Here is a 57,671-nt window from a genome sequence, read left to right on the forward strand (position 1 = left end):
CGTTTCAAAGAGTGCCCCTTGATGAAACGAAGTGTGTTCCAAAACGCTTTCTGGATGTGATCTGGATGAAAGCTTTACACAGGTCACATATACATATCCAATAAAATCAAAAAAGGATCCGTCTCACCAAGCCTCGAAGGCCGATGAAACCGATCCCTTTTCCCATTAAATATCCCCGCATAGCACAAAGAATAGACGAAATCTTCTACCCCAATTGGACGTCAGACATCAGCTGAGAAGAATGCTTCCCATTCGTCCATTCCCCTATCATTTACCCATCTAAGCGATTAGCTTAAAATATGCCAATTTACCTTATCCGCGCTGACGCGCAGCATGACGTTCAGCAATACGAGCCGTGATTATTCCATGACTCTCATCGATTTCTTCCGGTGTACACGCGGCTTTTAATTCATATACTTTCACTGGCGAACGATCAATGATATCCAAAAACGAATCAAAAAATATCATGTCTTTACTATGGATGTATGGACACCAATGATCTGCCAACCCTACGGTTTCATGAATATGTACGCCAACCACGTGATCATTCAACGCGTTAGCCTCACGTACATTATCGTACAATCCCATTCGATCCATCATCATGCCGTGACCAATATCGTACCATAGACCAAGCGGCGCGCCCTTCATTTGTTCAATAATCGTTCCTGCTTCGTGCAAAGTCGGCATCTGATAACAGCGTGAACGGGTCTCAATACCAAAATTCACCCCGTATCCTCGCTGCTCCGACAAGTCACATACCTCTTCCAGACTCTCCTGAATCCGGCTCAGGTAATGTGCGCTGCCATCTTCCCGTTTCTCCAGCATCTCTTGCCATAAAGATTGATACGCCGGTGAATCCGGCCCCTGATCGTGGTATATCTTTTTCAATGCTTCATCTATGTTGTATTCAAACGGAACCTCACCGGGATGTACAACAACAGCCATGGCCCCATAACGATGTGCGTACTCGGCTGAGCGAAGTAACAGTTCAATCGCCCGTTTGCGGCGCGGCTCATCATCAAATCCGAGCAGCACGGAATCCGTCCCGTAATCTGGATCAGCCACATGCGGGAATGTATTATGCACACTGGATACACCGATCTCGCCACGTTCAATCATCGGTTCTATCGTCTGCAGCATCTCTTCCGTTACGTTGTAATTCAGTTCCACCTGTTTGAATCCAAGAGATTTGATCTCCTCGATCATGCCTTGTCCGGTCGTATGACGTTTGATATTCCAACATGTTGAGAACGAATATTCTTGTTTGTCTGTGTACATACTTGGTCCTCCTGTCTCTCAATCTATCGCCCATTCATATTCCATTTATCTCTATCTATATAAGTTGAACCAATAAACTTTACACTAGATCACTCCAATTGCAGTACCATCTTCCGATCGCTGTTATCCCCAGATTTTTTGATCCCCTTCTCCAAAGGGAGAAATCCGGTGATAAAGGCAAATGCTACGCTTCTTCAGATCGGTTCTGCACTCCTCGTTCTCATGTAAATGTTCAGTTCATCTTATATACCTATTTATTCCTCAAACCGTTGTCTTCACGGAGAGTCAATTCAAATCTCATCTTGTTTGCCGTCTTCCCAGGCACATAACGATAGATGATCTCCGCATGATTCACGTACATTAACACAGATGGTTCAGGCGCCTCAGCCTTTACGGCACACCTAAGTCCAGGGAACTGCCATAACGCTGGTGTAATGTCCTGCTGACGAAGGGATGGCCCCCTGATTTCAAAATAAACATCGATCTCTTCCGCCGTATCCAGCTCCACATCAATGGTTAACGAATCAGGCGTGAGATCCGCATCGAACGTTACTCCGCGCAGATGACTGTTCCACCCCTCGCCTACCTCACGGCGGATCAAGCGAAGATAATAACGCTCCCCTGTCTCTGTCTGCCAGTGGATCGTAGCTGGATGCATCTGTCCATTCGTATTCACACTTCCCGACATGGCCCCGATCATCCGGTCCTCACCAATCCAGGCTTTGGCTGTACACAAATTCCGATTGGACATTGGATCATTGCGCTCACACAGTTCCATAAATTGTTTCTGCACAAGACGATCTTCTTGATGAGCCTTGAAATACGGCACAGATTCCGCGGGCACATCCACCCCAAGGAGCGCAATCAGTGGATCATGGCCTGACTCACAGTTGATTCCTGCCAGATATTCATACCCTTCACCAAGCAAGAGATAGATAAATACACCGATCGAACTATGCTCTCGCATCTCCATGTCGTACGCCCGAGAGAACGGGCCGGAGAGATTTTCGAGGTTGGCATTGTAATATAGCGCAATGTTATTCCACAGCCCATGTTCAATCCGGTGTCCAATTTCGATCAAACGTTCGGTGAGTCCATACTTTCGATACATGCCAAGCACGGACAGATCCACCCCATAATACGTTGTCGTATTGAACTCCGCGAATGTACCGTTGTATTGTTCAAACTCCTTCATTAACCCCTCCGCCTGTTCATCCGAATGCTGAATCCAATCTGTTCGGTTCAAGCGATGGCCGTAGTAGTGAGTGATGAAAATATGCATCAACTCAATATTGGTGTTCATCGGGATTACGTCGGATAACCTGCGTTCTATTGATCCTTGAACAGCCAGTTCCATCGCATAATCCATCCGTTTCACGAGTGTCTCCGGCAGTAGATCGGCGAATTCAGCAGTTACAACCACACAGACACAAGCGATAAACTCACGCCAGTTGGGATCATAGCTGATCCAGACTGGTGGCAGAACCTGATTCACTGCCGAATAAAAAAGGTTTTTCAGTTGTTTGGGGTCTGCTGCCTCTGTTAGCAGAGAACCCTCTTCCTGTAGTTTATGGATAAACTGCGCAGACACCTTCTCAAAGGTGCGTTCCAGGAAATAGGCCGTGCCTGGCGCAAAAGATTTCCAAGCATAGTGACCTGCTGGTGGATGCGCATCAGTTGGTCGGGTCGCGAAGGTTCCGTGATAGATCTCATCCGGAGCGTCATATTGAACATCGAGCACCTTGTGGAACACTTGTATCGCGCGTTCCACATCACCAGGCTCATTTCGAATCAACAACCCAAGCGCATAATGCGCGCTGGCTCGTGTGCTGTGCTGCGATGAATCCTCTTCTTCAAAACTCCGAAGCAGATCCAATTCCTTGTCATAGAAGCTATCCATCATCAACATGGACTGATTCACAAGATATTGCTGCTCTTTTGACATCTTTTCTACCATTCGTTGTGTCATGTCATGCAACCTCCCGAGACTATAGGTGCGTGTTCAAAAAGATCAGTTTTCAGTACCAAGAAGATGGAATTAAGCTAGAAATGGAGTAGCGGAGCGTAGGACAACTACGTGAGCAACTACAATGTTTCTGAAGGAAACATACTTCGTAAGCATCAACCTATTCGGCTAAATTTCATATTCGATGCTGATGATGCCACTAGGCATCATTCGTAATCAAAAGTGAACTTTTTGAACAACCTCTATTAACCTTTTACAGCACCTACCATTACGCCACTGATAAAGTACCGCTGCAACCATGGATACACAAGCAGGATCGGTAACGTGGAGAATATAACGCTGGCTGCTTTCAGACTCTCAGGCAGGACTTGAACAGCACCAATGCCTTCGTTCTGCATCAGTTCTGTAATCTGGTTTTGCTGAATCATCTGATACAATTTCAATTGCAAAGGGTATAGTTCAGGCTTGGTGATATACATCAGTGCATCCTGGAAACCATTCCACCGTCCTACGGCGTAGAACAGGCTCAGTGTTGCCATAACCGGAAGGGACAGCGGCAAAATAATACGCATAAGTGTTCCGAAGTGGCTGCTTCCATCAATGCCCGCCGCTTCTTCGAGACTTTCGGGAATCCCTCGGAAGAAGGTGATGAGGATAATCATATAGAATGGACTAATCAATCCAGGCAGAATAAGTCCCCATGTGCTGTCGAGTAGATGCAGATTTTTGATCAGAATGTACTCGGGAATAATGCCCCCACTGAAGAACATCGTCACCACAATCACAAGCATGAACCACTTACGCCCTTTCAGATTACTCTTCGCCAGTGGATAAGCTGCTGCAATGGTCATCACCATGCTTAGTACCGTACTCAGGACGGTCAGCCAAATGGTATAGATGAGGGAACGAATCATCGATCCATCTGCAAATACTTTGGTATACGCCTCAAAGGATAACTCTTTGGGGAAAAAGGAAACTTCTCCTGAACCGATCGCCCGGTTTGAACTGAGCGAGATCGCAATAATATGAATGAATGGTGCAAGACACAGCACCATCGTAATGACAATAAGAATGACGTTTACCGTGTTGAATATTCGATTCGCCGTGTTTTCAGACATCTCACTCACTCCTTACAGATCATATGTGAATCAATCCACTACATAATGCTCTCATCGGTTAATTTCTTGGACGTATAATTTGCTCCGAGTATGAAGACAAGTCCAACTAATGCCTGGAACAAACCTACAGCTGTTGCGAGCGTGACCTGACCGGATTGTAAACCGACACGATAGACAAATGTGCTGAGCACATCCGAGTATTCACGTACAGCCACGTTACCGATTATAAATGGTCGGTCGAAGCCGATAGAGATCATGTTGCCGACATTGATGATCAATAAGGTAACAATCGTTGTTTTGATGCCTGGCAAGGAGATGTGCCAGATTCTGCGTAGCCGACTTGCTCCATCCACTTCAGCCGCTTCGTAGAGTTCCCGGTTAATGCCCGTGAGAGATGCCAGATACAGAATCGTACCCCAGCCTGCACTCTGCCACACGCCTACCGCAAGATACGTAAAGAGCCAATAGTTTTTGTCTGAAAGGAAAGGTAATGGATCAAATCCCATGCTCATCAAGATATTGTTAATGAAACCGGATTGTGTACCGAATACCTGAAGTACGATCCCTCCAATAATGACCCACGAAATAAAGTGAGGAATGTACAGTAAAGTCTGTGCCAACTTTTTGAACCAGGCCTTCTTCAGCTCGAACAATAAGATGGCCAGTATAAGTGGTGCCGGGAAGGAAACCAGTAAATCCAGCATGTTTAGCACTAACGTGTTGCGTAATGCAGTGTAGAACCCCTGATTTTGAAACACTTCTCTGAATGCATCCAAACCAATCCACTCACTACCGGAGATCCCTTGAAAGAAGTTAAAATCCTTGAACGCAATCTGCACGCCATACATTGGCCCATACTTGAAAATAATGAAGTAGATCATGGGCAGTAGGAGCAACGCATATAGTTGCCAGTTTCTGCGGAAATAGATGCTTGTTTTCATAAACCTTCCCCCCATGTCATTCAGGATTCTTCATCAAGGCGATGTTGCCATCGCCCTAATGAAATCCCTGTTCTTTGTTGTCATACACATTAGATGTGATCTCTACTCTACTTATTTCATCGCTTTGTAAGCTTCTGTACGTTCATCCAGGATTGCTTGACCACCGCTCGCCATGTAATCCTTCATCATGCTGTCATACGTAGCTTCAAAATCAGCGGGTTTGGAAATGGTTGTTTTCACGAAAAACTCCATAAACTTGTCTTTCAAGCCGTTACCGTAACGTGCTTCTGCGTCAATCGGTTTGGAGAAACGTACCGGTTGAATGGTGTCCGTGTTAGAGATCGCTACCGACTTGCGCATATCATCCCGATACTTCGACTCTACCTGAACGACATAGGCCTCTTCATTTTTCTTGTCATCCCCAACGTATTTACCATTGACGATAATGGCAATGTCACCGGAATTATAGATACGACCTGCGATTTCAGGAGAAGCATCATCTTTGATCAGTGGAACTCCATCCACGAGCTCATAGTTCTCGTTTTCAACACCGAATTGCAGATCGAACAGGTTGTTGCCCGAAGCCATCCAATCCAGATACTTCATCGCGGCTTCCGCATTTTTGCTCGATTTCGGGATCATGACATACATCGCATTGGGTGCGTATGCCGGTTTGGCGAATTTGCCCTCGGAGTTTTTGAATGCATCAATCGGTGTCATCACTGCACCCGGTTGATTGGTTTGCAGGTTTTTGTACGTACCGGAGATATAAATCTCCCCTGCATCCTCGGTGTAGAATCCAACTTTGCCGTTAGATACATCTTCCCACAGCTTTTTCTTGTCTTTGTCGAGTCCAAAATCCTTGCTCATTAATCCTTCATTATATAGTGTGTTCATATATTTCAGAGCGTCCTTGAAACCAGGCAACAACGTTGGATAGTCATTGGAACCCAGTTGTTGCGTTAATGTATATTTCTGTTCTTCCGTCAGCGGTTCAATGAATGACCAGATCAGTGGTTCATATTGAGCCGAGGCAATGGACATCCCCATCGGAATAAGTCCTGTGCCAACCTTACCCGGATCTTTTTCCTTAAAGGCCTTCAGTGTTGTATGCAGCTCCTCAGCTGTCTCGGGTGAAGGCAATCCGAGCGCGTCCAGCCAGTCCTGACGAACATAGGATGCGTACTTGCCAAGTACAAGACGTTTACCTGGAACCGCGAATTGTTGTCCATCGTATTGACCGTAGGCCAGCGTTTCATCTCCCAGGAACTTCTTCAGGTTAGGACCACTTTGATTGATCAGATCCGTAAGTTCGGTCAGACCTCCTTGCTCTGCATACCGGTTGAATGTTCCCGAATCGTAGGTAAAGACGATATCAGGTACTTCAGAGCCACTCGCCATCAGAACGTTAAGTTTCTGTACTTCCTCCGAACGTGGTACTGGAACAAATTGAACGTCGATGTTGTTTGGATCACCAAACTTCTCTTGAATGAAGCGAGTCAGATAACTGTCCGAAATGGTGTAGCCCGCCGGAGTATTTCCCCGATCGAAGATTTCTATTTTCAAAGTTGTTTTTTCCCCCGAACCCGAATCTCCAGATGAAGATGTTGATTCGCTTCCTGATGAACATGCAGATAATAATAGAGTGAATGCCGTTACCACTGCGAGGATTGAACTTGCCTTGCCTGCCTTACGTCTTTGAAATAATCTCATTTGACCTTTCCCCTTTCGCACACTCTCTGAATGGATTCACATGATTGCCACTCCACTTTGTTCATCCCATTTTGTTGCACCTGTGAATGTCACTAATCATTACATATGATCTGATATTTAGACAATAAACTATTTTCAAAATGTAAATTCACGTTTTTTTACGTTAGATACCGCGATATATAAACATATTTCCTGACAATATACAATTTTCACACCTTTAATGTTAACTATAATAACATAAAATGTTGTATTATATTTGATTTCTCATACCCAATCTGGCATCCCCCAACCTGCAATAATCTTTTTTCCATTAAATATCTGTTCAAAAAATGAAAAAGAGACCACATCTTATGTGATCTCCTTGTTTAGCAACACGAGTAGAACGATTCGACGTATTAATTCCTCGGCGGAAGATTAAACTTCACTTGACCAAACAACGTATCGATGGCATTTCCCGCAAATTGATCCATCACATGTTCGTTGCTCGTGTCCGTATGTTCCAAAATCAATACATTATACTTCTCATCATAATGCATTCCGCCCAAAATAAATCGTACAGGAATATTCTGAGCCGCTCCTGCCTTCGAAATGGCCTGAATAAGTTCGGATTCATGCCTTTGTTGACTTCTCGTGTAGGTACCAACAGGTATAGTTATCGTATATGACGAGTCATCTACATGAAATGTAAATGTGTTGTTGCTTGCTGTGATGGTAATCTGTTTACTGATATCTACTGATCCCCACACTTGCTGTCCGTGTTTGTACATCATCTTCACTCCTGCCCTATTAATCTATGAATTGTCATAATGCTAGTATAGGACATTCGTAAAATTTCTTAACGCACCAGCTAGACTGGCCTAAGATCGTGGTTGAACAGCCAAAAAATCTCCTGCAAAAGACGATAAGGGACGAAACCTTATTGCCTCATACAGGAGATTTCATTGATATCTCTAAGATTATTGGATTTCACCCGATACCCGGATGTTCTAACACGTGCAATTCCGTTATTGATCCCCTTATTTTCCACTCTGCTTGCGGTAGTCCCCTGGTGTCACGCCCATAATCCGTTTAAATACTCTGCCGAAAGAGATGGCATTGGCATAACCCACTTGCAGAGCAATATCCTGAACAGCCATATCGGATGCAGACAACAAACGGCAGGCCTTTTCGACCCTCAGTTTCACCAGAAAATCAACAAACTTCATCTCAAACTCTTCCTTGAACAGATAACTCGCATATTTGCCCGAGATCTGGAACCGATCACTCAGATGTTTCAGCGACAGATCCGGATCATCAAAATGCTCTTCAATATATATCCGCAGCTCGTTGATCATCGCGCGATGACTTTTCGTTTCATTCACAGATACATAATTGCGATAAACCTCTTTAAGCCACTCCTGCAAAATCTCTTGAATCCCCTCCAGTGTCTCCACCTGCTGGATATCACTGCGAAGACGAGTCAGGATTTCCTCGGCAAATTGGCTTTGCAACCGCTCAGACAGCTCTCCGAATTCACGGGACAACATCTGGATTAACGCCTGCAGCAACATGCGAATATCGTGATCTGTAATCTGATCTTCGTTAAATGCAACAAACATCTGATCCAGCTGCGTTCGCCAACCATCACCGGTTAGTCTGAATTCACGGACAAAGTCCGCGAGCATCTGCAAATACTTGTACGATTGCAGCTCAATACGATCCGGCAGTTGCTCACTGAGAACGATGGCATCTTTACCAAGGGTAAGTCTATGCTGCAAACCCGCATCTGCACTCGCATAGGAACGAGTAATCTCCTCCCAGCCCGATACGGTTCGTCCAATCCCGAACGTAAACCTTAGGCGGAAGTTTTCCGCAATCCACATATGCATCTGCTTAGCCAGATCCATAAGTAATTCACGGTCCAGTCCTTCCTGCTCATCCGATGCAATCACCACAATAAGCCTTCGGTTCCCAAACCATTCAGCCCAACCGCCGAACTGGGTCTCATTCTGCACAAGTTCTTCCACTACGTTCATGAGCGCAATCTTCAGAATATTCTGATTGGTCGAGAGATCGTCACCATTCATCTCCGCAATGAGCACTGCAACACTCTTCGGTTCCATGAATCGTTCCTCTAGCGGTTGCAGATGGCGAAGTCGCTGACTGAACGAATCCATTCGCTCCCCTTCCATCAGATCAACAAGCAACTGTCTGCGATGAATCAGCAAGTTTTCATGATGTTGTTTCTCATAGTCAACCGTCTGAGCAATCAAATGTTCCAGCGCACGGTCGATGAGTGCCAGTTCATCTTTGACGGATGGAGCTGCTTCATCCTCCTCGGCACGTGGCTGTAACGCCTGAATTCGATTCATGATCAACTGGATGGGGCGTGTATTTCTTCGAGTAATGTAGATTAGTCCCACCACCGCACCAACAATCGTTAATAAACCAATACCGATCCACACATAAGAAACAAGGGATACCCATGAATACAGTTGTCCGGATTGAATACCACTCTCGAAGACCAGACCAAGCTTGTCCGCAGTCACACGATTAAGGATTTCACCTGTTGAAGGGTCCATTTGATGCGCGGTATAGATCAGATTGTCGCTCTTATCCCGAACCTGAAGAACAGATAAATTTTCATTGGTCATGTTATCAATCTGCCGTTCCACTGCATACATGCGGATCGTAATGACGAGTAATCCTTCCCCGCCCCACGGTAACGGAAGCCACTTATTCATGCTAATCACCTGTGAAGGTACGTCGAAAGAACGTTCCTTATAATCACGTGGCAGATTCCAACCGAGGTTCTCCCGATCTTTCAAAGCTTGCTCAATATAGGCACGATCTTCGAAATCTTCCAAACGCATCATGCCTCTGGGCGTAAGAATCTGGGAATCGGACATACGATAGAGATAAATGGATTGAATCATATCCTGCTGATCCAGCATACGTCCCAGTCCACTTGCCGCATCATAGATGAACTGACTCGATAATTGTCCCTGTCCAGCTTCCAGAAAGCGACTATATGTCTTGTTTGCACCAATGTCTTCAAGCAACCGAAGTTCAATGTCACTTAGCGAGCGCTCCAGTGTATCCACGATGTAGCGGGTGGAGATCATGTCGGCTTTTTGTGTTTCGTTACGTGAGAGTTCGTTGACAATCAGGAAGGAGAGAAAGATCAGAATGGAAATCGTAAGCAGAAAAATAGGAAAATACGAATACATCAACTTGGTGTGCCAATTCCGCTTCAGATTTACTTTCATAGGCTCCAACTCCTTCCATCTCTATTCTAATGAGTATGCTCTTCTCTGTTCTTTGGCCTGCCTGCTGACGATATACAGAATCACTGATCCTAGTGCCGCACTGATCGTGCAAGCCAGATACATCAGTGATGGACCGCCGGAATCGAGTAAATATCCGTTAAGCATATTACCAACAATTCCGCCTAGACCAGCAAACACCATGTTAAATAAACTTTGTCCTGTGGCTTGCATCTCCCGTCCCGTAACGGAAGCCACATATTCCACTGCTGCGATATAGAAGAATCCGAAGGATAACCCATGCAGCACCTGAACGCCAATCATCACCTCAGGTGTCGGCCATAGCCATTGTATCCCCCAACGTAACATATACGCCCCCGCTGCAAGCAGCATCGTCCGTTCATGTCCCCATTTTCGGAGTATGAATGCCGCTGCCAACATGGATGGAACATTAGTAATTGACGCCAGCAACAGCGCTGTACCTGTCATGGTCACAGAACCGCCAGCCATCTGAAATGAAATAACAAAAAAGGAGTTAAACGCAGTGAGCGTTTGGTTAACCAGGAAACAACCTGTTAGAAATAGAAGGAATGTCCGGTTTCGGAGCAATCTTGCCAAACCTACGGAGAAGGTTACCGAGGACGAGGATATGCTCGTCTGCCGGGGAAGTGTACTTGCCAGTATAGTGCTCAGAATGTTAAACAGGAGAAATGGCAGCCATAACATGTGAATGGAAAACTGGGAGAGATACATCCCTGCGGCAAATCCACCAACTCCTGTTCCTATGCTGCCGAAGAGTCGGATCATGCCATATGAGGTGTTCGCGGCTCTCGCAGCTGTAACCGCATAGGAGTCAGCAACGGGGATTTGAGTCACTTGGAATATAGTGCATAAAGTATAAATCAATATTAATATAAAGTACACTTGAATATTGTAGAAGTACGCTAACGATGCAGGAACAAGCAGGCTGATCACCAGTACGAACCGTGTCTTTTTAAACTTATCTACCAAAATTCCCCATATTGGTTGAAGAATAATGGATACAAGTGTGCCAAACGCCATGATAAATCCGGTTTCTTTACTGGAAAACCCTTGTGCTACCAATATGGGATTAATGTACGGGTTAAACATCCCCCCGGCAAGCCCCATAAACAGATATAGGCCCTGCAATTGGAGTAAAACACGTTTTGCATCCTTGGAATCGGCTTTTATTTTCTCTGTGTAAGCCTTCATATGTCTACTTCTCATCCGGATCTCCATCCTTTATTTCTGTAGTTGCTTCGCCTATTCTCTATTTTTATGTGCGTGTCAGACTCGACTTGATTGCAGCCAATGACCCGATTGCTCCTGCTTTGTTCCCCAGTTCAGCTACAGCTAAAAGTGTAGGCAGAACGGTGTAACGTTGGAGGCGTGTGCGCACTTCATTTAGATAATAGGATGGATTGGATGCAGCCACGCCACCACCGATCACTATAATGGAAGGATTGAGTAAAGCCGTAATATTCTCCAGACCTCTCGCCATATAACGCATGGGTAGTTCCAGAATCTCCAGGGCAGCAAGATCACCCGACTCCGCTGCTTTGAATACATGCCTGGCTTCAATCTGTTCCGCTTCCCCTCCTGCCAGACTCATGATCAGGGATAAGGAACTCCCCTTTCCAGCAGCAAAATAACGCCTCGCCTGTTCGGTAATCCCCGTACCTGAAGTCACTTGCTCAAATACGCCAAAGGAATCCGCATCCGCAACGTAACCGGTATAAAGCCCTTCGTCTCCTGCAATGAAATGCCCAATCTCACCTGCTGCTCCATTCTGGCCGCTATAGAGCTGTCCATTCAGGATAAGAGCAGATCCAATGCCTGTTCCAACCGTGACCATTACACAGTGTTGATGTCCCTGTGCTGCCCCTTGATCATATTCTCCCATTGCCGCCATATTCACATCATTATCCAACATGATATTCCCGCTGTAGTACTTCGCAATAACAGGGCGAATATCTAGCTCAGGCCACTGAAAAGCGGGAGCATTTCGCAGTATCCCCTCCTCTTGCAGAATCACACCAGGGAATCCCAAGCCTGCACCTTTAAGTTGATCCAGACTGCATCCAACTTCGCGGCAGAATATTTCCAATTCAGTGAATAACCATCGGAAGAACTCATCCGGCTGATCACTGGCAAGCGTAGGCAAGATTCGTTCATGAACTTCATTTCCAGCCTGTTGTGATGACAAGAGCATTAATGTTTTGGTGCCTCCAATGTCAATACCTGCAATCCAGCCGGATAGATCACCTCCAACCGTACCATTCTGATTGGTCTGATAATTATTACTTACGTTTTTCACGGATTCTGTCATGCCTTTTCCCTCCTCACATGTTGTATATCCAATCTCTTATTCCATGGCTTCCTGCTGAAGGTTCAGCATCGTTTGTTGTATGGCCACCTGTACCGCGCCAGTGACAACAGCCTGCTCACCAAGCTTGGAACAGATTAACTGTGGTTGCACAGGGAATTGCTCAGAGATGATCTGCCTCAGTAAAGGCAATAACACATCACCGTTCCCTCCTACACCTCCGCCAAGCACAATGAGATCTGGAGCAAGCACAACGCTAATCTGACGCAGAGCGGAAGCAATCTTCTGGCTGTATTGTTGTAGAATGTCTAACGCCTCTACTTCTCCACTGCGCGCAGCTTCAAATAACTTCTCGGGAGTCAGGTGTCTGTGAAGATCATCTGCACCCGAATGAGCAGCCTCCAATAATAGTTCATCATGCTGATCCAGATAATCTTTTGCCAGTTGCATCAGACCATCAGCGGACAGCACCTCCTCCAGACGTCGACCATCATCCACCAGCATCTCTGCGATCTCTCCAGTTAAGCCTCCTAAACCTCGAAGCAGTTGTCCATGTACCATGATGCCAGCACCCGTCCCTGTACCGATGGAGAAAAAAACAAACAAGGAATACCCTGCTGCTGCACCACTCCGATACTCCCCAAGCGCCGCAAGATTCACATCATTTTCCAGGATTACTTCACAGGGAAACGCTCCTGACAACGACTCTAGAGAGAAAGCTTCTTCCAGACCCGCTAACGGATCCACAATACGATTGATACGCCCTGAATCAGGCAGCACTACGCCTGGTATACCAAACCCGATGCACTGAATCTGACTCCAGTTCAGATGATTCTCATCAAGCAGTTCGTTCATATGGCTTCGAAGAAGCTCCAGCATCGTCGCTTCTGCTCGCTCATAAGCTTCTTGAACAACCATGGGATATGTTCGATAGGCAATGATCTCTCCATTCAGATCGGATAATGCAATCCGAATACGTGTTGCACCGATATCTATCCCACAGACATAATAAGCCGTTTCATTGAAACGAATGAGGGTTGCTTTTCGACCCTGAGCGTTGTCAGCTGGCCCCATTTCCCTCACCAGATTACGGTCAATCAGATGTTCGACCGCCAAAGACACCGTTGGTTTACTAAGTCCGGTCTGACGGCTGATATCCGCTCGCGACATGGTTCCCTGAGTTATGAGGGCATCCATGATGAGATTTTCATTCAGATTGCGGATATACTGCGGTGTGCCAGCCATGTTATCGCCTCCTCTTATAGTTAGTTAAGTTTATTAACAAATTAATTAAATTCAATATATCATCGCGCTTGGTAGGTGTACAGCTTTTTGTCATTGCACTCTTTTACTAGAGAAAATCACACCTTCACCTGTAACACAAAAGCCTAATAAAGGAATTATTATACAATAATAGACGTTTATACATTTCCGAAACAGTGACCTGTTCATAGAATACCTTATCACGATCAGGGAGGTTTTAATATGTACAGAAAGCATCATAAATGTCATCATCCAAGACCAAAGTGTTTTTACAAAAAAATTACGAAAACTTGTGTTACCAAAGTTAAATATGTCCCTACAAAGTGTAAGAAATACTGTCATGTCACTGTTGAATATTGTGGAGTCAAAAAAAGAAGACATTATTAATACTCTTTTGCCCTTCTCTATAGAGAAGGGTTTCTTTCTTTTTGAACTAGATTTATACCGTATACCATTAACCTATCAAAAAAAGTTGCGGGGATATTCACCGCAACTTTTTTCTTCCTTATATATATATTCATCAAGTTTTGGAGAGTTCAATAAATCCTTCACCGAAAACATCACGCACGTCATGAATGGTGATAAATGCAATCTCATCTTCTGCTCGTACAATCTTCTTTAGCATAGAAACTTCCTGCTTGCTAATCACAATGTATAGAATTTCTTTCTTATTTTTTGTGTAATAGCCATGACCGGACAGGACGGTTACTCCGCGATCCATCTTCTCAATGACTTGCTTTGCGATTTCATCCTGTTTGGAAGAAATAATCATGACTGCTTTTTTCGGATTGAGCCCTTCAATAATGAACTCCATTGTTTTGGTTCCAACAAACAACAAGACAATAGTACACATTAATCCTTGTGGTCCAATGATGAAGTATGAGGAGAAAGCCACAATCAGATCGAAGAACAGAAGTCCGTAACTGATATTCCAATCCAGATATTTGTTGGCAAGTCGGGCCAGGATCACTGTCCCTGCCGTTGTGCCTCCCACTCTAACAATCAAGCCAATACCAAGACCGGCAAATAATCCGGCAAAAATGGTATTGATCCAGAGTTCATCCGATGCAATCGTCCAACTCTCCGTCAGATGCAGGAACAACGAGTTGAATACCACTGCAATAATTGTATATACCGTAGTCGTTTTATCAAGAAACCGATATCCCACAATTAACAAAATACCGTTCAGGATCAAGTTCATCAGTCCAGGGGACCATTCAAACAGGTAATACAAAATAATCGTGATACCCGTGACGCCGCCTTCAGCCAAATCGTTCGGGATGACAAACAGGTTCACCGCCAGTGCAAACAGAAATGCACCTGCCATAATAAATAGGATATCCGTAATTCGTTTCTTCATTATGCATTCCATCCAATCCATCAGAAATCAACCTAATCGACCCGTCTCATAAGTTGTCATAACCACTCAAGGATAGATTTTACCATGCTCCCAACAAAATTTGTATACATAATACAAATTGTTGCGTAATTTGTGCAAAGGAATTAGTAAAACCTGCTCTTCTGTCTTCTGCAGAGCTATTGAGTATCATACACCCATGACAAATGTCATGGTCCGTCATTGATATTCATCATTACAGAAGGCTGACGTTTATGACTTACTGTCATGTTCGGATTGTTTTACAATGATAAAAACGCTTCCCACAGGAAAGTCTAGCGGGAAACGCCAAGTTGTAGCTGATTACAGTTATAACGATTGAAGGAGGACACAATTTTATGAACAGATCAAAAGAAATGGCCTTAAAAAAAGAAGTTACCCCTTACGAAAAAAATGATCTCAGACTAAGTATCCGCCAGTTAATCAATACATTGCTCCCGCTCTTCTTGTTATGGGCTGCAGCTTACTTTAGCTTATCGGTTTCCTACTGGCTGACCTTCCCGATTGCCTTGGTGGCATCCGGATTTGTACTGCGGACCTTTATTATTTTCCATGACTGCTGTCATGGTTCATTCTTCAAGAGCAAACGCGCCAATGATATTCTCGGTACCATTACTGGTGTATTGACAGTTACACCCTATCAGCAGTGGAAAAACGAGCATTCTATCCATCACGCAACAAGCAGTAATCTTGATAAACGTGGTGTAGGTGATATCTGGGTTATGACGGTTGACGAATACAAAGCAGCTTCTCCTTGGGGTCGTCTCTTCTATCGGATTTATCGTAACCCGTTTGTATTGTTTTGTATCGGACCCATTTACGTGTTTCTGTTGGCTTACCGTTTTAACCGTAAAGGTGCTAGACGTAAAGAACGTATCAATACACACCTGACTACCGTATTGATCGTAGTGCTCTATGCATTCATGTCCTGGTTAGTCGGATGGCAGGCTTTTGTAATGGTGCAGGCACCTATCTTCTTCTTCTCCGGTTTCTTTGGTATCTGGCTGTTCTACGTTCAACATCAGTTCGAAGAGACGTATTTTGAACATGAAGATGAGTGGAGTTATGTAAAAGCAGCTGTTGAAGGTAGTTCTTATTACAAATTGCCAAAATTATTGCAATGGATCAGTGGTAATATCGGGTTCCACCATGTGCATCACTTGAGCCCGCGTGTACCTAACTATTTCTTGGAAGAAGCACATAACGCAACACCACCCTTGCAAAAAGCAACAACTATTACACTACGTTCCAGTCTGGTTGCCCTGCGCTTCCGTCTGTGGGATGAAGATTCCAAACAGTTTATTAGCTTCAGACAGCTCAAAAGCTTATCCCGCAAGCCGTATGTTCAACCGCCTATCCGAGTAACCAATCCAGCGGGTCTGACAGAGAAGCCTTAACTCTGTCGGATTCGTTTTCTTGTGTTCAAGCCATAGTCATGCTACAGTCATGCTAAAGTTGAGTACAAGTGCAAGGAGGAGAATTACATTCAAAAGTGGATGCAAAATTTTTATAAAAAAACTGGGTTGAACCTTTATGTATGGCTCGCCTTTTTCATCCTGCCATTCTATTTTATATCGCAATATTCTAAATTATGGACGATGGTAACCGGCATCATCATTATCCTCGTTTTCTTCGTCTGTTACCTGCTCGCCTTCATCACCAAGGGCTGGCAGGTGTACATGTGGATTGGAATGCTTATTGCCATATCCATTACGATGACGATCGCCTATGATTATGCGTATTTCTCATTGTTTCTTGCTTTCTTTATTGGGAATATTAAAAATAAAGCCGGATTCTTCACCCTCTACTCGGTGAACCTGGGAGCCAGTTTCGTAACCATTAATTACGGTTTCATTAATCAGAGTTCTCTGTTGGTGAGCCAACTCCCGTTTGTATTCATCAGCTTAATGGCCTCCATCCTGCTCCCAATCAGTACGTATAACAAAAACAAAACCGAACATTTGGAAGGCCAATTGGAGAATGCGAACAAGCGACTTGATGATCTCGTAAAAATGGAAGAACGCCAGCGTATCGCTCGTGACCTGCACGATACACTTGGACAGAAGCTCTCTCTGATCGGTCTGAAAACCGATCTGGCGAGACGGCTGCTCCGCAATAATCCCGATCAGGCCGAGATTGAATTGAACGACCTCAGACAAACGGCAAGTACAGCTCTGAAGGAAGTCCGGGAAATGGTCACCACCATGCGTGGTACACAATTGGTTGATGAACTGTTCCGGGCGGAGCAGATTCTGAAGGCCGCTTCGATTGAATTTGTGCTGGAAGGAAATCCCAAGTTACAGGATACGTCACAATTGAATGAAAATGTGCTCGGTATGTGTTTGAAAGAAGCCGTCACCAATGTCGTCAAACACAGTCAGGCAACAGCCTGTACCATCATTATTAAGGAGACCCTGGCGGATAATGTATTAACCGTACAAGATAACGGTATTGGAATAGAGCGAACTCGCAAACAGGATCGGCGCGGAACAGGAATTTTGGGCATGAAGGAACGACTTGAATTTGTGAATGGTTGTCTGGATATTCGCTCTGCAACAGACATCCAGGGCACAGCGATCATTATTCATGTTCCGAAACTCGTTCGCAAACCGATAAAGGAGGCAGAATCATGATTAGAATTGTAATCGCGGAAGATCAGCGCATGATGCTCGGCGCCTTGTCTTCCCTCCTCAATCTGGAGGAAGATATGGAAGTCGTCGGACGTGCCAGCAACGGCCAGGAAGCCCTTGCCCTTGTCCAGGAGCTTGCACCAGACATCTGTCTGATGGATATAGAAATGCCTGTGAAAAGCGGCCTTGAAGCCGCAGAAGAACTCAAAGGAATGAGCTGTAAGGTCATTATCCTGACTACTTTTGCCCGGACCGGATATTTCGAACGTGCCCTAAAGGGCGGTGTCCGTGGTTACCTTCTCAAAGACAGTCCAATTGAAGAACTTGCCGAGTCGATCCGCCAAGTTATGAATGGCAGACGCATCTTCGCTCCGGACTTGGTAGATGAAGCTTATGTAGAAGAAAACCCTCTGACAGAACGGGAGAATGCCGTACTAGGCCTCATGGCAGATGGGAAGAACACCAAGGAAATCGCCGGGCATCTGTTCATCACAACGGGCACGGTACGTAACTATATCTCCATTATTCTCAACAAGTTAAATGCCAGTAACCGCATTGAGGCCATCACTCGCTCCAAGGAAAAAGGGTGGTTCAAATGAAAGTACCGCTTTAACCCATTGAAACAAAAATAAGCATGTATCAGGCTGCACAAGCTGCGATAACATGCTCAAAATAAAAAGCTTGGCCCAGCAATTTCTTCCTGGGCCAAGCTTTTTTTAGGTGTATCGTAACAATCCCATACTCATCTCTTTTTCATTGCAGAATATCCGTAAAACACTCAAGATTTATTTCACAGATACAGCCATGCCAAGAGCCTCTAGTGGCACTTGATCGGTCTTAAGCTGATGAATTTGGTTACCGTCCTGCCATGAGATCGTTACATGAACAGACTTTCCACCACTTGGATATTCAACTTTGATATATCCTTTATCTTTGGGTACAGGCAAGGTATGTGACTCCAGGTACTCCACCATTTTCTTCGCTATGCCCGCATTATTCATTTCATCTTCCGAAACCGAACGAATTTCCAGCGTCCATCTACCTTCCTGCCAAGTCAGATATTGACTGCCTGCGGCACCTTCACTCATGCCTTCGATGCCATGTCCCAGATCCACAGCAATATCTGCTGGAATATCTTTCAGGTTCGTCTCAGGGAAAATTTCTGACTGATTCGGGTCATTATAGGTCTTCACTTCAAAGGAAGCCAGTACAGGTATCTTACTGTCGGATGCAGTTAAAGACTGATCATTAATGGCAACAGACTGAGCGGTAGCGTAGAAGTTTACTTTAAATGCATCCGCAGTATTGGACAGTATTGCCACACCCAAAGACGTACCCTTGTCCAATGTGAATGAAGTGGGTAACGCTGCATCCTTCATCTTCAACTGGTTGCGAACTTGCTTGATCACATCATTCACACCTGAATGACCAGTGGCAACTTGGTTGTCATTTGCCTTCGATTCTGATGTGTCTTCATTATCTGTTGTGTCCGTATTCTCTTTGGTTCCTGTTTCATTTTCATTAGAGAAATCAGCACCACCACTGCCGGTCTCGGTCTGTTCACCCACGGTTGTCGTTGGTGAAGAACTATTCTCTGATGATGCTGCATTTGAATCCGGTCCACCACATCCTGCCAGAGCAAGTAAAACGGCTGTCGTTACTGGAATGGTGATCCATAATGGTTGTTTCTTCATGATGTGAACCTCCTTCGTTGTAGCCAATCGAAAAATTAAAGATTAACGCTTGTCGTTCCAGAAGTTAACCGGCTGCACTTTTTTACTTAATACTTCAAAACGATACCCTTCTGCCTTCAATGTTTTTAATACTTGCGGTAATACTTTTAGCGTTGCTTCCTGGTCGTGCATAAGCACAACAGGTGTTGTTCCGCTCTTTTGCACATTGTGGATCTGCTTCATTACACTGTTATAGACTTTCTGGTGATCTTTCTTGTATTTCCAATCTTCCGAATCGACATTCCAGTCCCATAGATGGAATCCACCCTGACCCAGCAGTACATTACGGAATGCCGGTTTGAGATAAGGTTTACTACCATATGGCGTTCGAACGAGACTTGTTTTAACTCCGGCAACCTTGTTCAGACTTGCATTGGCCTGTTGCATCTCTTTCAATCCGGTATATGCAGATTTATAGAATTTGCCTGGAACGTGAGTCACACCATGCAGACCCAATCCATGCCCGTCAGCTACGATTCGTTTGGTAGCCTTCTGAAATTGCTCCATCCGAGGACCCAGCATGAAAAACGTTGCCTTCGCATGATACTGATCCAGAATATCCAGTAACTGACCCGTATGAGCGGTTGGCCCATCATCAAACGTCAGGTATATGATTTTGGAATTTGTTTTGCTTGCTCCATCCTTGGATGCAGCTGATTCGGCAGATACCGACTGCGGCAATAATAGTGGAATGATTAGTAAAATAGCAAGTGTGACCATGATAGATTTACGAATATGTAGCATAATTAAAAGTCTCCCTTATGTGTTATATTTCCCCGGGTGTCCATGTTTTTCTACCTTCATCCCTTGGCGATTAATCCTAATACTATCAAAGATAGTGGCTCCTGTTCTCGCTCCAAAGGCTACGGTAGAGTTACACTTTTGTCAGATAAACCTAAAATTTAATACGAATTTGATAGATTTGCGCAAAATAAGATCCCGCCAGGATAGATCAATTGTGACATATCCTCTATTACCCATATTTAGAATTTTGATAGACCTTTACTCCAATTCAAGTAAATCAATACAATCATTAAATATCGTTGCATGCAAAAAAACCTGCACAAGTGCAGGCTTCTTTGTCTTCAATCAGCATATGGCATCAAACCATCATCCCTTGCAAGGGGATTGCCCCATTGCATTCAGGATCATTACCTCATGCTGTATGTAAATGGTGTTTTGACGCTGGAATCTTTTTGACTCCCTACGTGCATTTATTCAGCAGGAGCTGTGAACGAACGTTTGCCAAACTCGGCATCCAGCATGTAGAAGGCATTGCTGTCTTTTTCAATGCGGCGCAGCTTCTGAATAATGTTGTCAAACAATGCTTCCTCTTCAACCTGCTCATCAATGAACCATTTCAGGAAATACATCGTTGCATGTTCACGTTCATTCAGAGCGATGTCAGCCAGATTGTAGAATTTTTTCGTGTTTTGCTGTTCATGAGCATAACCATGTTCAAATACATCCAGCATCGAAGCATATTCATTCTTCGGTTCTGGCAAAGCCGCAAGTGTGGCACGTTGTCCACGATCATTCAGGAATTTGTATATTTTCATGCCATGGAATCGCTCTTCTTCCGCTTGCACGATGAAGAAGTTCGCAAATCCATCCAGACTTTTGCTGGAACAATAAGCTGCCATAGCCAGATATACATGAGCGGAATAAAACTCAAAGTTCATCTGTTCATTTAAAGATTCTGTTAACGTTTGGCTCATAATCAAAACACCTCTTTCTTTCTCTAGGGATGGTTATATTCTAACATAACGTAAGCAGGACTTACACCGATTTTCTACAAAATTCGCCAAGGACTGAACGATCAAAAAAGCTCTGCCGCGATGGCAGAGCTTCTTTCATTCTTTAGAGATATGCAATTATACCAAGAACGCTTTGGAGATGATAACCAACAGGATGAACAGAACCAGAATGGCACCTACAGAAGTGAAACCTCCGTATCCGTAGCCTCTTGTTTCTCCACCTAATACTTCGCTCATTGACCGTACCTCCTCTGCAACAGGTATGGGTTATCTTATGCAGGAAGAACAACTTTGACAGGGCGGATGCCCTAATTATTCAGATTGCTGTTTTTTTCGTTCAGTACCGGGGAGATTGCACACGCATGATATCCAGAAAAGGCACCTTCGCCGTGAACTCTTCTTCGGTATACTCTACATGCACGAGTCGTGTACGGGAGTCCATTTTGACGATAACTCCTTGCACCTGATCTTCTTTGCCCCATACCGTCAACAGTACTTCCGAACGTTCCCGAAAGGCTTCAACCAGTTGGTTTCCCAACTCTTCAAGTTCAAACTCATCCCGTGTAGGTCTTTTTGCTACTTTTGCTTTTGCCAATGTGGCTGCCTCCTCTACTCCGACGTCCCGATTCCACGGGTTGATTGCCGAGTTCATATTCAATTAGTATACCATTCATTTACGTTCGTGTAATCTCATGGCATCCAGAATGAGCAAATTCCTCAGGCAAGTTACCGTTAACCGTGATACCTCCTATTCTTCTCCATACTCCACAATGATGCTGTACTCATTTGATCGGGTTTCGCCAGCCCGTTTTTGCCCAATGTAATCTTAGCTCTCATGCTTAAAATATAATCATTTGCGTTTTGTTCATTGTAATTTATAATCATCATATACGAGAGTAATTCTGTCGTACCATTATGATGCAGTCAGCGGTGATATATGAAAGGTTTCCATACGCACAATAGCCACATTCCAACAGAGTACGAGTTCAAACATTCCAAATGGATTCAAAAAATGCTCCATGCCTACTGGATTGTTATCATCGCACATTTCGCCATTCAGATTGGCTGTTTCCTGGTTCTGGAGTATGATCGCACACCTACCGATTTCTTGATGAATGTCCTGTTCTGGCCTACGACCGTCAGCAGTTCATGCATTTTGTTCGCAAGTTGGGTTGATCGGCGCTTCAGTTCATATTCCTTTTACACCATGTCTATAGCCAGCACGGTTATCGCCTGGACGATTATTCATGTCAATTATGACATTCGGATTATATTAGCAATCTGTCTGTTGCCCATCTTCGCTTCAGTGCTGTTCTTCAGTAAAAAGAGAGTCTGGATTGTCTTTCTGATGCAGATGACTGGTTACTTTCTAGTTTTGTTCGACCCGGCTTACCGGTTGTACCTGTCTTCATTTGACATGGTATCCATTCCTGCTTTTCTAATCCTAGGTACATATGTAGCACAGGTTATCGTAACCAGCGGCGTTGAGGTGCTCGATGATCTTCAGGCCAGCATGCTTGCCAAGCAGGACCTTATTGTGCGAAATGCCATTATGACCAAACAGTCCAAAACAGACGGTTTAACCAACCTTTATAATCAAAGCTCATTCAAGGATTATTATGAAAAAGCATTTGAGTATGCCAACAGTGGCATGAGTCTGCATCTTTCCCTGATCGATATTGATGACTTCAAATCCATTAATGATACGTATGGTCATCGGGTTGGAGATATCATTCTGGAGAAAGTGTCCCTGATCATTCAGGAAACCATTACATCAAGTGATATTGCAGCACGGTACGGGGGCGAAGAGTTCGCCTTATTGATGTTTGAGCAATCTTTCAAGCAGGCCTATGCCTTGGTGGAACAGATTCGTCAGAAAATTGCCCTGATGGGGCATCTGGAACTTGAAGGAGCTTCCATCACGGTGAGTATCGGTCTCAAAAGCTACAGTCCCAATCTAACCAAAGACAAATTGTTCGAGGAAGTGGATGCCTGTCTGTATGCCGCCAAACGAACAGGTAAAAATAAAACCGTAACATCACTTGATCTGACTTCGTCCTTGACAGAGAAAATGTAAATAAAAAAGTTGTGCTGTACACCGGAATTCCGGTTTGTACAACACAACTTTTTTTGGGTTTGAATACGATCAGCAGGCCGATCTTTTTCATACGTCTATGTTTTCATTCCGCCCATTCCCAGCGATGACGATTTTGCTCCAGCATCGGATGCAGGTATTCGGACGATCCGTCAATGATGAGACGCAACTCTTTGATCCAATCCTTGAAGGAATCAAATGAAGCAAACATATTCGCCATCTCTATCGTCAAATACAGAAAGTGAGGGGCTGGATATTCCGCAGTGATATGGCGCAGCGCGCTATCCACAGGTGTATATTTTTTTCTCTTGCCCTCAAGCCCCTCCACACGTATACGTGAAGTTGGATGTTCCCGCCGCCAATCATGCAGGCGATCTTCTCTTTTGTAATATGCCCGTATCGGTTCCTTGCTCATTCGTTTAAACGTGCTCTCGTGTAAAGGATACAGCACAAGCTGTGTGAATGAACGGGTACCCACCGTTGCAGCCGCTCGCTCGAGTTGCTCATCAGTCACATGTTCAAACGAGTCATAAAAAGTCAGTGTACCTTTGTGGCTGGCCGCAGGTGGCTCATAACCATAAGGTACAGATGTATATTTTCCAGACATTTCACCCCTCCTTGTCTATACGCATATTCGCACAAAGATGATTGGGATAACCCCGCTAATGTTATTATACGCTAACGATCCTGCTTCAACTCGGAATAAAATGTCATTCTGTTCTTGCCTGCACGTTTGGACTCATACAAAGCTTCGTCCGCCATCCGAATAATCTCACTTGGGTTGTCGCTGTTGGTTGGATATTCAGCACCTCCAATACTACATCCAATTCGAATTCGCTCGTATTCGATAATAAACGGCTTGTTCAGACTTTGAATGATGGCTTCTGCATAAGCCATGGCTTCTTCCCTCGGATGACTTCCAATCGACTGAAGTACAATGAGGAATTCATCTCCACCCAATCGGACCGTTATCCCCTTCTCCTGACCAAGAGCAGACAGTCGCTGGGCCACTTTCTGTAACAACACATCTCCCGTCTGATGTCCAAGTGTATCGTTGACCCGTTTGAATCCATCGAGATCCAGATAGAGAAAAGTAAGCGTGTGATTTTCACTTTCGGTCTCCAGAGACTCCTCCAGATACACTTCTAGGGCAGTGCGGTTCGGCAGTCTAGTCAACTGATCAAAATGCGCCAGATTCTGCATCACAACCAGCTCTGAGTTTTTATTCATAAGAGAGGTCAGCATATCCCGAAGCGAACGGGACAACACTTCAATCTCCTTAATCCCCTTAATCGCAGGAATCTCAAGCTCTTCCCCTGCACGCAGTCGATTGGCTACTCTGGTAAGACGCACAAGTGGGGCAGAGATCAGACGTGAGACAAACCAGCCAATCAGTGCAAACAGCACGGTAACGGCAAGTCCAGACCACACATTAAACCACATCAGGTCAAACACAGAAGCAAAAGCAGATGACTTGACTTGACGAATGACTACGGTCCAGCCTAATCCGGGATAATCCAGATGACCCTGGCTGTAGGCAAACCCTGTCACATATTCATTCCCGTCAGGCCACTTTTCAATGGACCAACTGCTTTTGTTGCGCTGGGCCTCTTCAATGCCGGGCAATACCATCGGTTTACCGACCCATTCCTTCGGACCGAGCAGCACGGTATGTTCCTTTTTGCTCACGATAAAAAACTCAATGTCCTTTTCTTCCCTTTTCAATGGGGCAAGTACAGATTCCTCAACTTCCTTCGCCCACTCCCAGCTTAAATGTGCAGCGAGCACACCTTGAATCATTCCTTTGCTATCTTTCAGCGGAAAACTGATATCGACAAATTGCAACGGCTCTCCCGTTGGATTCGGAAGCAGCTTGGCTAGAAGAACTGCATTATGCACATCTCCAATGAATTTACCCCTGATTCCCTCCTGATACACAGGTCGCTCTGATAAATTTTCCCCAAGCAAAATACCATCCGTGGCAGCTAATACTTTTCCCTTCGGGTCCATGAATCCAACCCATGAGAATGAGGGGAAGCTGTCTTGTAACTGATCCAGCAGCATCTGAATCTCATCAGGTTGGAATCCATCTTCCAACGAAGCCATTCGGCCCAACAGGTCCAGTTCACCCGCGCGAGCAGACATGAAACGATCCAGCTTGTCCGAAGCCTGTGAGGCCGTGCCTGTAAGCGAGTGACCAATCTCAGTCTCTACAGCAACAAATGACTTTTGGCTAAAAATAGACCCAATCGTCAGGGTAACCAGCAAGGATAACATAGCACAGATGACTGTGAGCACAGTTCTAATTTTGAATGACATTACTTCCTCCATTACACGGTGAAACCATCTTGCTTTTCAACATAACTATGCTGCAAAGAGTACACGGAATGTCACCTAATCGTTTTCATATTTATCGGAACTTGTATGTTTTTTTATTATACGTGTCCATACAATATTATACTGAAATCTTCACCGTGTTTCTTCCATTCAAAGAATAGACACGATTCTGTATATACATACTTGGGTTATGAATATAGAGAGCAAGCATATCCTTCAAAGGATCATGCGCCTGTATGTCACAGAGAGAGAAATCGAAATACTAAACATTGGGGGTGTAATGTTGAGCCTGCTTCATGTTGCTGTTATTCTGCCTTTTGCCGCTGGCATATTTCTTGCCATGCTGCATCGTTTCTTCCGTAAAAAACATTTGGGATGGCCGGTTCTCCTTGTCCCGGCACTATTATTTGTATACTTTGCGAGTCTCATACCCGCTGTGTCACAGCGCAATACCGTATCTGGAAATATCCCGTGGATTCCTTCACTGGACATTGGATTTAATCTGTATCTGGACGGTCTGAGCCTCATGCTGACACTGCTAATCACCGGAATTGGTGTCCTCGTTGTTCTCTACTCCATCTTCTACATGGATATGAAAGAAGCGCTGAACCGTTTCTACCTGTATCTGTTGATGTTCATGGGAGCCATGCTGGGCGTGGTGCTGTCTGATAATATGATCGTGCTCTACGGATTCTGGGAATTGACCAGTATTACGTCATTCCTGTTGATTGCATTCCATTACAAACGTAAAGCCTCGACTTCAGGAGCACAAAAATCATTCCTGATTACAGTATTTGGCGGTTTTGCCATGCTTACCGGATTCATGATGATGTATCTCATTACCGGAACATTCAGTATTCGTGCAACTATTACAGGATTGGGTCAGTTTCAGGAAAGCGCACTATTTCTACCCGCACTTGTCTTGATCCTGATTGGAGCTTTCACCAAGTCAGCTCAGTTCCCATTTCATATCTGGCTGCCGGATGCCATGGAAGCTCCGACACCTGTCAGTGCCTATCTTCACTCAGCCACCATGGTCAAGGCCGGACTCTACGTTGTAGCCCGGTTTACACCAATCTTCGGTGGACAGGGACTCTGGTTCTGGCTCGTTACCGGCGTTGGTCTTCTGACTTTGTGTTATGGATCATTCCTGGCGGTGAAAAAAAACGATCTCAAAGCAATTCTCGCCTATTCGACCATCTCTCAACTTGGTCTGATCATGTCCCTCTTAGGGGTTGGATCTGCTGCTCTCTACTTCGGATATGGCGAATCCTCTGCGATGTATACCGTGGCAATAACCGCTGCGTTGCTTCACCTGTTTAATCATGCGACCTTCAAGGCCGCTCTGTTCATGGTTGTAGGCATTGTTGATCATGAAACGGGTACACGTGACATTCGAAAGCTCGGTGGACTTGCTTCATTCATGCCCATTACATTCACCGTGGCATTGATCGGTTCACTTGCCATGGCGGGTATTCCGCCGTTCAACGGATTCCTGAGCAAGGAGTTATTCTTCCAGGCGATGGTCGAAGTCACGCATCTACGAATCTTTGGACTTGGGTCCTGGAGTGTTCTATTGCCGGTATTTGCTTGGCTTGCAAGTGTATTCACCCTGATCTATGCGCTTATTATCGTGTTCAAAACATTCCTCGGTCGTAGCCAAAGCGAGATCCCTGCCGAGAAGCTGCACGAAGCGCCCGCTGGTATGCTCATTCCGCCCGTTGTTCTAGGTGTTCTTGTCATTGTATTCGGGCTCTTCCCGAATCTGCTGGCTGGATCACTGATTGAACCGGCCATGGCCGCTGTGCTTCCATCCCTCTTAAATGGGAATGAGCGCTTCGATGTACATTTCTCCCTGTGGCATGGATGGACTCCGGAACTGATTATGACGATCGGAGTTGTGATTCTCGGAATCACTCTCTACAAGCTGTTGCCACGATGGAGGAATATTTATGAGCATTATCCACAAGGATTAACAATTAACAATATGTACCATGTCGTACTGGATAACCTTCAGCATTATGCACGCAAATGGACGGAAGCCTATATGAATGGCTCGGTTCGTAATTATCTCGTTTACATTTTCTCATTCACGGTCGCGTTGCTGGTCTATGCTTTCTTCCGCTCAGGAGAAAATATCACCTGGAATCTGCAGGGTAATGCACCTTTCTCATTTTATGAGGTCGTCCTGCTAGTCACGCTCATCGGTGCAGCAGTTTCGATTCCTTTTGCCAAGAACAGGCTGTCGGCAGTCATTATGACCGGAGCGGTTGGTTACATCGTAACCCTGCTATTTGTTCTTTTCCGGGCGCCTGATCTGGCGTTGACACAGATGATTGTTGAGACGGTGTCCGTTGCATTGTTCCTGCTCTGCTTCTACCATCTACCTGAGCTTCAACGTGGCAAATCAAGCCGCCGTTATCTCACGGTCAATATGATCGTAGCGATTGCAGTCGGGATCGTGATGACTTTTGTTGCATTGGCCGCAAGCGGAACAGCATCACTGGACAGCATATCTACTTTCTTCCTTCAGGAAGCGTATGACTCGGCTGGTGGTAAAAATGTCGTGAACGTGTTGCTGGTAGATTTCCGTGGCTTTGATACGTTATTGGAGATTATGGTGCTTGGCGTTGCTTCGTTATCCATCTACTCCATGATTAATCTGAACCTCGAAGCGAAAGATCTCGGAGCCCGCTTGAAGTTCCGTAAGAAGGACGAGAGTCAGGATTCCGAACCTGCTCTGGATGATGAAGCGGATAATACGAAAAAGTATGGTAACCGGGAACGCAGCTCATCCTCGTGGGATACTGTCCCCTTGCAAAGTAATGATGTATTGCTGCAAACGACCACCAAGGTCGTGGTGTTCATCATACTGACGTTTGCCATGCACCTCTTCTTTGCAGGTCACCACAATCCGGGCGGAGGTTTCATCGGCGGCTTGGTAACAGCGGCAGCGCTTGTATTGATTGCCCTGGCATTCAGTACAGATACGATACGCAAAGCGTTACCGGTTGACTTCCGTATCCTAACAGGAATCGGATTGGGTATAGCCTTACTTACGGGTGCGGGTTCATTTATATTCGGAGTTCCGTTCCTAAGTCAAACCTTCGGTTATTTCGAACTTCCTTTGCTGGGAGAGACAGAACTCGCCACGGCCATGCTGTTTGATCTTGGCGTGTATCTCGCTGTCTTGGGTGTCACCATGACCATCATTCTACAGATCGGGGAGGATCGCTGATATGGAAATATTGATGTGTGTAGCCGTTGGCATTCTGTTTGCGGTAGCCGTCTTTTTAATCTTGTCGCGGAGCCTGCTCCGCATCGTACTTGGCATGTCCATACTAACCCATGGCGTGCATCTGCTCTTGATCACCATGTCACGTCTCAAAACCGGGGCACCACCACTGCTTGGGGAGATGGCTGAACGTTATGTCGATCCTCTTCCTCAGGCTTTGATACTCACTTCGATTGTTATTAATTTTGGACTCACTGCGTTCTTCTTTGTTCTCTCCTATCGTTCTTATCTAAAGCTGAAAACAGACGATATGGAAGAAGTAAGGGGGCGTCCATATGAATAATCTCGTCGTTCTGCCCATTCTGTTGCCTTTGATCACAGGTGTTCTGGCTCTGCTATTTTTCCGAAAAATAAATATCCAGCGGATCATTAGTGTCATAGGACTTTTGTTTACCGCAGCGGTCTCAACGATACTCATTACGCGAGTAGCCCAAAGCGGAGTTCTCACGCTGAATATGGGAGGATGGGCACCTCCCTATGGTATTGTGCTTGTTGCGGACATGGTATCGGCGCTACTTGTCGTTGCCGCTTCCATCATTGCACTGGCGTGTCTGTTGTATGCGTTCCGCAGTGTGAACAAGGAGCGGGAAGAGCACCACTTCTATCCGTTCTTTCATTTTCTGATCGCCGGCGTTAACGGTTCATTCCTAACCGGAGATTTGTTCAATTTGTTTGTCAGTTTTGAACTGATGCTCATCTCTTCTTATGCACTGATCGTATTGGGAGGTACGGAAAGACAGCTTCGGGAAACGATCAAATATGTCCTAATTAATATCGTTTCTTCAGCACTGTTTGTCGCTTCCATCGGCTTCCTCTACTCCATAACTGGCACACTGAACATGGCAGATTTGTCCGTTAAGATTGCTGAAGTGGGACAGAGCGGAATCATTACCTTAATTGCTGTTCTCTTTCTGATCGTATTTAGCATCAAGGCCGGACTGTTCCTGTTCTTCTGGCTGTCGGGCTCTTATGCTGCACCACCTGCTGTCGTCACTGCATTGTTCGCAGGATTGCTCACCAAGGTTGGCTTGTACGCGATTGTGCGAACATTCACACTGATCTTCTATCATGATCCGGATTTCTTCCATGCACTAATCGGATGGATGGCTGGAGCAACGATGGTCCTTGGTGTCATCGGTGCGATCTCATACCGCGATGTAAACAAGATTCTCATCTACAACGTGGTCGCAGGTGTAGGGTTTGTCGCTTTTGGTATGGCCGCGGCCAGTCGCCCTGCACTGGAAGGTCTGCTCTTCTATATGCTGCATGATATGTTGATCAAAACATTGCTCTTCCTGCTCGGCGGTGCCTTGATCGCTGTTGCCGGAACATCCAAACTTGATAACATGGGCGGGCTAATCCATCGCTATCCTCTGCTCGGCTGGATGTTCTTCATTAGCGCACTTGCCTTGGCAGGTTTGCCGCCATTTAGTGGATTTCCAGGGAAGTTGCTTCTCTTTGAAGGAGGCTTGCAGGCAGGCTTGTATGGTCTTACCGGCATTGCGGTGCTTTCGAGCTTGTTGATGTTATATTCGGTACTGCGCATCTTCATACAAGCGTTCTGGGGCGAACCTCCTGCCGGGGTTACAAGACGCCCTTACGCGGTGAACGGCCTTCTGATTCCTGCCGGAATTCTGTTTGTATTCATCATCGTAATGGGTGTGGGGGCTGAAGGCATGTTCCAATTAACCTCCCGCGCAGGCGATATTCTACTGCATCCCAATATTTATATAGATGCCGTATTGAAGGAGTAGATGTCTATGGCCTTTCAGATTGTACTGAATCTTATCATTGCTTTTGTATGGATGTTTCTGAACAATGCCTGGAATGGTGTTGGTTTTCTCATAGGTTACCTGCTCGGACTGCTTCTCATCGGGGGGATGCGCAGATTCTTCCCCCAGCGCTTCTATGTTGTGCGAGTCTGGGCCATCTTCAAACTGATTACTCTGCTGTTCAAGGAACTGGTGCGAGCCAGCATTGAGGTTATACGACAGATTATCAAGCCAAAGTTAGATATAAGGCCCGGTATTTTTACGTATAAAACTCAATTGTCCTCGGATTGGGAAGTTACTCTGCTCTGCTTACTCATCTCATTGACACCAGGTTCTCTGCCGCTTGAGATCTCGGGTAACCAACGCAAACTGTTTATTCACGCACTGGATATCAAGGATGAACAGAAAATGAGAGATAATATCCAAAATACATTCGAAAAAGCAATTATGGAGGTGACGCGTTAATGTTATCCTCACTGTTGTTCATCTCATTGCTCATTCTCTCCTTAGCCATTCTGGGTTGCTTGTACAGAGTGCTTCGGGGACCATCCATGGCTGACCGGATCACTGCGCTGGATACCATCGGCATCAATGTGATTGCCATCGTTGCCGTTCTGTCGATGATGCTGCAAACCCAAGCCTATCTGGATATTATCTTGCTGATTGGCATTTTGGCTTTTCTAAGTACTGTGGCATTTGCACGTTATATTGAAAGGGGGGCGGTATTCAAAAATGATGGAGATCGTTAAAGTAGCCGCTGAAACAGCTATAGGTCTACTCGTACTGCTCGGTGCACTACTCAGTGCACTCAGTGCATTTGGACTTATTCGTCTGCCTGATGTATATCTACGTGCCCATGCCGCAACCAAAAGTATGACACTTGGAGTGTTCTGTGTATTAAGCGCTACATTTTTCTACTTCTGGTATTTCGATAACTATATCAGTGCCCGCTTGTTGTTAGGTATCCTGTTTGTATTCATCACGGCTCCGGTCGCCGGACATCTGAATGGTCGGGCCGCCTATCGCACAGATGTACCCCTGTGGGAGCAGAGCGTGCAAGATGAACTGGAGCCCTTGTTAAAAGGGAAAAAAGTGAACCATGAAGCCAAGGATATGATGGAGTAATCCCCAGCCTAGCACAACAAATACCCCCGAGGATCAGCTGCCCGTTTCGCGGCTTGTTCCCCGTGGGTATTTTTTTACTTTTTCATACACGGATCATATCAAACACGGATTATGCAGAGAGATTAAGTAGCCTAGTCAGAATCCATTCAGTCCCTGTCTTCTCAGATCCGCAGTCACAATACGTGCAAGCTCCGCAGCCCCTTGACGATTGGGATGCAGACTATCCCCTGTCATATACAGAGCAAGTGTTGCCGCTGGACCAATAGACGTGAAATAGGCAGAACTCAGCTTGTTCAGTTCAACAAGGGTGACTCCCTCTTCCTGAGCAAGTGCACGTGTGGATTGATTGTACCAGCGGTTCTCCGCTTGATGTACATTGGCTGTATTAAAGTCTGTTGCCCGGCCCTGAGGAGTGGAGAGGATAACCGTTGCTCCTTTGTTCTTCGCCTGACGCACCATATCCCGCATAATTTCCTTGAACTGCGCCTCCGTTGTATTGTTCTTGGCATTGGTATCGTTAATTCCGAATTGTAAAATAAAATAATCTCCCGGCTTGATATACTTCAGAATCGCCTCCATCTGACCATCATCGCGGAAACCTCTCGCAAATTGACCGCTTGATGCCATATTTCGAACCTGGAAGGTAGAATTGTTCACATAGGACGGAAACAGCTGTCCCCAACCTCCCTGTACACTGCTACCCAGTGGATAGTAATTACATACCGTTGAATCACCACCAATGTAGATTGTGCGGTTGGTAACGGTCTGATTGGATAACTTTCGGATTTCGAGTGCACTAAGTGTGAAGACGGTACCTGTCTTTCCTTCCGTAACCAGCAGGTTTAATTGCCCGTCAGTCACCGGAATTTGAAATTGGTCCGTTGCACCGTTGCCCGTCATATTAATGATCTGGTAGACACCTTCTGCAGCCACACTGGCTCGGGCAGTATTACCCAGGACCACTTTGACCTCATATAGGCCACTGGACAGATTCACATTGAAGGTATTGGTGCTCTTGGTGCCGTAAGTCAGAAACTGCACAGCGTCACTCTTAACCCCGCTTCCTGAGGCAGACACATTCCTCATCTGTGCAGGTGTGTTGAAGCCATAACCTTTCGTAGGCGTATAGGCATCTCCTGCGGACACGCCTGTGTAACCGCTCTCAACAGCACCCGAACCAAAATCAAATCTGTAATTGTCCGTTGCCGCTTCGGCGACTTGCCCTCCACTGCTTCCCAAACCGATGCCCACTGTACTCGCAAACAGAACAAAACAGAGCAGAAGCTTTACCGATATTGACCATTTCATCACTGAATTCTCCTCTCGAATCAGAATTAAATTGGGGCATGATCCACAGCTTCACAGCACTTGATCAAGCCAGTCATAAGCCTTCGCTCCGCTAATCTCATGTCCACCTGTAAAGAAATCCGCATCCAGTGATTCAGATGCTCCCGCCTGCTCATATATGTGTGTCAAACGGGCATACGCCTCTCTCGCTGAATGGATGGGGAACACCTGATCATCACTTCCAGCTTCAATAAAAAGTGACCTAGGCACAATCAGGCCGATGAGATCCGGCAATTCCGCTTCACGCAGGATACCTGGCACATAGTTGTCCAGACAATGGTTCCGATCCAGTATGCTGCCCTGGAATGTACTTGCATAACCACTTACTACAGTTGCCCTGAACCGTTCATCCAACGCGGCTGTAAATGCGGTCACCAAACCGCCACCCGAGATACCCATGCTTCCAATTCGCTCCGAATCCACTTCTGGCCGGGTCGATACATAATCCAATACTCGTGTTGTTTCATACACCCTATGACCGGCGAGAGTCTTCCCCACCATGAGCAGATGCGCAGCAATCTTCGTACAGGAACTTGCTCCTGGTGGCGCATCGCGGTCCTCTTCCAATCTTCGATCACCAAATCCGAGCAACTCTGGAGCCGCAACCACATAACCACGCTTCACAAGAGCTACTGCAAAGTCCTTGTGTAATCCGGGCTCTCCTGTCCGTAGTGATCCATCCGGTTCCATGCCCGATATCTCTCGGCTACCGTAGCCATGCCCATGACAAGCAACGATAGCAGGTCTCTTTGTATCAGTAACACTTCCATCACCCGGAATTAATAAATATACAGGCATGCGAAGTCCTGCATAGGTCGTAATTTCAATCCGCTCCCGGATATATCCGTCACAGGTAATTCGCTCCAGTAAGACAGGATTCAGTGCTGCCGCCATCGTGGGAAAATCGCCCAGCCGTTCTTTCACGCGAGTACGTAACTGACTGCGCCATAACTCCAGGGGTTGATCTGCATGATACGCGGAACGACCACGAAGATTCGTTTGTTGTTGTAGATAGGCTTCAATATCAGACATGGGCCTGTGTCCCTCCTGTTTTTCATAGGATAACGTAGATATAAGACTGTGATATGGAATTAATCCCATCCATTATAGAACATATATGTCACCCATGAATTGAACATGTTTGCCTGTTTTGAATGGAATCACATGATTTCTAGCCAAAAAAAGGATATCTCCAACCTGAAGACAGGTTACGGAAATACCCTTCATTTCATCTGACCTGGCAGCCACCAGTTCCACCTGCCCATTAATTTCATCAATGCAGGTACCAGTATTAGACGGATTAATGTAACGTCAATCAACACCGCTGCCGTGATTCCGATCCCTAACTGCCTCACACCTTCAACTTCAGCAAAGGCAAACGGCACAGTCACCGCAAGCAGAATTGCCGCTGCGGAGGTAACCAGACGGCCTGTAGAAGCCAATCCCTGTTGGACAGCCACATCACTGTCTCCGGTTCGTCTATACACTTCCTGGATACGGCTCAGCATAAACACACCATAATCCATGGATATGCCAAACACCAATCCTGCAATGAATACAGGAATCATAATGGCAATAGCTGACTGCTCCATACCTAGATGTCCTTCATTGAACACCCACACCAATATGCCAAATGAAGCGGCTAAGCTGAGCAGATTCATCACAATTGCCTTGATTGGAATGAGCATCGATCGGAATGCCGCCAGTAACACAAGATAATTGGTGACCACTACAAATACCAGCACTTTGGGCAGTTGACTTGTGACTTCCTGCATTATTTCATACTGCTTGGCAGCTTCCCCACCATAACGTAATTTTACATTGCTGAAACCTGGTGCATGATCACTATTCCTCATTCGTTCAAGTGAGTCTGCAACCTGTTCCGAACCAGGCTCCCCGTGCACAGTGGCTACCAATCGTATGGAATGGTCAGAGACCGTTGAACGCAGCCATGCCGTCCTTGTTGACTCCTTGCCTTCTATGGAAGGAGTGAGCGCCGACGGTGGAATTTGAAAAAGGCTCTGCGAGTCATTTTGATTCGGCTGTAATAGGCCCCATGGTGAAACAATGCTCAATACGTCTGAGTCCTGCAGTAGTTGACGGGCTTTGTTGTGGGCCATCTGCCAGTGAGAGGCAGTCAACAGTTCCTGCTGTCCGCCAATCACGATCTCGATGGCGGAGGTATTCTTTTGCCCAAAATCATGTTGCAACAGCTCTGCTGCCTGGCGGGACTCCATTCTCTCTGGCAGTGAAGAAGCATCCGGGACGGACAGTTCCAACCGGGTCACTGGATAAACACACAGGAGCAGCGCAACCGTACCTCCAATGGCCATACTGACTGGTCGTTTCATGACCATTGCTGACCATCGATGCCAGACCGAGCTTCTGGGTAACGAATGGACTAACTTTCGCCTGAAGACCCGACCCGCAGACAGTGACAGCAGAGCTGGCAGCAGCGTAACATTTAACAGTAGCGATAGAAGCAGAACAATAATGGCCCCCAAGGAGACACTCAGAAACATCGGCAGTCTGATCCAGAGCAGACCCAGCAACCCAAGGAGCACGCAAGCTGCCGAGAACAACACCGCTCTGCCTGCTGTACGTAATGTTCGCTGAAGAATCTCGCTCCGCAATACCTCGCTCTGCATATCTATGCTGCTGCCCGTAACGTTAGCTTTGCCTTCATCTTCGTAGACCCGCTGAAGTTCTTCCCTGTACCTGCTCAGGATGATCAGGGCAAAGTCTATACTCAGTGCCATGCCCACCATGGGAATCACATTAATGATAAAGTTGGACAATTCCAGATGATAACCAAGGAGTGACGTGACTCCCATAGCGGTAATCACAGCACTGATCCCCATCATGACAGCAATCAACGCAGCATATAGCCCCCTGAATGCAAAACACAAAATGATCAGGGCAATCGGCAGTCCCACCATCTCTGCCCGTTCCAGATCACGAAAACTCAGATGATTGACATCCTGCTGGACGACTGCCTTTCCCGTCAATTGCACCGTACCTGGACCGTCTGTTGCCAGCACGGAGCGCAACTGCTCCAGTGGAGGACCCATCTGATGCGCAGGCACATCCATTTTCACAAGGGCATATGCCCTATGGTCTTGAAGCGTCACCCTTTCGCTAGCATCCAGAGGGGACGTGATAGAGGTTACTGCAGGCAGCCCTCGAACCTGTGTCAAACGATCCTTGATCCACTGCCGGAACTGTAACGGCGAGGTATTTTCCTTTTTCTCAAAAACCAGAATAACCGGATCAGCAGGAGAACTGAATTCGTCCTCCAGTACAAGTTCAACCGCTTGCGCATCCCCGTGAACCCGTTTTAAGCCGTGATCCTGAACAATGTCAGGTAACTTCCACGCCCAGACCGCTGACATCCCGATGATAAATACCCAGCAGAGAATAATGAACCGCGGATATCGGCTGATGAGGACAGCAAGTCTGCGATAACCCATACCTAAGCTCCTCTGCGATCAGATTAATCATTCGATTATGTTCATCGGTAAGATCATAAGCACATTCATACACTTGCGGTGTATGTCTCCTTCACTCGGGTTCGCGAACTATTGGATGCCATGATTCACAGGTGTTCTGTTCGCTATGGGCGCAGGGATGTATGTAAAAGGAAGTAACTCTGCTGTCAGTCCCGGGCCAAAGGCCAGCGCTATCCCACTGGTATGCTCTTCCTTCTGTCTGTAATCCTCACGGATGGCTTGAAGAACAAAAAGAATCGTCACGGAAGACAGGTTGCCATAATCCCGCAGGATATTTCGGCTGTAGGAGACCTGCTCATCTGTCAACTGATACAACTTCTGAACCGCATCCACGATACCTCTGCCTCCCGGATGGATTGCCCATATGTCCGGTAAACCGCTCCCCTCCAGCAACCGCTCTACCTCTGGACCGAGATGCAAACCAAGCAGCTTCGGAATCTGTGGTGACAGGTAGAGATCAAAGCCTGTATTGCCCACTTCCCAGATCATTTCTTCTGCACAATCCGGGAGCAGCGTTGAGTGCCCGCGACCTAATCGAAAATATTCATTGCGGCCTGTTCCAGACGCACCAATAATACAGGCAGAGGCACCGTCTCCGAAGAACGATGCGGCATACAGGTCGTCCCGTTTGGCAGATGGTTGGAAGTGAAGTGTGCATAGTTCCACACACACGATGAGAACCGTAGCCTTCTGATCTGTCGTTACAATGGAATTCGCCAGTTGGATCGCCTTCAGACCGGCTGCACATCCTTGAAACACCAGTGGAATCCGGTTGATCTGCGGTGACAGTTCAAGCTGTTGGATCAGCCGAACATCAAGTCCGGGCAGGAATTGTCCCGTGCAACTTACCGTAATGAGATGTGTAATTTCCGAGGAGGTTACGTCTGCATCCTGAAGGGCCTGTCCGGCCGCTTCCAGACCAAGTGGAACAGCAGCAGCTTTGTATTTGCCCATACGCTCGGATGTAGTCGGAACCTCCTCCGCATTGGTAAAGGGTAAATATCGACAAGAATCAACAGGCTCAAGCAGATTCGGTTCACACGTATACCGGGTCTCCACACCGCACTGATTAAAGATCCGTTTGGCCCACCTTCTCGCATCCGGCTCATGTTCCAGCGCTTGCGCGAGACGGGCAGATACATCCTTTTGCTCAATACGGTGGGCAGGGCAGGCCGTTCCTATTCCCATAATACTTGCCCCAGTAGTTGCCTCAAGCTGGTTCATCGGCTTAACCTCCTTATCGTACGTGTTCAAAAATTGGCTTTTTAAACAACCTATATATAAAATAGGTTCATATGACATGTGTGCAGGATATAGTACAAGTCTATTCACTCCCTGTCCGGTTTATGTTCATATTAACAAGCAAAGGCGGACAACATATGCGAGTTTCGCACGTGCTGTCCGCCTTTGCTACCGGATTAAACCCGTTCCTATATTACATATTCGATCTGTCAGAACTATTCAGGTCGAATCACCGTGAATCTCTCTCCAAGCTTGGCATAATCATTACCTGCCAGTCGGCTAACTGGTTTCAAATGATCCATCAGGATATAGCCCTTGTCCGGATTGTAGACTTGTTCGCTGAAATGATACTGAACAATGCGTACCAGCAGCAGGTCACTCACTGGTTTGCCCTCATCATTCGTGATGGGAATGTGTTGATACAGCTCACACTCCATCCGAATGAGTGCTTCCTGAATTCCTGGCACAGCAACCTTGGTACTTGGCACTGTAGTAAGTTTTGTCCGCTCAAGCTCACTTTCGTGGGGTTCCAGTATGGCTGCTGTCTCATTGACTTCTGTTATGATTGCTTCATCACAGATATGCACGACCAGTTCTTGATGAGCAAGCACATTACGTGCAGTATCTTTCATGATACCGTCTTTACGTGCAATGGATATCGATAACAGCGGCGGGTCCGAACTAACCACATTAAAGAAACTAAAAGGCGCTGCATTAATTACACCATTCTTATCTGAAAGTGTCGTCACAAAAGCAATTGGACGTGGCACCACCGAACCACTCATCAGTTTATAGTTGTCTCTTCCCGTTATTTCACGTGGATCCAATGTATACATATGTAAATATCCCCTTCCTTGCTCGTGAAGCAAATGACAACTCTACTTCATGATACGACAATGTTTCTACTTCTTTATTATATATCGTAAAATGCTGAATTAACAAAAAAACTCCCTGGTGCCCACTGCACCAAGGAGTTTGAACATGCCATTTCGTATTGGCTATTTCTTATTTAACGATGCTGTTCTGAATGTCTTCCATAATTTGAAGGTTCGCTTGAACTCCACTATACAGCCAGCTGCTGGACCGGGTGAATTCAAACAAATTGCCATTTTTCACAGCCGGGATGCTTTGCCATACCGGATCTTTCAGTGCTTCTGAGCCTGTACCTTCATCACTATTCACAAAGAACAAGTAGTCTACATCCATTTCCGCCAATTTCTCCATAGAGATCGAAGACCAGTTACCTGTTGCATTGGCAGAGATTTCTTTTACAACTTCAGGCTCTAGAAGTCCAAGCTCTTTGTACATTACTTCTCCACTTGATACGTTATCACTTACAATAAAGAACTTGCCGCTAACCAACCAAATGGCCGCTGCTGATCTTGTTCCACCTGTAACGTTGTTGATCTTTTCCTTGATTTCTGTAGCTTTAACTTCGTAATCATCCAGCGCTTTTTGCGCTTCATCACTCTTATTCAAAATCTCACCGATTTTCAGCAACGTTTTACGCCAGTCGCTATTGATCTCATCGCCGAGCACGAAAGTCGGTGCAATCTTACTGTATTGTTCGTATTTCTCACCTTCAACCACGCTTTCGGAACCGATAATAATCAGATCCGGGTTAAAACTAGTTACCGCTTCGAAAGGCAGATCGAAGGCAATCGTTGGAATACCATTCAGATCTTTTTGTAGATATTCCTGAATTCCGTTGGCTACAGACCATTGGGCAACTGGCTTAACACCTAGTGTTACCAGATTGTCTTCCAGATAAGAAGCGATAATGCGCTCCGGATTTGCGGGAATTGTTACTTCGTGTCCCATTGCATCTGTTAATGTGCGCTCTGTAGCGGCTTCTGTTTGTGTCTCTGTCTCCGTTGTTGTATCGTTCTCTCCTGCTGCTCCGTTCTCTGCAGGCTTCGCTCCACACGCAGCCAACCAGATGGACATAACCATCACCGTAATTAGAAGCATGATCATCTTTTTATTTCTCTTAAACACTTGATATATCCCCTTTCAATTCATTATGAAAACCTTATTCGGCGTTATTGTGACAGATATCAACGTTCAAAAATATTGACACTATTATTGATACATATAATATCCGTATGTACATTTGTTCGATTCCATTGACAATGATAATTGTTATCAGTTCAGTTGTCAATCCGATTATGTGGCGAGGCGATCATATAAAATCTTCTTGGCGGCATTCACCTATAGGCGGATGCCGCCATATGCTGAATGCAGAATACGACGACAGGAAGGATGTTCTGTACATGTATTACGAATATAACCCTTATCTAAGTTATGGAGAAGACCGTTCCTTTCAATTGCCTCCACTGTTCCCAGGAGGTGGCGGTGGCGGCACCCCAGGTGGTCCGACATTTCCGGGTATACCTGGCGGTCAAGGCTCCTATCCTCCATACATTCCAGGCGGAGGACCCGGTCCATATATCCCCGGAGGCATTCCAGGTACAATCCCGGGTACAGCACCGGGCGTACCTGCGCAACTGACTCAAGGCAATCTGCCCACCCTGCTTAGTGCCTATCCTCGTCCGGTAGGTCAGCCTCCGGCAGAAATGCTTTTTCTGTATAACCTGATCAAAAGCAGCCCGGGTCTGCTTCCGCTCTTCCTCCAGCAACAGCCGCAAAGCCTCACTCAAGCGGTGCAATTTGCACAGACTGGTACAGCGGCACCACGAGATAACGAAGAACGTGCGCTGCCCAACTTTTGCTATAACCGGTGGTCCCTTGTCTTCACATACAATGATGTCTACCTGATGTGGCCTGCGATTAATCTGTTTGGTTTTGTGGTGGGGTACTTTTATCCGTTCCTCACGCCAGGAATACTGTCCAATACACAGATTTTGTTTGCGCTCTGCTAAACCTGTCTTTACCTACAGCAAGAGCCCCGCTTGGAAGCATAATTCCTTCCAAATGAGGCTCTTTTTCGTCCTTTTATCCAGACGTACCTTTTCATTACTAAGACTCCATAAACGCAAGGTGTGCAGAATCAGTACATTTAACTCAACACTTGATCGTTCTGGCGCTTCCTGCCTCTACTGACCATTAGGAAATAAATCACCAATGCACCGAGATCAGCACACGCAATAACGATTCCCATTGGCACAGCTGTGCCTTCTCCCCCGAGACCTACGAGGGGAGCGACAATACCTCCGAACAGGAACGTCATCACACCAATAAGCGCAGACGCACTGCCTGCCGATTTCTCCTGATTGGCCATCGCCAAAGCGAAGGACGCGGTATTGACCAACCCAACACTGGATACCACCAAAAATAGCGGAATCAGTACAGAGATTAGATTACCTCCAGCCAGAATGGCGATGAGCAGTGAAGTTCCTCCGAGCGCCGCGGTTAACAGCCCCGCGATTAACAGCCGGGTTTCAGATACCTTACCTGCAAGTCTGCCGGCAACCTGACTAGCCAGAATAATGCCTAACCCGTTAATGGCGAAGCATACACTGAACATTTGCGGGGATACCCCGTATATTTTCTGAAGCACAAACGGCGAACCTGATATGTACGCAAACATGCCAGCAGCTACAAATCCTTGGGTTAACGCATAACCCATAAACTGACGATCCCCTGCGATTTGACGAAACGTAAGTAATGTCTGCTTTAATCCACCACTTGATCTGCGATTGGAAGGTAATGTCTCCCCGAGACCGAAAATGACAGACAACAGCGTCATTATTCCGATAATGCTGAGCAAAATAAATACGCCGCGCCACGATGTATACGTCAACAATTGTCCACCAATGATTGGTGCAGCAATTGGGGCTACACCGTTAATCAGCATTAACAGGGAGAAGAACCGTGTCAGTTCAGGGCCCGAATATACGTCTCTGACGATTGCGCGCGAGATGACAATCCCTGCCGCTCCAGCTACACCCTGAATGAACCGCAGCACAACAAAAGAGCCCATCGTCGGGCTGACCAGGCAAAGTATGGAGGCGATAGTGTAGAGCACAAGCCCTGCAATGAGCGGTGTTCGCCGACCACGCACATCACTTAGAGGTCCGGCAAGCAACTGTCCAACCGCAAGTCCAATCATACACGCCGTCAGACTGAGTTGAGCATACGAAGTAGATGAACCAAACTCATCAGCCAGCGTGGGCAATGCGGGTAAATACATATCCAGGGACAACGGCCCAAAGGCCGACAGTGTCCCCAGAATTAAAGCCATCCGTACACGAGATGTGGAGTTTGTGTTCAATGAAGCTGTTGTACTTTTCATCAAATACTACTCCCCGCTACCCAGCAGCTTGAGCAGATTGGACGGCAGTGTGAACTGTTGATTGTTAATAATAATACGGCGTAATTCTTCTTCATCCCGCTCGTTATCCGCGTCCTTGATCTCCTGAATTTCCCGGTGAAGTCGCTCCATCTGTTGATCCAGCGCATTTGCGGAATCTGCCGCACTCTTTAACTCTCTCGTCAAATGCTCGGGAACATCCTTATTGTATTTATAAAAAATCTTATGCTCCAGACTCGCCCAGAAATCCATCGCGATTGTACGGATCTGAATCTCCACACATGCTCGTTCCTCACCATTGGACATGTACACAGGCACTTCCACCAGAAGGTGAAGGCTTTGGTAACCATTTGGCTTTGGATTCTCGATGTAGTCTTTGACCTCCAGTACACGCAGATCACTCTGGTTGCACAGCATATCTTTAATGCGATAGATATCCGAGATAAAGGAACATGTAATCCGTACCCCGGCGATATCCTTGATATTTTGCTTGATGCTCTCAAACGTTAACTCATGATTTTTGCGGAACATCTTGTTCATAATGCTCTCAGGTGATTTCAGTCTGGACTTTGTATGCTCAATTGGACTGTAATCATGCAAAGACTGGAATTCTTCCTTCAGGACTTCAATCTTGGTCTCCATTTGATCCAGAGCAAATTTATAGATCATCATAAATCTGGTAATTTCATATTTGAATTTCTTGAATTGATCGATTGGATGTGGAGCGTTCATCATGGCTTTCTCCCTTTCTTTCTGCACACTAAAATTAGTTTTATGAATATGAGAACAAGCGGTCAATCCACATGTCTCCTGAACCATTATAAATCATATGGAGCCAATAAACGAATTTCTCACATTTGGGCTGGCGATTCAGCCTGGAAGGTATGGGAACTTATTTTACGTACATCCTATAGAAATATCCCTGTCATTTGGCCCGCAATTATTATAAAAGAGGTGGATTTTCCTGCTCTATCAAGTGACGTATTCATCCGATACACTTCGGGTTAAAGCTTATTTATACCTGCCACAAGGTTGCTCATTACCTGATATCACGACATATGAAACTTCTCATGCCGGCTCTGTCTCCTCTGCCTTTCCGGAATTCGCTTCCATACATACATCTCTACATCTGCAACCACTCGCCAGCCACTACCCTTCTGCCAGAATGCATGATATCGCACACACACAGGAACAATGGCCTGTGCTGATCTATTGTCGCGGTGGACTTGGCAGCTATGGCGGGGTAAATACCGTTTGGCTTGAGCAATTTGTACATAAAGGTTATATCATATTCGCCCCATCCTATCGTGGCAACGAAGGCGGTGAAGGTCGTGACGAGTATGGCGGGAAAGATGCCGAAGATGTGCATGCCGCTTATCGGTTGATGCAGCGTTTACCTTTTGTCGACCCAACTCGGATATCGTTAATGGGGTTCTCCCGTGGAGCCATTAATGCTGTACATACCGCAACTGCCTATAATGAGGGACCGGACAAAGTACATAAGTTAGTTCTTTGGAGCGGTGTCTCCGATGTGGAACGCACTTACCATGAGCGAACTGACCTGAGGCGCACATTGAAACGGGTGTTGGGTGGCTCCCCACGCGCAGTTCCGGAAGCTTATCTCGCCCGTTCTCCCTTGTCAAAAGCGAACAAATTATCTTGTCCCGTACTAATCATGCATGGTACATCAGATACACAGGTGAATTATAGTCACGGAACCCGAATGTATCACTGGCTTAAGCGGGGAGGTGCGGATGTCACATTTCACGCTTATGGCGGGCAGGATCATCATTTTCACGAGAAAATACATGAGTCAGCGGTTAACAATATGTTTGATTGGCTCGCTGCACCTTAAGTCTTGCGCGATGAATTTCATTTTGAAGATGCATGGGTTTTGGCTGTATACTGGAGGGGCTACGTTTTTTGAAAGGACGGATAGGATGAATCAAAGCACCCTCCAGAAATACGCCATGTTGCTTCTCTGTATGTCTGCCGGAATGGTGGACCTGATCGGATATCTGGGACTGGGGCATGTGCTCACAGCCAATATGACGGGGAATATTGTACTGCTCGGTATTGCCATCGCCCGTGCTCAGGAATTTATCGTGCTTCGGTCCCTCCTAGCCCTCATCGGCTTTATTGCTGGCAATGCCATTGCAGCACATATGGTTGGACCTGTGCAGACCAAAAATGGCTGGTCTTCTAAGGTCACAGCTGTATTTACTGTTGAAAGCATATTGCTCCTGCTGTTCGCGATCGCCATGATTAGTCCATTTTCAGAACAACTGTCCTATCTGTTAATTGTCATCCTAGCCGTTGCAATGGGGATGCAAACAACTGCGGCACGCCGCATTGGCATTGCTGGCATCTCAACAACCGTGCTCACCAATAATTTGGCCGCTGTGGTTGAGGATACCGTAAACATCCTCAAAAATCTGCGACATGCCAATATCCGATCGTTAACCAAAGCCTTGTCCACAGACTCCTACCTTCGTGCAGGTGCTGTTGTCATCTATTTGATCGGCGTCATTGCAGCCGCATTGTTATTCCACCGTGTGCCCATGATTGCAGTCTGGATTCCTGTCCTGATTATTGGCGGCGTAACCCTATACGCCCGATTCCATGCATGGGGAACTTCACAACAAAGCGAAAGTTAATAAAGTTAATAGTAGAAGAAGCAACCTGTCCAATTTTCAAGAGGCTGTTCAAAAGTCCGCTTTAGGATACTGAAAACTGGTCTTTTTGAACACGTACTTTAAATTGTTTTAAGTACAATCACGCTGTTTATTTCATCAAAGCAGCTTCTTGTCGGATAAGCTTGACCAGATGCTGTGCAGCAGGCGATAAAACCTCCCCGGCTCGTGTACATACGGCAACCGTATTTCTCAGCAGTACACCTCGAACAAACACACGTGCCAGCCTGCCTTGCTGTACATCTTCGTTCACAACCAAAGAAGATATAAAGTTGGCCCCATAACCTGCCTTCACCGCACTGATCGTTTCGTTCAGCCCGTTGAACTGAAGCGCAATGCGGGGAGCGGCCAGGTTATTTGTTGTGCATAGCGAAACGAGTCGCTCACGCGTGGCACTGCCTTCTTCACGCATGATGAACGGTTCTGCCACCATCTCATGCAGCTCGATTTCTTTTCCCGCATACGGATGGTCAGGGTGCACAACAAACCACATCTCATCGTCAAACAATTCATCCCATTGGACACCTTCATGTGTAATGCCACTTCCACCATACACTGCAATCTCTGCCTCATAACGAAGCAATTGGTCAAAAGCCATCCGGGTGTTGGTTGTGCTCACAACAATCTCCACATCCTCGTGCATTTGTTTAAACCGCGCAATCCAGCCCGGCAACAGAAAATTCGAAGGCAAGTAGGTTGCCGTAAGACGGATCAGTCCTTTCTTGCCCTCCCGAAAATCCTGCACAAAATTCTCGACATCCTGCTCCAGCATGAACAGACGTTCCGCATAACCTGTTAACTGTATCCCGGCATCCGTAAGCACCAGTCTTCTTCCCTCCGAAACAAAAAGCTGGATTCCCAATTCACGTTCAAACTTCTTCACCTGGGAAGATACCGCAGGCTGACTAATATTCAGTTCCTCTGCGGCACGAGTGACCCCGCCATATCTCACGATGGCATGAAATAATCGTAATCCATGCAGATTCATGTTTACACCTCTTCCACGTCAAATACATAACCTAAAGTTATATTAACATACATAATATATATTTTATTTATATATCAATTCCATCTATAGTTGAAATATGAAATCCAATACAAGAAACAAGGAAGGAACATGTGAACATGAAAAATATAAATACAACCGACCTACAGCATACCTGGACTCAAGTCGACGACTACATGAATGATCTGCTAATTCCCTCGGATGCCCTGCTGGAACAAACCCTGCAAAGCAATGCCGAAGCTGGACTCCCTGCTCATGACGTAACACCGAATCAAGGAAAGTTACTTCAGCTCCTGCTGCAAATCCAAGGAGCATCCCGTGTACTTGAAATTGGCACACTGGGTGGATACAGTACCATCTGGATGGCAAGAGCGCTGCCTGAACAGGGACGCATCGTCTCACTGGAATCGGAATCACACCATGCAGACTTGGCCCGAGCCAATCTCACACGAGCAGGACTGATGCACAAGGTTGACCTGAGAGTTGGTCCTGCCCTAACCACCCTTCCCGATGTACAGGAAGAATACAGGGAACCGTTTGATATGATCTTCATCGATGCTGACAAACCGAGTAATCCCGATTATCTGAGATGGGCCCTGCGACTGACTCGGCCGGGGAGTCTTATTATTGGTGATAATATCGTCAGGGACGGTGAAGTGATCCGCACAGACAGCACAGACCCCAGAGTTCAGGGCGTTCGATCATTCCTGCAGTTGATCGCGGATCACCCTCGACTTGAAGCTACAGCACTGCAAACGGTCGGTAGCAAAGGTTACGATGGATTCGTCATTGCTCGTGTGATTGATGCCCCTGAACCAAAATAAACAGTGGTCAATTCTTCCGCAAATTCCCCTTTCCTGTTAAACTGGAATCACTGCACAGGCAGACTGGGGGGAACCACTTGAGAGTTTTACAACATATAAATGATGAAATTCGCGGCTGGTCCCGCAATATTCAACTGTTTTTCCTGGCTAGCATTCTGTATCAGATCGGAAATGGCATGTTCTCTGTCTTGTACAATCTGTACATTCAGGGTCTGGGCTATAATGATACAATGAACGGCCAGATTGTAAGTATTCAATCACTCGCAACAGCCATTATGTTTGTTCCTATCGGTCTATGCGGTGATCTGTTCAGCCGCAAGCGATTACTCATTACCGGGGCGTTATTCAGCGGAATCTTTCTGATTGGACGCTCCTTCGATTATTCGGCTACAGGACTGATCTGGTTCGCGGTATTCTCTGGCCTTTTCGCTGGGGTGTTCCAAGTACTGGCCATTCCTTATCTGGCGGAAAACGTCAAGAAAAGCCAGCGGCTGAAGATGTTCAGTTATTATTCATCCCTTGTGCTCGCTTCCCAGGTGCTTGGTAGCCTGGGCGGCGGTGTATTCGCAGATTTGTTACATACGGCAGGACTCGCCAAAGTGACCGGATTGCAGACGGTTTTATTTGTTGGTGGTGCAGCAACACTGGCTGCATTTATTCCACTGTTATTTGTAACCGAAGGTAAGGCTGCTCCGCAGACCACGATTCCGGCGCGACCCGTTCTTCAACCCAATACGGATCTAAAAGAAAGTTCAACAAATACCCCAAGCACGGACGATTCGATCACGAAGAAAAAAGATTCCCGACTGATTGGTCAGTTTATAGTGACTCAGTTGTTAATTGGATTAGGTTCCGGACTGGTTGTACCGTATCTGAATCTGTATTTCACCAATCGATTCTCGGTTTCTCTGAGCGGCATGAGCTTACTAATTGCACTTGGTCAGATTATGACGATTGTATCCATGCTGATTGGTCCTACCTTGGCGGCAAAGGTCGGAAGCGTAAGAGCCGTTGTCATTTTCCAGGTCATGTCGCTGCCCTTCCTTCTATTAACAGGTTTCACCAATCTGTTGTTCATCGCTTCACTCAGTTTCTTGTTCAGACAAGCATTGATGAACGCAGCCAATCCCATTCATTCAGCCATACTGGTGGATCGGATCTCGGACAAACGCCGCGGGATTGCCAATTCATTGATGCAGACCTCGTTCATGATTGGTTGGGCGACCATGGGGCCTGTCCAATCCTATCTGGTCACCACGTACGGAACGTATTGGGGTTATGCGATCACTTTCAGCATCACAGGCTGTCTATACGTTATTTCATCACTGATGTACTTTGTCATGTTCAGAGAACCCAAACCTTCCGCTACGGCTCTCGCAGGATCTTAACCGGTAGGCTAAACGGATGGATCAGATGAGTATCATGGCACATGAAGTGAATGCCGATCTTTCCGTTGTATCCGGGTATCAATTGTTTCGAATCCTGTTTATTTTCTTCATCGTCTCTTCCGTACTGAAGATGATTCTTGTACATATGTTGAAAGAAAAGAAAGCTAAACCCTATCTTCAATGATCATATTTTGTCTGATCCCATGCCAAAGAGAGTATCCATTTGATGTCACATCCTGCGGATACTCTCTTTTATTTGTACAGACTTAACTTCAGCATTTGGCTTCATTCAATTTTAAGCATAATGACTACTTATGAATAAATTCGGTTGTACATCCAGCCTACAATGCCCACCGTAACCACTGTTGCCCCAATAATAAATGCATAATAGCCAATCTTGCTTTTGGACTCCGAAGTCTGATGGTCATAATAATCCGAGTTACGTCGGTAAAACCCCATCCATAACTCTCCGATCATATTCACAACAACCAATACAAAACGTTTAACAAGCCCCATTGTATTCGCGTCTCCTCTCTCTGATCGAGCTTCTTCCCTATTAAGTATAATTATCCCAATTCATTAAAACAACCTACTCATATTACCTTTGGTGCAGTTTCTTGCTCCAACCAGGTTAGAATATCAAATGCTTCCTGATCGGTGTTACCACACATCTCTTCCTCAGCTTGCAATCCACTGCATACCGCAGGACGATCTTTTTGGCCAAAAATTCCGCAGCGATTATCATCCGTAAGCTGCACACAACGTACACCTGCCGGCTTGCCATGAGCCATGCCCGGTATCGGTGATGATATGGAGATCGCGATACAACATGCGGCACAGCCTGTCCTGCATTCCATACATATTCCCTCCTAATTTTAATACTTATATTACTTACAATACGTGTTCAAAAAGACCGGTTTTCAGTACCAAGAAGATGGGATGAATTCCATATTCGATGCTGATGATGCCATTAGGCATCCTTCGTAATCAAAAGCGGACTTTTTGAACTACCTTTTATATTATGAACGATTTATCCAGGTCCAGGTTCGAGCGAGCCCCTGAGCAATTCTCCGATTCATACTTCGATTGGAAAAATACCCCCCATGACTTAGCGGATTCCAACTCATAGCCACGCCGCCAGAGTTCACTTCAATATCTTCATTCACCGCTTTCTCATAAGCAGGATCAATGGGGCGTAACGGATAACCCAGAATATCATCCCGATCGTAGAAGTTCACCCATTCCCCTTCCAGCCCGGCATAATACTGATTCACATGGGAAGAGGGCACCTGAATTGGGCAACTAAAGTCATGGTAACGCAAACTCCATAAGGGCAGGGTTGTACCAAAGGAGTAAAAATTGGTCAGCGTATCCCCCCGCTCCAGAGCCGAGTTCACATCCACAACCTCAGGCACACGACTGGAGGGATATTGCAGATCGTAGAAGAAGTTACTGGCGATTACGGCACCCAAACTATGGGCAACCACACAGAGCGGAGCTTCCGGTCCATTACGCTGTGCAAGGGTATGCATCGCCTGATTCAACGTTCGATGTACGGCATCGTAGTTATGGCCTTGATTTTCCACCGGTTGATAAGCAACCGCATCAGCCAGGTAATGGATGACAAATCGGCGCAACGCCTGAAAGTTCAATCCCGGAGAGCTCACGAGCTGTTGAAAGAGTGCCTCTTCCCGCTCCTCAAATACATCCGCCCAATATACAGGTTCGATATCCAGCATCTGTTTGGAGGCTCCAGGCAAGACCATCACCTTGTCCAATTCCTTATGCAAACAAGCAATCAGCTTGTCCGCGTACCCATCCTTCCGCATACCCAGCCCATGAATGACCATCACCGCAATACGTGTCATGGCTCTCCTCCTCATCGATTGACTAGGAACTCTTTCTCCACCATATGAACGCCACGACTCGAACATGCCTGAAGCTTGCTTTGTCAGAAGAACCTTTCCAACCACCATTATTTTAAAAATGTGATTCTTCCATTTTATATACAGTTTACCATGATCGTCATGAAAATAACGATCATACAGCAAAAAGGAGCTGCATATCACGCAGCCCCTTCTTGTTGTTGTATTCAATTAACCTTTCAGATGAACCTTCAACACACCATTTTGATTAGATGTAACATCACCTGTCGTGACTTCCACCCGTTCAACCATATCTTGACCATCTGGAATGATAATCGGTGTAATCAGCGGGTATCCCGCATCTTCAATTACCTTACGATCAAACTCCAACAGCTTTTGTCCAGCCTTTACATGCTCGCCAGCTTCGACATGCATGTTGAAGCCTTCACCCTTGAGGGATACTGTATTAATCCCGACATGAATCAGAACTTGTAATCCACTCGCGTGTTCAAGAATCACCGCATGTTTACTTTTGATCACATGAGCCACCTGAGCATCAAACGGAGCCACAACAACGTTGCCGGAAGGTTCAATCGCTACACCTTCACCCATCTGTTTCTCGGCAAAAGCCGGATCAGGTACTTGCTCCAGTGACACGGCCTGGCCTGTTAAAGGCGCCATGATTTCCAGTGTATTCACGGCTTCGTCTCCTACTTGAGCTGCACTACGTGTGCGCTGGTTTGGATCTGTTTTTGCAGTTGAAGAGGTAACACCCGAAGCAGACTGCGATGTAGCCGCTTTAGGCTCATTAACGGTTTCATTGCTTGCACTACGATCTTCTTTTCTCAGTTTGGCTCTGCCAAAAAGGACGGTCAGTACAAATGGTACAACCAGGACAATCGCCATGCCGATGAAGAAGACACCCCATTTGTCAGGGAAAATCGACAGGAATCCCGGTACACCACCTACACCGATGGAGGTTGCCTGAACATTATTCATCGTCAGCAACACACCACCAATCGCGGAACCGATCATACCAAAGATAAACGGATAACGGTAACGGATGTTAACACCAAAGATCGCCGGCTCAGTTACCCCGAGGAAGGCCGACACCGAGGACGTTGCCGCAAGTCCTCTCATTTTCTTCTCACGCAGGACAAGCATCATCGCAAGTGCAGCCGAACCTTGTGCGATGTTGGACAATGCCAGCATCGGCCACAGGAACGTACCACCCTGACTACCAATCAGCTGAACATCGACCGCGAGGAACGTGTGATGCATACCGGTGATAACAAGCAAAGCGTACAGACCACCGTAGATCAGACCACCCAGCGCCGCGTATGAATCGTATACATAGATCAAGCCAGATGTAATTGCATTTGCAATAGCAAATGTAACCGGTCCAATAATCGTAAATGCCAGGAATCCGGTAATCAGCAACGTAACTGGTGCAACGACCAGCAGTTTAATCGAATCATGTACCCTTTTATTCAGGAAAATTTCCATCTTCGCAAGCAGATAGGCCGATACCAGTACTGGCAGAACCTGCCCTTGATAACCGATCTTCTCAATCTCCCAACCGAACAGATTCCATGTTGGCACCGTGCCATTATTCACAGCATCAGCGTAACCGTATGCACTCAGCAGATCGGGATGTACCAGAATGAGACCCAGCACGATCCCGAGCAGCGGACTGCCGCCGAACCTTTTTACAGCTGCCCAACCAATTAGAGCCGGCAGGAACGTGAAGGCTGTACTTGCAATCGTATTAATAATGGACGCAAGATCCTTCCAGGCTGGATAAACATCCACCAGTGATTTTCCATCAAAGAAAATGCCTGGACCTGTCAGAATATTGTTAATCCCGAGCAAAAGACCTGCCGTAATGATTGCAGGCAAGATCGGAATGAAAATATCCGAGAGTGTTTTGATCGCTCGCTGGATTGGATTTTGCTTTTTACCAGCAACCGCCTTCACATCATCCTTGGAAGAACGATCTCCCCCGGTAATCTGAATCATCTCATCATAGACTTTATCTACCAGACCAGGCCCAATAACGACCTGGAATTGTCCTTGGGAAGAGAATTGTCCTTTAACCAGATCATTCTGATCCAGACTTTCAGTATCCACTTTACTCTCATCGTACAAGGCAAACCGGAGTCGTGTAACACAGTGTGTAGCAGCTTCAATATTCTCTTTGCCACCGACTGCCCGGACGATCTCCTCAACCTGTTTTTTATCGATTGCCATAGTGTCACTTCCTATTTATAAAATGTGATTAGTCCTGTTGTGGCACAAGCCACATATAGGATGCATACGGACTGAGAGAGATTTCCTGCGTCAGCGCAGGGTCTGCCTCCGTATTTCCTATGAGTAACTCTGCTGATTTGCCTGCAATGTGATCATTCCAGACTGCTTCCGGAAGCGAGAACGTGACGTCTCGTTTACTGAAGTTGGATACAACAATCAGGGATTCACTTCCATTGGTCCGTGCGTAGGCGAATACATCCGGGTGTGCATCGTCCAATCGTTCATACAGACCGTCGATCAGCACGTTAACCTGTTTACGCAGGGCAATCAATTTGCGGTAGTGATAGTAGATCGAATCTGGATCAGCCAACTGCTGTTCCACGTGAATGGAAGGATACCGCTCATCCACCTTCAGCCAAGGTGTTCCCGTAGTGAAGCCTGCATTCTGACTTCCATTCCACTGCATCGGTGTGCGGGAGTTGTCCCGGGAACGCTCTTTTACAATGTTGAAAGCTTCTTCAGCGGATTTACCTCTTTCTTCCTGAAGCAAGCGGTACATGTTCGTTGATTCGATATCGCGGAACTCACTAACGTCATTCCAGACTGGATTCGGCATGCCGATCTCTTCTCCCTGGTAGACATAAGGTGTACCTTGCATGCCGTGTATCGTTGTTGCAAGCATCTTCGCACTCTCGGCACGATAATCACCATCATCGGCGAATCGGGATAGTGCCCGCGGCTGATCATGGTTATTAAGGAACAGCGCGTTCCAACCTCCACCGGCCTGCATGCCAGTTTGCCACTCACTGAAGAGCTGCTTCATCGGTTCGAAATCATACGGCATCAGTTCCCACTTCTGACCATTCGGATAATCCACTTTCAGGTGATGGAAGTTAAACGTCATCGAAAACTCCCGGGAAGTCGGGTTCGAATATTGAATACAATGTTCCAGTGTTGTGGAAGACATTTCCCCTACAGTCACCATGTTGTAAGGCCCGAATACTTCTTCATACATCTCGGTAATGTACTCATGCACACGTGGTCCATCCGTGTAGTATTTGCGTCCATCACCCGGTGAAACGCTACCATCATCATCAGGGAAACGCTGGTCTTTGGAGATCAGGTTAATCACGTCCATACGGAAACCATCCACACCTTTTTCCGCCCAGAACTTGATCATATCCCGTACAGCTTTGCGTACTTCTTCATTCTCCCAATTCAGATCTGCCTGCGTTTTATCAAATAAAGTCAGGAAATATTGTCCCGTCTGTTCATCATACTGCCACGCGGGCCCACCGAACTTGGATTGCCAGTTGTTTGGCACACCGCCATCCGGGGCAGGATCTTTCCAAATATAATAATCCCGATACGGATTATCCTTGGAAGAACGGGATTGCTGGAACCACTCATGATCGGTCGAGGAGTGATTCACCACGATATCAATCATCAGTTTCATATCACGAGCCTTCAGACCTTTCAGCAGTTCGTCAAAATCCTCCATCGTCCCATAATCCGGATTAATCCGGTAATAGTCCGCTACGTCATATCCATTATCATGCTGCGGGGATACATATACCGGCTGCAACCACACAATATCGATACCCAGATGCTGCAAATAATCAAGCTTCTCGGTTAATCCACGAATATCTCCAGTACCCGATCCGGTTGTATCATTAAAACTCTTCGGATATACCTGATACACCGTTGATGTCTTCCACCAAGATGACGGAGTTGTGTTATTAGAACTCATGTTAACGCCTCCAATAAATTGTAATGCTCTTATGTGATGTTCTCGGCTAACTTCATATCTATATTACATAAGTAAACATGTATATACAAGTTGAAACTATAATATGTATATTCTTCGCCTCTTCTACACATTCCCCATAAATCTTTCCTCTGTAACATTTATTTTGGAACCTGCGTTCGTAAACTCCATGATATCTGTATTGGGACAACAAGAAACCGTCTGTTCTTCCCACGATCGGAGTGGGCAACAGACGGTCTCTTTGGTTGAACTTGGTTGAACTTTTTAAATGTATTCTAATATTTTTACTGTTGTAATGGATTGTTATTATAGGGTTGCTGTCACTTGACTTCATCATCACAGCGGAGACACGCCTCTTACGACATCTCCGGTGAAACTACGGCTTTCCCTTGTTTATCCTGCATATTCAACTTCAATAGAGATAGTGCAGCTTGCTCTTCTCTTTCCAGTTCAGCAGCACTGATCTCACCAGAGAGTACGGCACGCATTCGCTTTTGATCCAGCAGACCTTCCCATTTTGCCACCACAAATGCTGCGACACAGTTGCCCATCAAGTTGGTGAATACACGCATTGTATCCATGAAACGATCTGCACCAAGCAGCAGAGCAACCGCTGCTACCGGAAAAGCATTGACAGCCACTGCCGTTGCGGACAGGGCCAAGAATGCGGAGCCAGGTACTCCTGCCATGCCTTTGGAACTTAACATCAACACCAGCAAAATCGTAATTTGCTGCATCAATGTCAGTTCAATCCCTACGGCCTGAGCAACAAAAACTGTAGCCAAGGATAAATAGATCGAAGCGCCATCCAGATTAAACGAGTACCCCGTCGGCACCACAAGACCCACAACCGCACGATCACAACCCGCCTTGGTTAGTTTGTCCATCATGCGTGGCATCACCACTTCTGATGATCCGGTTCCAATCGCCAGCATCACTTCAGAACGGGTATATTTCACAAATTGCAGGAAATTCAGCCCGGTGATCCACCAGGCAGCCAATGCCAGCATGACCAGAAACAGCAGCGCTGCCCCGTAGCAGGCCAGAATCAGCAGACCAAAGGACGTTAATGTGGATGCCCCATAGGCACCTACCGTGTAAGCCATGGCTCCAAATGCACCAATTGGCGCGAGTTTCATGATATAACCGATGATACGGAACACAATGCCGAGCAAGTTCTCAATCAGCGTCAGTACATTCTCTTTTGCCTTACTCTCGGTTGCTGCCAGGGCAACCCCGAACAGGCAGGCCACGAGCAGTACTTGCAGAAGTGCATTTTGTGCAAAGGCATCCACAACACTTGTCGGAATAATATTCATGATAAAGTCTACCGTATGCGGTAACTCGGAACCATTGGTTTTTGCTTCAATTCCGCTTGCGTCTATGGTTGAAGGGTCCACGTTCATTCCAGCACCTGGGCGAAGCAGATTGGCTGTTCCCAATCCAAGTACCAGCGCCACTGTAGTTGCAATCTCGAACCACACGATGGCTTTCAGTCCGATGCGACCTACCGACTTCAGATCACCGATTTTGGCAATGCCTGTTACAATCACCATGAAAATCAGTGGTGCGATGATCATCTTGATCAATTTGATGAAACCTGTTCCGAGCGGTTGCAGCAAGCTACCCAGATCCGGCCACAGGATGCCTACGCCAATCCCGATGATTACCGCTACAATAATTTGAAAAAATAATGATTTCATAAATGACATGAACGCTCCCCCTGTTTGCGGTCAATTCGGATTTCCGTTTGGTTTCCGTGTAACTTTTTATATCATTCTAAATGGGAGTTCAACAATGGAATTTCAATATTTTTGTCATTTGTACCAACTCTATCGGTAAAAGTTGAACCTGAAACCGAAAAAAGACGAATATCACGTCAGTTATCTTGACATGATATTCGTCTTTATCCATCAATCCATTTATTATTGAACAGCGGTTAAATGTGCATCACAGGGTAATAGATTCTCCGGGGGCGAGCACACGGCCTTCCAACCCTTTTGCAGCCAGTTGTTGCACGAAGTGTTCCGCATCCTGACGAATTACCGGGAACGTATCATAATGAACCGGAATCGTCAGTTTGGCATTAAACCATTCGGCCGCTTGCAGCGCATCCTCAGGTCCCATGGTGAAATGTCCACCAATCGGCAAGAAAGCTACATCAATATCATGACGATCACCGATCATTTTCATATCCCCAAAGAGACTTGTGTCTCCGGCATGCAAAATCGTTTTACCACCAATATTAATGATATATCCAGCAGGCAAACCTGCATACATGATCCGTTGTTCTTCTTCGAGCACAATCCCGGAAGTATGGAACGCCTGAATCATTTTGGCTTGAGCAAAATCAAGATCTACCGTTCCGCCCATGTTCATGCCGAGTGTATCCAGACCTTTCCAGGACATATATGTAGCCAATTCCACAATAGCCACAACTTTGGCGTTATTCGCTTTGGCAATAGGCTCAGCATCGAGGATGTGATCCATATGTGCATGTGTCAGCAACACAACATCGGTCTTAATATCTTCAGGCTTCGTGACGGCAAGCTCGTTGCCACGCAGGAAGGGATCAATGATCAGAGACTTTTCTTCTGTGCCCAGCTGTACACTGGAGTGACCGTGGAAAGTAATATTCAACAACTTGGATTCCTCCCGACATATGTTTTGATTATTTTGAAACCACTATTTATTATAAATCATAGCTCTTCACCAACGCAAAATTACGCTAGCCTTCGTGTCACCGCTGCTTACGATATACCCTTGCTTCATACGGCTGAAGCTGAATCGCGCCTTCATCGGTAGAATAACGTCTGCTGACATTGCTGATGATCAGCTTGGCATGCTCGGAATCCCAGCCTTCCGGCCAGTGCATCTCGGGTTCATGCCCTCGGAAATTCAGAATGACCAGCATCTGCTCATCATCCAGCGTTCGGGTATAGGCATAGATATCCGGATCATCCGGTAGCAGCAGTTCATACGCACCATAGATAAGTACTTTATGTTGTTTGCGAAGGGCAATCAACTTACGGTAATAATGCAAAATGGATTGCGGATCACTTTCGGCATCAGCCACATTAATCTCAGGATAATTATCATTCACCTGAATCCACGGCTGCCCCTGGGTAAACCCTGCGTGTTCCGTCTCATCCCATTGCATCGGCGTGCGGGCATTATCGCGACTCTTCAGCCAGATCGCCTGCATGACTTCATGCTTCGACTTACCTTGACCAATGTAATGATTGTAATAATTTTTGGTCTCGATGTCCCGGTATTGTTCGATATCAGGGAAAGCGACATTGGTCATGCCGATCTCTTCTCCTTGATAGATGTAGGGGGTCCCTTCGAGTGTAAGCATCCATGTCGCCAGCATCTGAGCAGAACGCACCCGATATTTACCGTCATCACCAAAACGCGAAACCGGGCGTGGCTGATCATGGTTGCCCATATAATTGGCGTTCCAGCCTCTACCATGCAAAACTGTTTGCCACCGGC

At 46.2% G+C, this 57,671-nt stretch carries 51 protein-coding genes (1 of these 51 running past the window's edge); 16 read left to right on the plus strand and 35 right to left on the minus strand.

Annotated features, from left to right (window positions below; genetic code table 11):
• Nucleotides 1-312 precede the first annotated feature (312 nt).
• From AC6CIF_RS30015 to AC6CIF_RS30065, 11 genes are all read right to left on the minus strand, one after another.
• A complete protein-coding gene (locus tag AC6CIF_RS30015) occupies nucleotides 313-1,278 on the minus strand; it encodes a sugar phosphate isomerase/epimerase family protein (protein WP_498202568.1) in 966 nt (321 codons plus the stop codon).
• Between the two features lie 250 nt (nucleotides 1,279-1,528).
• A complete protein-coding gene (locus AC6CIF_RS30020) occupies nucleotides 1,529-3,247 on the minus strand; it encodes a DUF8769 domain-containing protein (protein WP_498202569.1) in 1,719 nt (572 codons plus the stop codon).
• Nucleotides 3,248-3,489: 242 nt separating this feature from the next.
• Nucleotides 3,490-4,362: a carbohydrate ABC transporter permease gene (locus tag AC6CIF_RS30025; RefSeq protein ID WP_047842693.1), complete on the minus strand. Its 873-nt coding sequence runs from the start codon at nucleotides 4,360-4,362 to the stop codon at nucleotides 3,490-3,492.
• A gap of 38 nt (nucleotides 4,363-4,400) precedes the next feature.
• The gene (locus tag AC6CIF_RS30030; protein ID WP_062834078.1) at nucleotides 4,401-5,303 is read right to left on the minus strand and encodes an ABC transporter permease; all 903 of its coding nucleotides are present in this window, start codon (nucleotides 5,301-5,303) and stop codon (nucleotides 4,401-4,403) included.
• Nucleotides 5,304-5,414: 111 nt separating this feature from the next.
• Nucleotides 5,415-7,016: an extracellular solute-binding protein gene (locus tag AC6CIF_RS30035; RefSeq protein WP_498202570.1), complete on the minus strand. Its 1,602-nt coding sequence runs from the start codon at nucleotides 7,014-7,016 to the stop codon at nucleotides 5,415-5,417.
• A 395-nt stretch (nucleotides 7,017-7,411) separates the two neighbouring features.
• Nucleotides 7,412-7,786, minus strand: coding sequence for a hypothetical protein (locus AC6CIF_RS30040; protein WP_498202571.1), 375 nt, complete (start codon nucleotides 7,784-7,786; stop codon nucleotides 7,412-7,414).
• A gap of 246 nt (nucleotides 7,787-8,032) precedes the next feature.
• Nucleotides 8,033-10,264, minus strand: coding sequence for a helix-turn-helix domain-containing protein (locus AC6CIF_RS30045; RefSeq protein WP_498202572.1), 2,232 nt, complete (start codon nucleotides 10,262-10,264; stop codon nucleotides 8,033-8,035).
• Nucleotides 10,265-10,285: 21 nt separating this feature from the next.
• Nucleotides 10,286-11,509 (minus strand): MFS transporter, encoded by a 1,224-nt coding sequence (locus AC6CIF_RS30050; RefSeq protein WP_498202573.1) that lies wholly within the window; start codon nucleotides 11,507-11,509, stop codon nucleotides 10,286-10,288.
• Between the two features lie 49 nt (nucleotides 11,510-11,558).
• On the minus strand, nucleotides 11,559-12,611 hold the full coding sequence (locus AC6CIF_RS30055) for an ROK family protein (protein ID WP_498202574.1): 1,053 nt from the start codon (nucleotides 12,609-12,611) through the stop codon (nucleotides 11,559-11,561).
• Nucleotides 12,612-12,647: 36 nt separating this feature from the next.
• On the minus strand, nucleotides 12,648-13,853 hold the full coding sequence (locus tag AC6CIF_RS30060; RefSeq protein ID WP_498202575.1) for an ROK family transcriptional regulator: 1,206 nt from the start codon (nucleotides 13,851-13,853) through the stop codon (nucleotides 12,648-12,650).
• Between the two features lie 538 nt (nucleotides 13,854-14,391).
• On the minus strand, nucleotides 14,392-15,231 hold the full coding sequence (locus tag AC6CIF_RS30065) for a YitT family protein (RefSeq protein ID WP_017688839.1): 840 nt from the start codon (nucleotides 15,229-15,231) through the stop codon (nucleotides 14,392-14,394).
• 374 nt (nucleotides 15,232-15,605) lie between these two features.
• Between AC6CIF_RS30065 and desA the strand changes: the two genes are divergently transcribed.
• The 3 genes from desA to AC6CIF_RS30080 all read left to right on the plus strand — a co-directional run bounded on the left by desA (nucleotide 15,606) and on the right by AC6CIF_RS30080 (nucleotide 18,496).
• The gene (gene desA, locus AC6CIF_RS30070) at nucleotides 15,606-16,664 is read left to right on the plus strand and encodes a Delta(5) desaturase DesA (RefSeq protein WP_405172573.1); all 1,059 of its coding nucleotides are present in this window, start codon (nucleotides 15,606-15,608) and stop codon (nucleotides 16,662-16,664) included.
• Nucleotides 16,665-16,751: 87 nt separating this feature from the next.
• Entirely contained in the window at nucleotides 16,752-17,900 is a 1,149-nt protein-coding gene (locus tag AC6CIF_RS30075; protein WP_498202600.1) for a sensor histidine kinase, read from the plus strand.
• Nucleotides 17,897-18,496, plus strand: coding sequence for a response regulator transcription factor (locus AC6CIF_RS30080; RefSeq protein WP_036608692.1), 600 nt, complete (start codon nucleotides 17,897-17,899; stop codon nucleotides 18,494-18,496). Before AC6CIF_RS30075 ends, AC6CIF_RS30080 begins: the two co-directional genes overlap by 4 nt.
• 186 nt (nucleotides 18,497-18,682) lie before the next feature.
• On the opposite strand, the gene AC6CIF_RS30085 is transcribed toward AC6CIF_RS30080, so the two are convergent.
• From AC6CIF_RS30085 to AC6CIF_RS30105, 5 genes are all read right to left on the minus strand, one after another.
• The gene (locus AC6CIF_RS30085) at nucleotides 18,683-19,591 is read right to left on the minus strand and encodes a hypothetical protein (protein ID WP_076217024.1); all 909 of its coding nucleotides are present in this window, start codon (nucleotides 19,589-19,591) and stop codon (nucleotides 18,683-18,685) included.
• A 42-nt stretch (nucleotides 19,592-19,633) separates the two neighbouring features.
• Complete coding sequence (locus tag AC6CIF_RS30090) at nucleotides 19,634-20,374, minus strand: polysaccharide deacetylase family protein (protein ID WP_076217025.1); 741 nt, start codon at nucleotides 20,372-20,374, stop codon at nucleotides 19,634-19,636.
• 470 nt (nucleotides 20,375-20,844) lie between these two features.
• Nucleotides 20,845-21,348: a ferritin gene (locus AC6CIF_RS30095; RefSeq protein ID WP_076217026.1), complete on the minus strand. Its 504-nt coding sequence runs from the start codon at nucleotides 21,346-21,348 to the stop codon at nucleotides 20,845-20,847.
• Between the two features lie 156 nt (nucleotides 21,349-21,504).
• On the minus strand, nucleotides 21,505-21,624 hold the full coding sequence (locus AC6CIF_RS30100) for a hypothetical protein (RefSeq protein ID WP_017688846.1): 120 nt from the start codon (nucleotides 21,622-21,624) through the stop codon (nucleotides 21,505-21,507).
• 100 nt (nucleotides 21,625-21,724) lie between these two features.
• On the minus strand, nucleotides 21,725-21,982 hold the full coding sequence (locus AC6CIF_RS30105; protein ID WP_036608707.1) for a YolD-like family protein: 258 nt from the start codon (nucleotides 21,980-21,982) through the stop codon (nucleotides 21,725-21,727).
• Nucleotides 21,983-22,324: 342 nt separating this feature from the next.
• On the opposite strand from AC6CIF_RS30105, the gene AC6CIF_RS30110 reads away from it, so the two are divergent.
• Nucleotides 22,325-23,464, plus strand: a complete 1,140-nt coding sequence (locus AC6CIF_RS30110) for a GGDEF domain-containing protein (RefSeq protein ID WP_498202576.1) — start codon at nucleotides 22,325-22,327, stop codon at nucleotides 23,462-23,464.
• Nucleotides 23,465-23,567: 103 nt separating this feature from the next.
• On the opposite strand, the gene AC6CIF_RS30115 is transcribed toward AC6CIF_RS30110, so the two are convergent.
• Both AC6CIF_RS30115 and AC6CIF_RS30120 read right to left on the minus strand, forming a co-directional pair.
• Complete coding sequence (locus AC6CIF_RS30115) at nucleotides 23,568-24,089, minus strand: hypothetical protein (protein ID WP_076217028.1); 522 nt, start codon at nucleotides 24,087-24,089, stop codon at nucleotides 23,568-23,570.
• Between the two features lie 71 nt (nucleotides 24,090-24,160).
• Complete coding sequence (locus AC6CIF_RS30120) at nucleotides 24,161-25,801, minus strand: sensor domain-containing diguanylate cyclase (RefSeq protein ID WP_339300982.1); 1,641 nt, start codon at nucleotides 25,799-25,801, stop codon at nucleotides 24,161-24,163.
• A gap of 301 nt (nucleotides 25,802-26,102) precedes the next feature.
• Here AC6CIF_RS30120 and AC6CIF_RS30125 point away from each other — a divergent pair, with 301 nt between their 5' ends.
• The 6 genes from AC6CIF_RS30125 to mnhG are packed head-to-tail and all read left to right on the plus strand — an operon-like array spanning nucleotide 26,103 to nucleotide 32,011.
• Nucleotides 26,103-29,057, plus strand: coding sequence for a Na+/H+ antiporter subunit A (locus AC6CIF_RS30125; protein WP_498202601.1), 2,955 nt, complete (start codon nucleotides 26,103-26,105; stop codon nucleotides 29,055-29,057).
• Nucleotide 29,058: 1 nt separating this feature from the next.
• Nucleotides 29,059-29,397 carry a Na(+)/H(+) antiporter subunit C gene (locus AC6CIF_RS30130; RefSeq protein ID WP_036670645.1) on the plus strand — a complete coding sequence of 113 codons (339 nt, stop codon included), beginning with the start codon at nucleotides 29,059-29,061 and terminating at the stop codon, nucleotides 29,395-29,397.
• Nucleotides 29,390-30,868 carry a Na+/H+ antiporter subunit D gene (locus tag AC6CIF_RS30135; protein WP_498202577.1) on the plus strand — a complete coding sequence of 493 codons (1,479 nt, stop codon included), beginning with the start codon at nucleotides 29,390-29,392 and terminating at the stop codon, nucleotides 30,866-30,868. The genes AC6CIF_RS30130 and AC6CIF_RS30135 overlap by 8 nt, the downstream gene beginning before the upstream one ends.
• A gap of 6 nt (nucleotides 30,869-30,874) precedes the next feature.
• Nucleotides 30,875-31,351 (plus strand): Na+/H+ antiporter subunit E, encoded by a 477-nt coding sequence (locus tag AC6CIF_RS30140; protein ID WP_339300978.1) that lies wholly within the window; start codon nucleotides 30,875-30,877, stop codon nucleotides 31,349-31,351.
• Nucleotides 31,351-31,635, plus strand: coding sequence for a Na(+)/H(+) antiporter subunit F1 (locus AC6CIF_RS30145; RefSeq protein WP_017688855.1), 285 nt, complete (start codon nucleotides 31,351-31,353; stop codon nucleotides 31,633-31,635). The genes AC6CIF_RS30140 and AC6CIF_RS30145 overlap by 1 nt, the downstream gene beginning before the upstream one ends.
• A complete protein-coding gene (gene mnhG, locus AC6CIF_RS30150; protein ID WP_017688856.1) occupies nucleotides 31,619-32,011 on the plus strand; it encodes a monovalent cation/H(+) antiporter subunit G in 393 nt (130 codons plus the stop codon). The genes AC6CIF_RS30145 and mnhG overlap by 17 nt, the downstream gene beginning before the upstream one ends.
• 135 nt (nucleotides 32,012-32,146) lie before the next feature.
• Here mnhG and AC6CIF_RS30155 read toward each other — a convergent pair whose 3' ends face one another.
• The 6 genes from AC6CIF_RS30155 to AC6CIF_RS30180 form a co-directional block, all read right to left on the minus strand.
• Complete coding sequence (locus tag AC6CIF_RS30155; RefSeq protein WP_498202578.1) at nucleotides 32,147-33,319, minus strand: rhamnogalacturonan acetylesterase; 1,173 nt, start codon at nucleotides 33,317-33,319, stop codon at nucleotides 32,147-32,149.
• A gap of 51 nt (nucleotides 33,320-33,370) precedes the next feature.
• On the minus strand, nucleotides 33,371-34,390 hold the full coding sequence (locus AC6CIF_RS30160; RefSeq protein ID WP_498202579.1) for a dienelactone hydrolase family protein: 1,020 nt from the start codon (nucleotides 34,388-34,390) through the stop codon (nucleotides 33,371-33,373).
• A gap of 191 nt (nucleotides 34,391-34,581) precedes the next feature.
• Nucleotides 34,582-36,828 carry an MMPL family transporter gene (locus AC6CIF_RS30165; RefSeq protein WP_498202580.1) on the minus strand — a complete coding sequence of 749 codons (2,247 nt, stop codon included), beginning with the start codon at nucleotides 36,826-36,828 and terminating at the stop codon, nucleotides 34,582-34,584.
• Nucleotides 36,829-36,936: 108 nt separating this feature from the next.
• A complete protein-coding gene (locus AC6CIF_RS30170) occupies nucleotides 36,937-38,091 on the minus strand; it encodes a type III polyketide synthase (RefSeq protein WP_498202581.1) in 1,155 nt (384 codons plus the stop codon).
• A 233-nt stretch (nucleotides 38,092-38,324) separates the two neighbouring features.
• Nucleotides 38,325-38,945 carry a flavin reductase family protein gene (locus AC6CIF_RS30175; protein WP_498202582.1) on the minus strand — a complete coding sequence of 207 codons (621 nt, stop codon included), beginning with the start codon at nucleotides 38,943-38,945 and terminating at the stop codon, nucleotides 38,325-38,327.
• Nucleotides 38,946-39,114: 169 nt separating this feature from the next.
• Nucleotides 39,115-40,107 carry an iron-hydroxamate ABC transporter substrate-binding protein gene (locus AC6CIF_RS30180; RefSeq protein ID WP_498202583.1) on the minus strand — a complete coding sequence of 331 codons (993 nt, stop codon included), beginning with the start codon at nucleotides 40,105-40,107 and terminating at the stop codon, nucleotides 39,115-39,117.
• Nucleotides 40,108-40,340: 233 nt separating this feature from the next.
• Here AC6CIF_RS30180 and AC6CIF_RS30185 point away from each other — a divergent pair, with 233 nt between their 5' ends.
• Nucleotides 40,341-40,991: a hypothetical protein gene (locus AC6CIF_RS30185; RefSeq protein WP_498202584.1), complete on the plus strand. Its 651-nt coding sequence runs from the start codon at nucleotides 40,341-40,343 to the stop codon at nucleotides 40,989-40,991.
• A gap of 137 nt (nucleotides 40,992-41,128) precedes the next feature.
• Here AC6CIF_RS30185 and AC6CIF_RS30190 read toward each other — a convergent pair whose 3' ends face one another.
• Both AC6CIF_RS30190 and AC6CIF_RS30195 read right to left on the minus strand, forming a co-directional pair.
• Nucleotides 41,129-42,364 (minus strand): multidrug effflux MFS transporter, encoded by a 1,236-nt coding sequence (locus tag AC6CIF_RS30190; RefSeq protein WP_498202585.1) that lies wholly within the window; start codon nucleotides 42,362-42,364, stop codon nucleotides 41,129-41,131.
• Nucleotides 42,365-42,370: 6 nt separating this feature from the next.
• On the minus strand, nucleotides 42,371-43,114 hold the full coding sequence (locus tag AC6CIF_RS30195) for a GTP pyrophosphokinase (protein WP_036608962.1): 744 nt from the start codon (nucleotides 43,112-43,114) through the stop codon (nucleotides 42,371-42,373).
• Nucleotides 43,115-43,547: 433 nt separating this feature from the next.
• On the opposite strand from AC6CIF_RS30195, the gene AC6CIF_RS30200 reads away from it, so the two are divergent.
• Nucleotides 43,548-44,237 (plus strand): alpha/beta hydrolase family protein, encoded by a 690-nt coding sequence (locus AC6CIF_RS30200; protein ID WP_498202602.1) that lies wholly within the window; start codon nucleotides 43,548-43,550, stop codon nucleotides 44,235-44,237.
• An 85-nt stretch (nucleotides 44,238-44,322) separates the two neighbouring features.
• Nucleotides 44,323-45,039 (plus strand): YoaK family protein, encoded by a 717-nt coding sequence (locus AC6CIF_RS30205; protein ID WP_498202586.1) that lies wholly within the window; start codon nucleotides 44,323-44,325, stop codon nucleotides 45,037-45,039.
• 127 nt (nucleotides 45,040-45,166) lie between these two features.
• Here AC6CIF_RS30205 and AC6CIF_RS30210 read toward each other — a convergent pair whose 3' ends face one another.
• On the minus strand, nucleotides 45,167-46,063 hold the full coding sequence (locus AC6CIF_RS30210; RefSeq protein ID WP_498202587.1) for a LysR family transcriptional regulator: 897 nt from the start codon (nucleotides 46,061-46,063) through the stop codon (nucleotides 45,167-45,169).
• A gap of 137 nt (nucleotides 46,064-46,200) precedes the next feature.
• Between AC6CIF_RS30210 and AC6CIF_RS30215 the strand changes: the two genes are divergently transcribed.
• The 3 genes from AC6CIF_RS30215 (at nucleotide 46,201) to AC6CIF_RS30225 (ending at nucleotide 48,477) form a co-directional block, all read left to right on the plus strand.
• Nucleotides 46,201-46,905: an O-methyltransferase gene (locus AC6CIF_RS30215; RefSeq protein ID WP_076217042.1), complete on the plus strand. Its 705-nt coding sequence runs from the start codon at nucleotides 46,201-46,203 to the stop codon at nucleotides 46,903-46,905.
• A 77-nt stretch (nucleotides 46,906-46,982) separates the two neighbouring features.
• Nucleotides 46,983-48,293: an MFS transporter gene (locus tag AC6CIF_RS30220; protein WP_498202588.1), complete on the plus strand. Its 1,311-nt coding sequence runs from the start codon at nucleotides 46,983-46,985 to the stop codon at nucleotides 48,291-48,293.
• A gap of 25 nt (nucleotides 48,294-48,318) precedes the next feature.
• Nucleotides 48,319-48,477, plus strand: a complete 159-nt coding sequence (locus AC6CIF_RS30225) for a hypothetical protein (protein WP_498202589.1) — start codon at nucleotides 48,319-48,321, stop codon at nucleotides 48,475-48,477.
• A gap of 128 nt (nucleotides 48,478-48,605) precedes the next feature.
• Here the strand turns inward: AC6CIF_RS30225 and AC6CIF_RS30230 are convergent, their stop codons facing one another.
• The 8 genes from AC6CIF_RS30230 to AC6CIF_RS30265 form a co-directional block, all read right to left on the minus strand.
• Nucleotides 48,606-48,809: a hypothetical protein gene (locus AC6CIF_RS30230; protein ID WP_017688872.1), complete on the minus strand. Its 204-nt coding sequence runs from the start codon at nucleotides 48,807-48,809 to the stop codon at nucleotides 48,606-48,608.
• Between the two features lie 77 nt (nucleotides 48,810-48,886).
• Entirely contained in the window at nucleotides 48,887-49,150 is a 264-nt protein-coding gene (locus tag AC6CIF_RS30235; protein WP_047842665.1) for a zinc/iron-chelating domain-containing protein, read from the minus strand.
• Nucleotides 49,151-49,312: 162 nt separating this feature from the next.
• Nucleotides 49,313-50,161, minus strand: coding sequence for a chemotaxis protein (locus tag AC6CIF_RS30240; protein ID WP_498202590.1), 849 nt, complete (start codon nucleotides 50,159-50,161; stop codon nucleotides 49,313-49,315).
• Nucleotides 50,162-50,389: 228 nt separating this feature from the next.
• Nucleotides 50,390-52,408, minus strand: coding sequence for a PTS system trehalose-specific EIIBC component (treP, locus tag AC6CIF_RS30245; RefSeq protein WP_498202591.1), 2,019 nt, complete (start codon nucleotides 52,406-52,408; stop codon nucleotides 50,390-50,392).
• A gap of 28 nt (nucleotides 52,409-52,436) precedes the next feature.
• Entirely contained in the window at nucleotides 52,437-54,158 is a 1,722-nt protein-coding gene (gene treC / locus AC6CIF_RS30250) for an alpha,alpha-phosphotrehalase (RefSeq protein WP_498202592.1), read from the minus strand.
• 374 nt (nucleotides 54,159-54,532) lie between these two features.
• Entirely contained in the window at nucleotides 54,533-55,888 is a 1,356-nt protein-coding gene (gene dctA / locus AC6CIF_RS30255) for a C4-dicarboxylate transporter DctA (RefSeq protein WP_498202593.1), read from the minus strand.
• Nucleotides 55,889-56,126: 238 nt separating this feature from the next.
• The gene (locus tag AC6CIF_RS30260) at nucleotides 56,127-56,819 is read right to left on the minus strand and encodes a metal-dependent hydrolase (RefSeq protein ID WP_017688878.1); all 693 of its coding nucleotides are present in this window, start codon (nucleotides 56,817-56,819) and stop codon (nucleotides 56,127-56,129) included.
• A 97-nt stretch (nucleotides 56,820-56,916) separates the two neighbouring features.
• Nucleotides 56,917-57,671, minus strand: the 3' end of a protein-coding gene (locus AC6CIF_RS30265; RefSeq protein ID WP_498202594.1) for a glycoside hydrolase family 13 protein. The gene runs 937 nt beyond the window's last position; 755 of the gene's 1,692 nt are visible here — the last part of the coding sequence; its start codon lies beyond the right edge, outside the window; it ends in the stop codon at nucleotides 56,917-56,919.

The organism is Paenibacillus sp. GQ49 (assembly GCF_059759055.1).

Bases quoted from the DNA above. Each gene is read 5' to 3' on its own strand.
- AC6CIF_RS30015 (WP_498202568.1), bottom strand. From the start codon at position 1,278: ATGTACACAGACAAACAAGAATATTCGTTCTCAACATGTTGGAATATC.
- AC6CIF_RS30020 (WP_498202569.1), bottom strand. From the start codon at position 3,247: ATGACACAACGAATGGTAGAAAAGATGTCAAAAGAGCAGCAATATCTT.
- AC6CIF_RS30025 (WP_047842693.1), bottom strand. From the start codon at position 4,362: ATGTCTGAAAACACGGCGAATCGAATATTCAACACGGTAAACGTCATT.
- AC6CIF_RS30030 (WP_062834078.1), bottom strand. From the start codon at position 5,303: ATGAAAACAAGCATCTATTTCCGCAGAAACTGGCAACTATATGCGTTG.
- AC6CIF_RS30035 (WP_498202570.1), bottom strand. From the start codon at position 7,016: ATGAGATTATTTCAAAGACGTAAGGCAGGCAAGGCAAGTTCAATCCTC.
- AC6CIF_RS30040 (WP_498202571.1), bottom strand. From the start codon at position 7,786: ATGATGTACAAACACGGACAGCAAGTGTGGGGATCAGTAGATATCAGT.
- AC6CIF_RS30045 (WP_498202572.1), bottom strand. From the start codon at position 10,264: ATGAAAGTAAATCTGAAGCGGAATTGGCACACCAAGTTGATGTATTCG.
- AC6CIF_RS30050 (WP_498202573.1), bottom strand. From the start codon at position 11,509: ATGAGAAGTAGACATATGAAGGCTTACACAGAGAAAATAAAAGCCGAT.
- AC6CIF_RS30055 (WP_498202574.1), bottom strand. From the start codon at position 12,611: ATGACAGAATCCGTGAAAAACGTAAGTAATAATTATCAGACCAATCAG.
- AC6CIF_RS30060 (WP_498202575.1), bottom strand. From the start codon at position 13,853: ATGGCTGGCACACCGCAGTATATCCGCAATCTGAATGAAAATCTCATC.
- AC6CIF_RS30065 (WP_017688839.1), bottom strand. From the start codon at position 15,231: ATGAAGAAACGAATTACGGATATCCTATTTATTATGGCAGGTGCATTT.
- desA (WP_405172573.1), top strand. From the start codon at position 15,606: ATGAACAGATCAAAAGAAATGGCCTTAAAAAAAGAAGTTACCCCTTAC.
- AC6CIF_RS30080 (WP_036608692.1), top strand. From the start codon at position 17,897: ATGATTAGAATTGTAATCGCGGAAGATCAGCGCATGATGCTCGGCGCC.
- AC6CIF_RS30085 (WP_076217024.1), bottom strand. From the start codon at position 19,591: ATGAAGAAACAACCATTATGGATCACCATTCCAGTAACGACAGCCGTT.
- AC6CIF_RS30090 (WP_076217025.1), bottom strand. From the start codon at position 20,374: ATGCTACATATTCGTAAATCTATCATGGTCACACTTGCTATTTTACTA.
- AC6CIF_RS30095 (WP_076217026.1), bottom strand. From the start codon at position 21,348: ATGAGCCAAACGTTAACAGAATCTTTAAATGAACAGATGAACTTTGAG.
- AC6CIF_RS30100 (WP_017688846.1), bottom strand. From the start codon at position 21,624: ATGAGCGAAGTATTAGGTGGAGAAACAAGAGGCTACGGATACGGAGGT.
- AC6CIF_RS30110 (WP_498202576.1), top strand. From the start codon at position 22,325: ATGAAAGGTTTCCATACGCACAATAGCCACATTCCAACAGAGTACGAG.
- AC6CIF_RS30115 (WP_076217028.1), bottom strand. From the start codon at position 24,089: ATGTCTGGAAAATATACATCTGTACCTTATGGTTATGAGCCACCTGCG.
- AC6CIF_RS30120 (WP_339300982.1), bottom strand. From the start codon at position 25,801: ATGTCATTCAAAATTAGAACTGTGCTCACAGTCATCTGTGCTATGTTA.
- AC6CIF_RS30130 (WP_036670645.1), top strand. From the start codon at position 29,059: ATGGAAATATTGATGTGTGTAGCCGTTGGCATTCTGTTTGCGGTAGCC.
- AC6CIF_RS30135 (WP_498202577.1), top strand. From the start codon at position 29,390: ATGAATAATCTCGTCGTTCTGCCCATTCTGTTGCCTTTGATCACAGGT.
- AC6CIF_RS30140 (WP_339300978.1), top strand. From the start codon at position 30,875: ATGGCCTTTCAGATTGTACTGAATCTTATCATTGCTTTTGTATGGATG.
- AC6CIF_RS30145 (WP_017688855.1), top strand. From the start codon at position 31,351: ATGTTATCCTCACTGTTGTTCATCTCATTGCTCATTCTCTCCTTAGCC.
- mnhG (WP_017688856.1), top strand. From the start codon at position 31,619: ATGATGGAGATCGTTAAAGTAGCCGCTGAAACAGCTATAGGTCTACTC.
- AC6CIF_RS30155 (WP_498202578.1), bottom strand. From the start codon at position 33,319: ATGAAATGGTCAATATCGGTAAAGCTTCTGCTCTGTTTTGTTCTGTTT.
- AC6CIF_RS30160 (WP_498202579.1), bottom strand. From the start codon at position 34,390: ATGTCTGATATTGAAGCCTATCTACAACAACAAACGAATCTTCGTGGT.
- AC6CIF_RS30165 (WP_498202580.1), bottom strand. From the start codon at position 36,828: ATGGGTTATCGCAGACTTGCTGTCCTCATCAGCCGATATCCGCGGTTC.
- AC6CIF_RS30170 (WP_498202581.1), bottom strand. From the start codon at position 38,091: ATGAACCAGCTTGAGGCAACTACTGGGGCAAGTATTATGGGAATAGGA.
- AC6CIF_RS30175 (WP_498202582.1), bottom strand. From the start codon at position 38,945: ATGTATACATTGGATCCACGTGAAATAACGGGAAGAGACAACTATAAA.
- AC6CIF_RS30185 (WP_498202584.1), top strand. From the start codon at position 40,341: ATGCTGAATGCAGAATACGACGACAGGAAGGATGTTCTGTACATGTAT.
- AC6CIF_RS30190 (WP_498202585.1), bottom strand. From the start codon at position 42,364: ATGAAAAGTACAACAGCTTCATTGAACACAAACTCCACATCTCGTGTA.
- AC6CIF_RS30195 (WP_036608962.1), bottom strand. From the start codon at position 43,114: ATGAACGCTCCACATCCAATCGATCAATTCAAGAAATTCAAATATGAA.
- AC6CIF_RS30200 (WP_498202602.1), top strand. From the start codon at position 43,548: ATGCATGATATCGCACACACACAGGAACAATGGCCTGTGCTGATCTAT.
- AC6CIF_RS30205 (WP_498202586.1), top strand. From the start codon at position 44,323: ATGAATCAAAGCACCCTCCAGAAATACGCCATGTTGCTTCTCTGTATG.
- AC6CIF_RS30210 (WP_498202587.1), bottom strand. From the start codon at position 46,063: ATGAATCTGCATGGATTACGATTATTTCATGCCATCGTGAGATATGGC.
- AC6CIF_RS30215 (WP_076217042.1), top strand. From the start codon at position 46,201: ATGAAAAATATAAATACAACCGACCTACAGCATACCTGGACTCAAGTC.
- AC6CIF_RS30225 (WP_498202589.1), top strand. From the start codon at position 48,319: ATGAGTATCATGGCACATGAAGTGAATGCCGATCTTTCCGTTGTATCC.
- AC6CIF_RS30230 (WP_017688872.1), bottom strand. From the start codon at position 48,809: ATGGGGCTTGTTAAACGTTTTGTATTGGTTGTTGTGAATATGATCGGA.
- AC6CIF_RS30235 (WP_047842665.1), bottom strand. From the start codon at position 49,150: ATGGAATGCAGGACAGGCTGTGCCGCATGTTGTATCGCGATCTCCATA.
- AC6CIF_RS30240 (WP_498202590.1), bottom strand. From the start codon at position 50,161: ATGACACGTATTGCGGTGATGGTCATTCATGGGCTGGGTATGCGGAAG.
- treP (WP_498202591.1), bottom strand. From the start codon at position 52,408: ATGGCAATCGATAAAAAACAGGTTGAGGAGATCGTCCGGGCAGTCGGT.
- treC (WP_498202592.1), bottom strand. From the start codon at position 54,158: ATGAGTTCTAATAACACAACTCCGTCATCTTGGTGGAAGACATCAACG.
- dctA (WP_498202593.1), bottom strand. From the start codon at position 55,888: ATGTCATTTATGAAATCATTATTTTTTCAAATTATTGTAGCGGTAATC.